The organism is Pseudomonas sp. PDM09, assembly GCF_014852305.1.
Lineage (GTDB): Bacteria > Pseudomonadota > Gammaproteobacteria > Pseudomonadales > Pseudomonadaceae > Aquipseudomonas.
This window is the reverse complement of record NZ_JACVBI010000012.1, coordinates 227,806-268,351: the sequence shown is the minus strand read 5'-3', so window position 1 is coordinate 268,351 and position 40,546 is coordinate 227,806. Positions and strand designations below refer to the sequence as shown.

Genomic DNA, 40,546 nt, shown 5'->3' with positions numbered 1-40,546 from the left:
CAATGAAGAGGAAACGGGTTCGACGGGTTCAACCGATCAGGTTGAGTTAAAGAGTAATCCCTGCAGTTAAAAACCGCAGGGTGCGGAGGCTTTTAACCTTGACTTGAGACCGGCTAATGGGTGTCCCTTAACCTAGCACCACACACCGTGAATCGGCCCATTCGTGGATGCTGACTGGCTGCTTTTGGCTGTGGATTCAACCGGTCGATGCAACAGATTGCCTAAATCGTTCAGCGGGCGTTTCGTAGTTTAGTGTTTTCCGAGGGCGGCTATTTAGCTGCCTTGCCACCTCATTGAGCGTGGCTTGCGAGTGATCAGCAAGGTCAGTCCCTTTCGGGAAGTACTGTCTTAACAGCCCATTGGTGTTCTCATTCGAAAAGGGATTGGCATGGCCAAGCTCATCAAACTATCGGATACATCCTGGCAACAGCCATTCCGCGACCGTAAAAAAGAACACATTCTTTGGGGCTCCCACACCGAGGTTCGTGAAAACTGCAATTTCGTAGACGGCACACGCCGCCTCCTACAAATCTCATTCGAGCCACGATTCGAACTGGATATCGTCGATTACTTTCAGATCACTAGCGGACGCGAGATCAAGTTCCCGAAAGCGCTCGTTGATATGATCAGCCCCATCGTGCTGGAAAATTCCGAATCCAGCTTCATCGTTACCGTGCTCGATGCCGTTGAACATGAAGATGGCCAGGTCGGGAGTACAAAAGATTTGGCTAACCTGATTACCGCTCGGGCAACGACAATCATGGCCCGTGTCGGCCAGCAGAAGTTCAGGAAGCAATTGATGGGGTTTTGGGGTGATGCTTGCGCACTCTCCGGAGTAAAGGAGCCCAAGCTGCTGGTCGCATCGCACATTGTTCCCTGGAGCCAGTCAGAAGCAGATTCCAAGCTCGATCCATTTAACGGCTTGCTACTGGCGCCACACTACGATCGCCTGTTTGACCAAGGTCTGATCTCATTCAAAGATGATGGCTCTATTCTGCTGTCCAGCATTGCCGAAAAGCTGCCTCCAGAGTTTGGTCTGTCGAAATCCATGAAGCTACGCAAGCTCAATCCAAAGCATTTGCCCTACCTTGCTGCCCATAGGGATACGTTCGGCTTCGCGTAGTTCACACCCACTAATATCAAAGCTGCCGGGAAGTAGGTCGCACACAACGGCATGGGCTGAACCGTACCAGATTTAATCGACGCTCATGAAAGGCCGAAACTGACCGATTACGCCCTCTCTTGAAAGGCGGCTTACTATCCAAAGCTCGCCGTAAGGGCTAACGAATTGCTACCACGATTAAGTGAACCCTATACGCTCACGGCGTGGTTCATTACGCGAAAACAGAACACAAACGAGGAGTACAACAGTGAGCAATGGCAACCGCCCGCCGGTATGGCAGATGGTTCGGGAAGCGGCGCAGCAGATGAACGGGGAATGCACATACCCTGCGATTAAAGCAAAGGTAAGGTCGATGTATGGTCATGACGTCAACGACAGTTCGATGACATGCAGCATCATCTCGGGGGCGGTGAATCACCCATCACGTATTCACTACAACGAGAACAAGAAACCACGGCTCACCGACACGGCCTACGATTACCTGTATAGCACTGGGCGCGGCCGGGTCGTTTGGTACCAACCAGAGAAGCACGGCGTGTGGGAGATCGCACAATCTGGCGATGGCGCACTGATCGTCCGCCTCGCTGACGGGGTGGGTGAGAATCCGCTGCCGATCGTCGAAGCTGTTGAGGCATCCGATGAGGCGTACAGCATGTTCGCTCTGGAGGCACACCTGCGCGATTACCTCGCTAAAAAACTTCCAAGGTTACCTGGACACGATGCGCCGCTCACGCTATACCGCACGGACGATCGCGACGGCGTGGAGTTCCAAACTGACGTCGGCCCGATCGACATCCTGGCGACGGGAAACGGCGACTTCTACGTCCTCGAACTGAAAGTAGGCCGTGGGCCGGACGCGGCAATGGGACAAATCCTTCGTTACATGGGCTGGGTGAAAGAGCACCTCGCGGGCGAGAGGAGCGTGTATGGCGTCATCGTCGCTTCTGACATCGGCCAAAAACTACGGTACGCGGCATCACAGGTGCCAAACGTACGCCTGATGGAATATGACCTTGCTGTGTCGCTTCGATCGGTGGCCCTGCATAGTTGACCGGACGCCACCCCTCCTAGCAAGGCCGTGACCAGCCGACATCTTCCCGTGAATAGAGCGTTGACCCGGCAGAGTCACGGTCTCTTTTGGCCGATTGTGTTGAAAAAGTCGGCTTCGGTTTCCACGGCAGAAAAGTGCGCGTCTGAGATTGAAATCTGTGTTTAGCGCAGAAGGTTCAGGATTCAGATTTGACGTAGCGGCGTGCAAAAAAGGCGCTTTCACCGCTCAATGCATGGGTCACCAGGCCGGGTCGACTTTTTCAACACAATCGGCCGGTTGCAGTCCTTCAGTGCTTGGCTGACGCTCTCGCGGCTGAGTGGCATCCGCTGACATCCATCAACTGCAAACGGCTGGTCAGCGCGAATGCGAATGACTGTTCAGTGGCAATGCAATTAGGTGGTCAAGTGAGATGCCATAACGCAGAGCCCATGCGAGTGGGAATGCGGAGCCTTCCCGCTCGCATGGACTTAGTCAAAAGGCCCCAAGAACAAGGCTTGCAGTGGCGACAGTCGCCACTTTTGTCGCCATGCTGCAGGCCAGGTATTACGCGGGTTGTCGCCGCTGTCGCCGCTGTCGCCAAATCAACCAACACTCCATCTGGGGAGTCATTCTCGGTTCCTGGCGGCGTCCGGTGAGCGCTCACCGTATTGGCACGACGTTGTGGTCCCTGGTTTGATTGATCGCAGATGCCGACAGGTTGCCGGTGGCCGCTTTCTGAATGTGCTCACTCCACCAAGCCATCATCGGTCTCCGGCGTTCGATGTAGTCCGCTCGGTTGTAAGCGCTTCGGACTTCGTCCTTGTCGACATGCGCCAGCGCGATTTCGATCAGCTCCGGATCCCACCCATGCTCGTTCAGGATGGTGCTGGCCATGGAGCGCATGCCGTGGCTGACCAAGCGGTCCTGGAAGCCCATGCGTTTCAACGCCATGTTGGCGGTCTGGCTGTTGGCGTGGGTGCGCGGATTTCTATCTGCCGGGAACACGTATTCCCTGTGGCCGCTGTGGGGCTTGAGCGTCTCCAGTAACGCGAGTACTTGTTCGGTCAGCGGGATGGTGTGCGGACGACGCTTCTTCATGCGCTCTGGTGGGATGGTCCAGATGCGTTTGTCAAAGTCGATGTCTACCCATCGGGCGGTAGCCGCTTCGGCAGGACGGGTCATGGTGTGCAGTTGCCATTCGATCAGGCAGCGGGTGATCCGCTTGATGCTGGCGTTCGCGATTTCGATCATGAGCTCAGAAAGCTCATCGGGTCGTAGCGCGGCCATGTTCTGTTTCTTGGGTTTCTTGAATACCGCCCGAATGCCACTGAGGGGATTAGCGAAAATCAACCCGGAGTTCACCCCGTAGGTCATGATCTCGTTGAGCCGTTGGCTCAGTCGCTTCACTGTCTCGAGGCTGCCTTTGGCTTCGATTGGGCGAAGCAGTTCGATGACCATCGGTGCGGTAATTTTCGAGAGCGGCGTTGTTTTCAGGTCTGGAAACACATGCAGCGTGAGCGATCGCCAAATGTCTTCGGCGTACGCCGGCGTGACGGAGTCCTTCTTCAGCTCGAACCAGGCGGTGGCCACGTTCTCGAACGTGTGTTCCGTCTCCGCTCGTTTGGCTTCGTCCTGTGCATTGCGGTGCACCTTGGGATCAATGCCTTGTGCAAGCAGCTCGCGCGCTTCCACCACTTTTTTCCTGGCGCTCGCTAGTGAGAGCTCTGGGTACGTGCCCAGCCCCATATTGATACGGTTTTTAGTTACCGGCTCGCGGTAGTTGAAGTTCCACAGCATCGAGCCGTTGCTCCTGACTCGGAGCTGAAGGCCGTCACCATCGCTGAGGACGTAATCCTTGTCTTTTGCCTTGACTGCCTTGAGCTGGCGGTCGGAAAGGCGGAGGGCTAGAGCAGGCATGAGAGCTTCCTCTGACACCGTTTTGGTATTCCAAAAAATAGCACTGGATGGCCTGGAATACCATTTGGAATACCCAAACGGCTGGAACTCTGAAAACCTCAGCGGAGCCCAGTAGCGCCTAAATCCTTGATCTTGCTGGATTTCAGGCACAAAAAAAGACGTCCGTGGACGTCTTTGATTGATCATTTGGTGGAGCCGGGGGGATTTGAACCCCCGTCCGCCAGTACTCCGCTGTCGGTACTACATGCGTAGCCGTGTCTATTAAGTTAACCCTCAGCGACCCGACGGGCAGGGTGCTTTGGGCGAGTTGTGTAAGTTTTAGCCGCTTCGTCCACAACGTACTGCACGGCGATTCTGTTCTATATGACAATCACTTTGGGTTTACAGACATCCCCTGATGATTGCTGGACCCGAAGGTACCAGGAGGGAAGGGCTAAGGCTGCTTACGCAGCGAGAGCGTATTCCCCGTAGGTTTCGTCATTGGCAACTATAGAAAGTTGCAACAGTGGATTTACGAGTTCTGTTACCAACTCGGCATGCACCTAAAGTTTCGCAACCGGCGTCGAATCCTAAACGGCCCCGAACCTGCTGCGTGTAACCAGCAGGCAAGCGCAGTGTACGCCAATGCGCGCGGCGAGTCGACCTTCTGTCCGTGCTTGCGTGTCAGAGCCAACGCTGGATTGGCTCTGGTCTGACCCTACTGACCGTGCGCGTGGCTTTGAATGTCCTGAAGCGCTTGCTGCGTCAGGGAAACACACTCTCTGTCATTGTTGGCGGCGTGGGCTGCCTTGGCTTGTTCGGCTTTGGTGATGACGACACCTTTGGTGGCGGCGTCCAGCGTGGCTGCGCTGGACAGCTTGCTGTTGACTTCCTGGAGCTTCATTACGCATTGATCGCTATCGTTTGAGGCGTATGCGGAGGAGGCCAGCATTGTTGCAGCGATGAGCAGTCCAGCCAGGGCGGAACGCTTCATGGGTATCTCCTGGAACGGGGGGGGGGGGATGGGCCACGCTGATTGGGGCTTAACAAATGGACTGTGATGGCGTGCAAGGGTTCTGTTTTGCTGGCGATGGGGTGAAAGATTTTTCCGGGAGGCGGGTGCGAAAAAGGGACAAGAAACGCCTGATGCTCCGCAAGCTTAGGGTTTACATGGCTCAGAAGGCCAACCCGAAGGTTGGCCTTCAGTAGTTCTTAGCCTTTATCACCTTTGCCCGCGTTCTGGATCTCCTGCAGGGTTTGAGTGGTTTCGGAGATGCATTTTTTGGTGCCTTCCTCGGTGTTTTGCGCCTGGTAGGCCTTGGCCTGCTGGACACTTGCCTCGACGCGAGCACTCATTTCCGGCGCCAGGGTCTGGGTCTTGGCATTGGCGATGGCTTTCAGGTTGGTTGCACAGAGATCATCGCCGGCGGCAAACGAGGAGGAGGCCAGCATTGAGGCAGTAACGAACAGACCTAACAGCACTGAGCGTTTCATGGGTATCTCCTTGAACTGAGGGGCCAGGCATCGCTGGCCATCAGGACGGGCTGCCAATTTTGGGAAAGGTCCCGCGTTTGCGGGACTTGATCGGTGGACTGCGACGGTGCGTCAGGGTTCTATTTTTCTTCAGGTCGCCCTGGCCTGGGTCACTCGATCCACCAGATAGACCAGCCCGTGGTAGTCAATTCCGCCATGTTGTGTCAGACCGATCTCACAGGTGCGGCTGGTGGAAATCCCCTCGCTGCATTGCTGTACCGCGTCCTTGAGCGTGCGTAACGAATGGGCATTCAGTTCCGGGGTGGTGAAGCCCTTGTCGCCGGCAAAACCGCAGCAGTGAATGCCTTCCGGGATGACCACGTTTTTACTGCACTTGCGCGCAAGATCAATCAACGCCTGGCTCTCGCCGAGATGCTGAGTGCTGCACGTGACATGCACCGCGATCGGCGCTTCCTGGGGGGTGAAATCGAGACGATCCATCAAGTGAGTGCGGATGAAGCGTACGGGGTCGTACAAGTCCAGTCGCACGTCGCCCAGGTCCTGAACCAGCCGCAAGGTGCAGGGGCTGGTGTCGCAATAGATCGGGTCGAGCCCGCCGCGGCTGGCGTGCAGCAGTGCGCCGATCAGTTCCTGGCGCTTGCGTTCGGCCTGTTCAGCGTAACCCTTGGAAGCAAACGGCTGACCGCAGCAGAGGTTGTCCTGATTGTCCGGGAAGACCACCTGATAACCGGCCTTCTCCAACAGACCACGGGTTTTTTCGTACAACGACATTTGCTCTTTATCACCCGCCGCCGGGCCCATGACCCGCGACACGCAGGCCGCCAGGTACACCACCCTAGGGCGTTCGTCCGACACGCTCGGGCTGAAGCGAATGGCCCTTTCCGGCTGCGGCATGGCGTTGGTCCATTGCGGGATTTGACCCTTGGACAGCCGCGTTAGCGATGCCGAAAGTTTTGCCAGGCGCGGTGCTCCCAACAGCATCCGCGCACCGTTGGCGACGTGCAGAGTGAAGCGCGCGCCTTGCAACGCGGTGGCGAAATTTCCTTCAATCCAGTTAGCGGTTTTCGTATGCGTTGCCTGACGGCCACGGAGCTTTTTCACCAGCTCACCGGTGTTGATTCCTACAGGGCAACGTTGCGCACACAGGCCAGTGGCGGCGCAGGTGTCGATGCCTTGGTATTCGTAAGCGGCTTCGAGTTCGGTGGTGTCGACGCCTGCGCGCTTCTTGGCCTGGATATCTCGCCAGATCACGATGCGCTGGCGTGGGCTCAATGTCAGGCCTTTCGACGGGCACACCGGTTCGCAAAAGCCACACTCGATGCACTTATCCACAATCTCATCGGCGGCCGGCAACGGTTTCAGGTGCTTGAGGTGGATCTGTGGATCGTCGCTGAGCACCACGTCCGGGTTGAGAATGCCGTTAGGATCGAGCAGGCGTTTGAGCTGCCACATCAATTGATACGCATCGCTGCCCCATTCCAGTTCGACGAAGGGCGCCATGTTGCGACCGGTGCCGTGCTCGGCCTTTAGCGAGCCGCCGAATTCAACGGCCACCAACTGCGCCACGTCGTCCATGAACGCCTGGTAGCGTGCGACTTCTTGCGCGCTGTTGAAGCCTTGGGTGAAGACAAAGTGCAGATTGCCTTCCAGGGCGTGTCCGAAAAGGATTGCTTCGTCGTAATGGTGTTTGTCGAACAGCTCGATCAAGCGGTTGACGCCACTGGCCAGCTGTTCCACCGGGAAGGTGACGTCTTCAATGATCACCGTGGTGCCGGTTTTGCGCACCGCGCCGACGGCAGGGAAAGTGTCCTTACGAATCGCCCAGAGCCGGGCGTTTTCCACCGGGTCTTCGGTGAAGTCGACTTGCTTCTCCACCGGGAAGCTGGTCAGCGACGCCATGATTTGCGTCAGCTGTTCTCTTAGCAAAGAGGACGAAGCGGCGCGGGATTCGATCAGCAGGGCGCAGGCATTGATCGACAGTTGTTGTACGAAAGCCGGCATGCCGGGCTTGTCCTGCACCGAGCGCAGGCTGCGGCGGTCCAGCAATTCCACCGCTGATACGGGTTGGCTTTTCAGCACGGTGACGGCGTTGCAGCAGGTTTCTACATCAGGGAACACGATCAGCGCCGACGCCTTGTTCGGATGGTCGATCACCGTGTCGTAAGTCACCGCGCTGATAAACCCGAGCGTGCCTTCGGAGCCCACCAGCAAGTGGCTCAAGATATCCACAGGCTCATCGAAATCCACCAGCGCATTGAGTGACAGACCGGTGGTATTTTTCAGACGGTATTTGTGGCGAATTTTCGCGGCCAGTTCAGAGTTTGCGCGGGTCTCGCGGCCCAACGTTGCCAGTTGTTCCAGCAACTCGGCGTGGCTCTCACGGAAGGCCGTCACACTGGTGGCGTCTTCGGTATCGAGACGGCTGCCGTCAGCCAGTACCAGGCGAATCCCGGCCAATGTGTGATAGGTGTTCTGCGCTGTGCCGCAGCACATGCCACTGGCGTTGTTGGCGACGATGCCGCCGATTTTGCAGGCGTTGATCGATGCCGGGTCTGGGCCGATCTTACGTCCGAATGGTGCCAGCCAGGCGTTGGCTTGGGCGCCAATCACGCCCGGTTGCAGACGGATTTGCGTGCCCTGACCTCGGATTTCGCGACCGTTCCAGTTATCCCCCAGCACGATCAGCACCGAATCGCTGATGGCCTGGCCAGACAGGCTGGTGCCGGCGGCGCGGAAGGTCACCGGGACTTGATCCCGTTGCGCCAGTTTGAGCAGCGCCACCACTTCATCTTCGGACTCGACGCGGATCACCAGTTTCGGAATCAGCCGGTAGAAACTGGCGTCGGTGCCGAAGGCCAAGGTCGACAGCGGATCGTCGAAACGTCGCGTTTCAGGAATCAGTCGCTGTGCATCTCGCAGGAAAGCTGCCGGTAGACTCATTGGTCCTCCAGGATCAGAACGACCAGGTCTTTCGGGCCGTGGGCGCCGTAAGCCAATACTTGCTCGATGTCGGCAGTCTTCGACGGGCCGGACACCAGCAAGGCGTTGGTCGGCATGCCTTGGGCCCATTCGAACTCCTGCTGCACCTGATAGAAGTTATCGCGGATTTCACTGGCCTTGAGCAGGGCGAAATGCACCGGCGGCACCAGGCTCATCAGGCGCGGTTCTTCCCGCGTCGGCCAGAGAATCAGGCTACCTGTCGCGGCGATTGCGCCGAGGGTGGTGGTCAGGCTGGCCGGGGTGTCGTTGAACAACTCGGCTTTCCATTCCTCGACCGGACGGTCGTAGGCTTTGAGCGCGGGCAGGCCAGGATTTTTCGCCCAATGCGCAGTGATGCGTTGACCGTGGGGTGTCGTCGGCGCGATCAACAGGCTTGGCAACTGGCGATCCTGCAGCAGTTGCGCCAGCAATTCGGGCCAGCCATCTCTGGACGTCAGATGAATTTCGGTGTGCACCGCTTCCATCAGTTTGCGCAGTTGCGGGCTGCGTTGTTCTGGCGTGTAGGTGTAGGGCTCGGTCACCAATTCGATATCGAAGTTGTCTGGCACCGGTGTGGTGCCTGTCAGACTGTTGCGTAATTTGGCGAGGATATTTTGCTTGGCGCTCATCAGCGGTCTCCCTGTTTGGCCAGATGCTCGCGGGCCATGTCATGCAGTGAGCGGGCGGCGGGTTTCGGTGCGCTGTGGTTCTGGGTCCACGGGCCGACGTTGCTCGGGGTCAGCGCGCGCAGACGGGTGGCGAAGAAGCCGAACAGGCGATAGAGCGTTGGCGAGCTGTTGAGCTTCGCCCAGGCGTTCCAGATAAACCGTTCCTTGCGCGAGTACTTGCTGCCCTGACCGCGCATCACTTGATGCGGGCTGTCCGGGGCTTTGACGTTCTCTTCCCGCAGGCGACGCAGCAATGCGGGGATCGGAATTTTTACTGGGCAGACTTCACCGCAAGCACCGCATAACGACGAGGCACTCGGGTGGTCGGGGACTTTCGCCAGGCCAACCATGTGCGGGGTGATGATTTTTCCGATAGGCCCAGGGTAAACCTCCCCATAGGCGTGACCGCCGATTCGGGTGTAGACCGGGCAATGATTCATACAGGCGCCGCAGCGGATGCAGTTCAGGGTCTGGCGCAGTTCGCTGTCGGCGAAGGCCTGGCTGCGACCGTTGTCCAGCAATACCAGGTGCACTTCCTGAGGGCCGTCGAGTTCATGTTCCTTGCGTGGGCCGGAGATCATGTTGACGTAGGTGGTGATCGGCTGGCCAAGGGCTGAGCGGGTCAGCAGTGACAGCAGCGGCACCACATCGCGCAGGTTTTCCACGACTTTTTCGATGCCGGTGACGGCGATGTGCACCGGCGGCACGGTGGTGGTCATGCGCCCGTTGCCTTCGTTTTCCACCAGCAGCAAGGTGCCGGTTTCGGCCACTGCGAAGTTGACGCCGGAGACGCCGATGTCCGCTTCGAAGAATTTCTGCCGCAAGACCTTGCGACCGATCTGAATGAGTTGGTCAACGTCCTTGGTGTATTCCACGCCAAGTTTGTCGTGGAACAAGGACGCGACCTGACCGGCGTTCTTGTGGATCGCCGGCATAATAATGTGTGAAGGCTTCTCGTGGTCGAGCTGGACGATGTACTCGCCCATGTCCGATTCCAGGCATTCAATGCCCTGTTCAGCGAGGAAGTGATTCATTTCCATCTCTTCGCTGACCATCGATTTGCCCTTGATCACTTGCCGCCCCTCGTGAGCGCGGATGATCGATAAGACGATGCCATTGGCTTCGTCCACCGTTTCCGCCCAGTGCACTGTCACACCGTTGCGGGTCAGGTTCTGTTCAAGCTGCTCGAGCAGGTCGGGCAACTTGGATAAAGCACGGGCGCGGACAGCATTGCCCAGCACTCGCAAATGTTCTCTTTCATGGGCATCGCTGAAGGACGCTGCCCGTTTGCTCATCAGTGAATCCATCGCGCTGCGAAAGTTGTTTCGCAGTTGCGTGTCAGCCAATGCCTTGTGCGCCCGGGCGCGAAAGTCTTCTTCTACGGCAACCGTAGGAATAATCGTGGAAGTGCTCATCGGGCACCTCCGGTACGCTGCCACAGGAAACTGGCCAGATGCTGACCTCGCAACGCTTCCTGCTGTTTCTCCAGCGAGCCATTGATGTTCATCAGGCAACCGCAGTCGGCACTCAGTACCTTGTGCGCACCGGATTCCTTCAACGACCGGGTCTTGTCAGCCACCATCGCGCCGGAAATATCTGGCATACGGACGCTGAAAGTCCCACCAAAGCCACAGCATTCACTTTCGTGGCTGTGGTCGACTCGCTCCACATTGCTTAGCTGCGCCAACAACTCACGGCCGTGCAGGTGGGTGTTCATTTCTCGGCGTGCCGAGCACGACGTGTGCAACGCCACCTTGACCGGCTGGCCGCTGTCCTTGAGTTGCACCTTGCAGACAAACAGCAGGAACTCCGCCAGTTCATAAGTCCGTGCCGCGAGGGCCTGGACCTGTTTCAGCGTGTGCGGCTCGTCCTTGAACAAGTCGGCGTAGTGTTCGCGCAGCATCCCCGCGCAAGACCCCGACGGCACCACCACTGGATAATCGCCGGCAAACAGCGCCAGTTGCGAGCGCGCCACGGTCCGGGCCTGTTCGGTGTAACCCGAGGTGTAGGCCGGTTGCCCGCAGCAGCTTTGCCCTTGCGGGTATTCGACACGAATGCCTTCGCGTTCCAGCAGGTGGATCGCGTCCATCCCGGCTTCCGGGTAGAACAGATCCACCACGCAAGTCCCGAACAGGTAGACCCGTGACGGTTTTTCGCTGGGGTATTGCCGAGGCTCGGGCAGTGGCGGGGCGACGCGGGTCGCATTCGGCACAGCGTTGTAAAAAAGCTCGCTCATCAGGCGTGTCTCCGGGTGGTCCCGGTTATCCGTCCGCTGAGGCTGCTGAATATAGAGAGGGAAGCTTTCAGCAGCCTTGCAGACCCGGTTGTGAATAGCTGACGCCGGGGGCGTAACCCGGCGTCGGTTTTTTCCGTGTCGCGTGTAGTTCTTAGTGCACCAGCATGCCGGTGAACCAGTAGGCCTGAGCCAACGTGATCAGGCCGACGATCGTTGCAAAGAATAGGCTGTGCTTGAGGGTGAAGCGGAACAGATCCGATTCCTTGCCCACCAACCCGGTCGCGGCGCAGGCCACGGCGATCGATTGTGGCGAAATCATCTTGCCGGTCACGCCGCCGCTGGTATTCGCCGCCACCAGCAAGGTGTCGTTGACGCCGATCTGGTGCGCGGTGGTTGCTTGCAGTGAACTGAACAGTGCGTTGGACGATGTATCGGAACCGGTCAGGAACACGCCGAGCCAGCCGAGGAATGGCGAGAAGAACGGGAATGCCGCACCCGTACCTGCCAGTACCAAAGCCATGGTCGACGACATGCCCGAGTAGTTGGTGACGAAGGCGAAGGCCAACACCATACCGATAGACAAAATCGGCCAGCGCAGTTCGTAGACGGTCTCTTTAAAAGTGGTAAGACCAGTTTTTAGATTGATCTTCAATACCAGCATTGAGATCAGCGCAGAGAAGAAAATCGCCGTGCCGGTCGCGGAAATCGGATCGAGTTTGAACACCGCCGGAATCGCTGTCGGGGCGGTTACGATCGGGGCGACCTTGATCACCATTTGATCCAGATGCGGAATCGCGAAGTTGAACACCCAGCTATACATCGAGCCACCTGCAGCGAACATCGCCTTGAACGGTTTCAGCGTCCAGATGGTGACCAGTACGGTGAGGATCAGGAACGGCGACCAGGCTTTGAAAATTTCCCCCAGGCTGTAAGGCGAAGCCACGGTGGTGCGCGGTTGGCCGAAACCACCGGCGCTGGCCACCACGGAAGCCGAGACGGCGCCGACGATGTGTTGGCCGGCGGCGCGTTTTGGCTGCCAGATTTTCAGGAACAGCGTCAGGGAAATCAGGCTGGCCAGCGCGGAAGTGATGTCCGGCAGTTCCGGGCCAATGAAGTTGGAGGTGAAGTATTGGGTGATGGCAAAGCTTAAACCAGCGACCAGCGCCGCCGGCCAGGTTTCCCGAACGCCGCGCAGGCCGTCCATCATGAACACTAGCCAGAAAGGCACGAACAGTGACAGCAATGGCAGTTGGCGACCGGTCATGGCGCCGATCTTGAATGCGTCGATGCCGGTGACTTGACCGGCGACGATGATCGGAATCCCCAAGGCGCCGAAAGCCACCGGCGCGGTGTTGGCGATCAGGCACAGGCCGGCGGCGTATAGCGGGTTGAAACCCAGCCCTACCAGCAGCGCGGCGGTAATCGCGACCGGTGCGCCGAAACCGGCGGCACCTTCCAGGAAGGCGCCGAAGCAGAAGCCGATCAGCAGCACTTGCAGGCGCTGGTCGTCAGTGATCGACAGCACCGAGCTGCGGATCACTTCGAACTGGCCACTCTTGACCGTCAGTTTGTACAGGAACACCGCTGCCACGATGATCCACGCAATCGGCCACAAGCCGTAGGCGAAGCCATATCCGGCTGCCGCGAAGGCCATATCGACCGGCATCTGGAACGCGAAGATTGCCACCGCAATCGACAGCGCCAGGGTGATGCTGCCGGCCACGTGGCCTTTGAGGCGGAACACGGCCAAAGCCAGGAAGAAAAATACGATGGGGATGACGGCCGCGAGTGCGGACACGCCGAGACTGCCGAGCGGGCTGTAGAGCTGTTGCCAGGTTTGCATATGGGGTGGCCCCTAATTGTTGTTGGTCAGGCACTGGTCAGCGTTCTTGGTTAATTGGTAATACCAATTTACAATCGCTGTTGGCTAGGGTAAAAGCCTTGTAGGCGGTGTGTCAATTTGCCGCCCTAAAACTTTTGTCGAATGAGCGGTGCAGAATGCATCTGATCCGTTCGATCAAACGTCGTCTGGTGGTGCTGGTGCAGCGCCAATAGGCCAGAATAGAGAGCCCGGCGAGCCGCCGGGATCGTGGAGAATTGAGTGATGGGGTTTGATCAGATTCGGCAGCGCCGTTTGTCTGACGATATTGTCGAGCAACTCGAAGGGATGATTCTCGAGGGCACGTTGAAGGCCGGTGAGCGCCTGCCGGTGGAGCGTGCGTTGGCCGAACAGTTCGGCGTGTCACGCCCTTCGTTGCGCGAAGCGATTCAGAAACTGACGGCCAAAGGGCTGCTGGTCAGTCGTCAGGGCGGCGGTAATTATGTGGTGGAATCCCTGGGCTCGACGTTCAGTGACCCGCTGTTGCATCTGCTGGAAAGCAACCCCGAGGCCCAGCGCGATTTGCTGGAGTTTCGTCATACGCTGGAAGCCTCCTGTGCTTACTACGCGGCATTGCGCGCCACCGACCTGGATCGCGAGCGGCTGACGGCGGCATTCGACGAGTTGCAGGACTGCTATTCGCGTCATGACGAAGTGAGTCGGCTGGAAGAGGGCGCGGCGGATGCGAAATTCCATCTGGCGATCGCCGAGGCCAGTCATAACGCAGTGTTGTTACACACCATCCGTGGGCTGTTCGACCTGCTCAAGCGCAACGTGGTGACCAACATTGGCGGCATGTACAAGCAGCGCTCCGAAACCCGCGACATGCTGATTGCGCAGCATCGGGAGTTGTACCTGGCGATTATCGAAGGAAAGGCGGAGCAGGCGCGGGAGGTTTCCAGTCGACACATTCTGTATGTGCAGGAAGTGCTGGAAGAGGTGCGTCAGGAAGTGCAGCGCGTGGCTCGGGCGGAGCGGCGCAAGGGGATGTAATCAGTTAGTTGCATGTCGTGACGCTCCGCGTCACAAAGCGAACGCAGAGCGTCCATCGCAGTATTCCCACGCAGAGCGTGGGAACGATCAGAGCGAGGAATTAATCTTCCTTGCCCTTGTTGCGCACCGCACGCTGCAACTCACGACCGGCGTCGCGCTCGCGTTCGGTATCACGCTTGTCGTATTCCTTCTTGCCCTTGCCCAGAGCGATCTCGCACTTGACCATGTGCTTGCTCCAGTACCAGGACAGGCACACGCAGGCGTAACCTTTTTGCTGCACGGCAGCGGCCAGCTTTTCCAGCTCGCGCCGGTTGAGCAGCAATTTCCGGGTGCGGGTCGGATCTGCGATGACGTGGGTGCTGGCAGTCATCAGCGGCGTAATGTGGCTGCCGAGCAACCAGGCTTCGCCATCTTTGAGCAGCACGTAACTGTCAACCAGTTGTAGCTTGCTTGCTCGCAAACTTTTTACTTCCCAGCCGGCCAGGACCAGACCAGCCTCGAACTTATGCTCGATGAAGTAATCGTGTCGCGCCTTTTTGTTCTGCGCGATGGTCCCTGTTGGGTGTTTCTTCTGTTTAGCCATAGGGGCGGCATTATAGGGAGTTGCAAGCGAGTCGGCTACGGTATCGCTACGTGCTTGAGCAGGTTGATTGAATCCCGGACAATGCGGCCTCTTTTTTGAACGCTTGGGCGTGATAACGATGTCGACAGACAAGGTTTCTGTCCACGGCAGTTGGGCTAGCCGCTGGGTCTTCATACTCGCCGCGACCGGTTCGGCCGTGGGTTTGGGTAGTATCTGGAAATTCCCTTACATGGTCGGCGTCTACGGTGGCGGAGCCTTCGTGCTGATGTTCCTGGCCTGTATCGCGCTTATCGGTGTGCCCGTGATGCTGGCCGAAACCCTGATCGGCCGGCGCGCACGGCAGAGCCCGGCCAATGCCTTGAAGGTCCTGGCGCTGGAAGCGGGGCATTCGGCGAAGTGGTCCTGGGGGGCGTTTGCCGGGATGATCACGGCGTTGCTGATTCTGTCTTTCTACAGTGTGGTCGGCGGCTGGTCGCTGGACTACATCATCGACATGGGGCGTGGCGACTTCCAGGGGGCGACGCCTGATCAGGTCGGCGCCTACTTCGGCAATGTGATCGCCGACCCGTGGCGCCTGACACTTTGGCACACGATTTTCATGCTCCTCTCCGCCGTGGTGATCGCCAAAGGCGTGGTCGCCGGGCTGGAGCGCAGCCTGCGAATCATGATGCCGCTGCTGTTCGTGATGGTGATTGTCCTGCTGGGCTACAGCATGACCACCGGCCACTTCATGGAGGGCGTGCATTTCATGTTCGACTTCCATCCGGAAAAAGTGCTCGACGGCTTGCTGCCGGCCATGGGGCACGCGTTCTTCTCCCTGAGCGTGGGCGTCGGTTCGATCATGATCTACGGTGCTTATATGCCGAAGAGCTCGTCGATTTCCGGCACCATTGTCGGTGTGGCGCTGCTCGATACTTTCGTTTCTCTGGTCGCCGGTCTGGCATTGTTTCCGATTGTGTTTGCTGCCGGCCTGAACCCGAGCGAAGGCCCTGGCCTGATGTTCGTCAGCCTGCCATTTGCCTTTGGCAACGTAGCGTTCGGCCAATTGATGGGCGTAGTGTTCTTCGTGCTGGTAGCGATTGCGGCCTGGAGTTCGGCGATTTCCCTGCTCGAGCCAATGGTGGCTTACCTGGTTGAGCGCACGAAGATCAGTCGTGCCTGGGTTACCTTCTGGTTGGCATTCATCTGCTGGTTCGTCGGTCTGGGCACGGTGTTTTCCTTCAATATCTGGAAGCAAGCCAAGTTTTTCGTGAACGAAGGCGGGATGTTCCACCTCTATCAATGGGGAGCCTCCGGTGGTCTGGACTTCTTCGGTGTGATCGATTTCTTCACCTCGCGGATCATGTTGCCACTCGGTGGTTTGTGTTTCGTGGTGTTTGCGGGCTGGGTGATGGGGCGTGAAGCGGTGCGCGACGAATTGTCGATCCGCCGTCCGGTGCTGTTCGCCTTGTCCCTGTTCTTGATGCGCTATGTGGCGCCCATCGGCATTCTTGTAGTGTTTGCCGCCCAGCTGTGGAAGTAACGCTGACATGACGACACACATTCAACGTTCGGCCCTGCTGCCATATCCGGCACAAGCGCTGTATGACCTGGTCAACGACGTGGCCCGCTATCCGGAATTCCTGCCGTGGTGCTCGTCGGCCGAAGTTCTGGAAAGTACTCCTGAGCTCATGCGCGCCAGCGTCGGCGTGGCCAAGGGCGGCCTTAGTCAGCATTTCGTGACGCGTAACACCCTGGTGCCCGGGCATTCGATCGAGATGAACCTCGAAGAAGGTCCGTTCAGCCAGTTGCATGGCATCTGGGTGTTCAAGCCGTTGGGCGAGAAGGCCTGCAAGATCAGTCTGGACTTGTCATTCGACTATTCGGGGCCGCTGGTGCGTGCGACGTTGGGGCCTTTGTTCAATCAGGCGGCGAATACGCTGATGGACGCGTTTTGCCAGCGTGCGAAACAGATGCATGGTTGAGGCCGTGATCAAGGTTGAAGTGGTGTATGCCGCTGTTGATCGTCAGCTATTGCTGACCGTAACGGTGCCGGTGGGTGCAACAGTGCGAGATGCGTTGCTCAAATCCGGCCTGAACAGCGAATTCCCTGAGCTGGATCTGGCCAGTTGTCCGGTTGGGATCTTTGGCAAAGTGATCGCTGAGCCGGCCAATCGTCCGGTTCAGGCGGGGGATCGCCTCGAGATTTACCGACCGTTGCTCGCCGATCCAAAAGAGGTTCGCCGGTTGCGTGCAGCCAAAGCGGCCGAGGCCAAAGCCCGGAATCAGTGATCCGGTTAAACGCCAGGCGATAAAAAACCCGGACATGCCGGGTTTTTTATTGCGTCGCAAATTATTGCGGCGAGGTTTCCAGCGGTTCTGGCGTCGGGACTGGAACGGTTTCCACGTTGTCCACGTCCTTCTGGATCTGATCCAGCAACGACCCAGGCTTGACCGGTTTTTCTGGCTTCGGCTTCTCGGCGTTTTCGGCAGGCGCGGTCACGGTAGTGTCGCTGTCCTTGCCGAGAATGGCTTCGTCGCGGCTCACGCCTGGCATGAAATCGCCAGAGAGGCTGACAAGTTGGTCATTTGGGTTGAAGATAACGCTAATGCGTTCCTGTTGGCGTTCTCCGCCACCCGGTTGCAGGCTGTACAGATAATCCCAGCGATCGGCATGGAACGTGTCGGTCAGCAGAGGGTTACCCATGATAAACCGTACTTGCCGGCGGGTCATTCCCGGGCGTAACTGGTCTATCATGTCCTGCGTGACGACATTGCCCTGCTGGATGTCGATTTTGTAAACCCCGGGGAATGAACAACCGGCGAGTGCGAGCAGTCCCACAAAGGTGAAACTGGTTAGCAAGAGCTTGGTGTTTTGCATCGGTGGGCGACTTCCACTATCTTGGCTGGGACAACGTAAACGCCGATCATACCCGCATTAAGAGAAGCTGCGAAGCAGCATCGCGAGAAAGCTGACCATGGTTGAAAATAGCGAACTACGCAAAGCCGGCCTCAAAGTGACCCTTCCACGGGTCAAAATTCTGCAAATGCTCGACTCTGCCGAGCAACGCCACATGAGTGCCGAGGATGTCTACAAGGCGCTGATGGAGGCTGGTGAGGACGTCGGTCTGGCCACGGTTTACCGTGTCCTGACCCAGTTCGAGGCAGCTGGCCTTGTGGTGCGGCACAACTTCGACGGAGGCCATGCGGTCTTCGAGCTGGACGACGGCAAGCATCACGACCACATGGTCAACGTCGAGACCAGTGAAGTGATCGAATTCTTCGACGAAGAAATCGAGCGGCTGCAGAAAGCAATCGTCGACAAGTATGGCTTCGAGATGGTTGATCACAATCTTGTACTGTACGTGCGCAAGAAAAAGTAAGCATGTCGCGCGAACTTCAGGTTCGCGAAACGAACGAAGGCGACCCCAGGGTCGCCTTCGTGCTTTCTGCTGTTCTTAAATTTTCGCGGTAACGACCATCTTTTTCGCGTGAGCCAGTGATTCCTTGGTGAGATCGATGCCGCCCAGCATCCGTGCCACTTCTTCAACGCGATCGGTCTTGCTCAGTTTGGAGACGGCTGTATGCGTGGCGTCTTCACCGCGGACCTTGTGTACAAATAGATGTTGATGCCCCTGCGCCGCCACTTGCGGCAAGTGAGTCACGGTCAGAACCTGCCCACGCTCCCCGAGGCGTCGCAGCAACTGGCCGACAATCTCGGCGGTCGGGCCGCCGATACCCACGTCCACTTCGTCGAACACCAGTGTCGGTACGCGGGAAGTCTGTGCAGTAATCACCTGAATCGCCAGGCTGATACGCGACAGTTCGCCACCCGACGCCACTTTTGCCAGGGCTTTCAATGGTTGCCCCGGGTTGGCGCTTACCAGCAGTTCTACTTGTTCGAGTCCATTGGGCAGCAGTTCGTCGCTGCTGTTGGGGCGCAGTTCGATGGTGAAGCGGCCGCCGGGCATGCCCAAACGCTGGATTTCCTGTTCCACGGCGCTGGCCAGGCTGCTTGAGGCTTGATGTCGCAGATCGCTCAGCTCACGGGCCTTCTCCTGGTAATGGCGGGCGTAGGAGGCCAGCTCATCGCTCAGGCGTTCGATGGATTCGTCGTTGGCATTCAGGGTTTCGATTTCATCGAGTAGCTTCTGCTGCATCTCGGCGACCTCGGTCGGCTGGATGCGGTGTTTGCGCGCCAGGGTGTAGATGGCATCGAGGCGTTCTTCCAGGTATTGAAGGCGGGCCGGGTCGGCGTCGAAATTGTCGAGGAAACGGTTGAGCTCGCCCACGGCTTCTTCAACCTGAATCTGCGCGCTGGTCAGCAGGCTGCTGGCTTCGCCCAAGGCGCCGATCGAATTGTTCACGCTCGATAGGCGATTAAGGCTGGCGGTGAGCGCGTTCAGTACGTTGCCGGAATCACTTTCGCTGCATTGTTCGACCACTTGCCGACAAATGCCCAGCAGGGTTTCGGCGTTGGTCAGGTTCTTGTGTTCCTGTTCCAGCTGCTCCAGCTCGGTTTCGCCAAGGCCGAGGTTTTCCAGTTCTTCGAGTTGGTAGCTGAGCAATTGATGGCGGGCGCGTTGTTCGTCGCCGGAGTTGGAAAGGCGTTCCAGTTCCTGGCGGGTCTGGCGCCAGCGTTGGGCAGCCAGTTGCACCTGGCGGGCGAGGTCTGTGGCACCGGCGTATTCGTCGAGCAGGCGGCGATGGGTATCGGTTTTGAGCAGGGATTGGTGTTCGTGCTGGCTGTGGATATCGATCAGCAACTCGCCCAGGGCCTTCAAGTCACCGAGAGGGCAGGGGGTGCCGTTGATATAGCCGCGGGATCGCCCTTCAGCGGTGATCACTCGACGCAGAATGCACGGGCCGTCGTTCTCGAGGTCGCGCTCGGCCAGCCAGGCGCTGGCTTCCGGGATGTCGATCAGGTCGAAGGTGGCCAGGATATCGGCCTTGTCGGCGCCCGGGCGGACCACGCCGCTGTCGGCGCGATCGCCCAGGGTCAGGCCCAGGGCGTCGAGCATGATCGACTTGCCGGCGCCGGTTTCCCCTGTGATCACGCTCATCCCGCGATCGAGTTCGAGATCGAGATGTTCAACGATGGCGTAGTTATGTACGGACAGGTGCACCAGCATAAAGGCCGCTCCCAGGCTTTAGGTCTGGTTATTTATACAGTGTTTTGTTTCGGGCTGACAATGCCCTCTCTTAGGTCGATTTGCTTGATTTGCGAAAATCCTTAGCGCAATGAGGAATGACAATGCAGCTGTTTTTTGTAGGGGTAATCATCAAATAGCCCTTGAAGCTGAATTTTGCGGCCCCATATACCGGGCAGAAGCGCGAGTTGAGCTCGCGGACGATATTGGAAGGAGAAATCTATGGCTGACGAACAGACAGTGGATACGCAAAATCTAGACGCCAACCAGGGCCCCGAGGCTTCGGGTGAAGACCTGGCGGCTCGTGTACAAGTGCTCGAAGAGCAATTGGCTGGTGCGCAGGATCAGGCTTTGCGTGTAGCCGCCGATCTGCAGAACGTCCGCCGCCGTGCCGAGCAGGACGTTGAAAAGGCTCACAAATTCGCCCTGGAAAAGTTCGCTGGCGACCTGCTGCCGATCATCGACAGCCTGGAGCGCGGCCTGGAGCTGTCCAACCCTGACGACGAAAACATTCGTCCAATGCGCGAAGGGATCGAACTGACCCTGAAAATGTTCCAGGACACCCTGAAACGTTATCACCTGGAAGCGATCGATCCTGAAGGCGAACCCTTCAACGCCTCGCATCACCAGGCAATGGCCATGCAGGAAAGCGCCGACGTCGAGCCAAACAGCGTGCTCAAGGTGTTTCAGAAGGGCTACCAGCTTCACGGTCGCCTGCTGCGCCCGGCCATGGTCGTGGTCAGCAAGGCACCTGCACCGGTTTCGCCTTCGATTGACGAGCAGGCTTGAAATTAGCCGCAAGGCCCCCATTTAGAAGTCAAGCGTTTAAGTGCTACCGCAGTCAGCCACCACTACTGCGGCATCCAAATCCAAAGTTTCGGGAGAGTGAACATGGGCAAAATTATCGGTATCGACCTGGGGACTACCAACTCCTGCGTCTCCGTGCTGGAAAACGGCAAAGCCAAAGTTATTGAAAACGCTGAAGGCGCGCGTACCACGCCGTCGATCATCGCTTATGCCAACGACGGTGAAATCCTGGTTGGCCAGTCGGCCAAGCGTCAGGCGGTGACCAATCCGCATAACACCCTGTACGCGGTGAAGCGTCTGATCGGTCGTCGTTTTGACGAAGAAGTCGTACAGAAAGACATCCAGATGGTCCCTTACAAGATCGTCAAGGCTGACAACAACGACGCCTGGGTTGAAGTGAACGGCCAGAAAATGGCGCCGCCACAAATTTCGGCTGAAATTCTGAAGAAAATGAAGAAAACCGCCGAAGACTACCTCGGCGAGCCAGTGACCGAAGCGGTGATCACCGTTCCGGCCTACTTCAACGACAGCCAGCGTCAAGCCACCAAAGACGCCGGCCGCATCGCGGGTCTGGACGTTAAACGTATCATCAACGAACCAACCGCAGCCGCACTGGCCTACGGTATGGACAAGGCCAAAGGCGATCACACCGTGATCGTTTACGACTTGGGCGGCGGTACTTTCGACGTTTCCGTGATCGAAATCGCTGAAGTTGATGGCGAGCACCAGTTCGAAGTGTTGGCCACCAACGGTGACACTTTCCTGGGTGGTGAAGACTTTGACATTCGTCTGATCGACTACCTCGTTGACGAGTTCAAGAAAGAAAGCGGCATGAACCTCAAGGGTGACCCGCTGGCCATGCAGCGCCTGAAAGAAGCCGCTGAGAAAGCCAAAATCGAACTGTCCTCGAGCCAGTCGACCGACGTGAACCTGCCGTACATCACTGCAGACGCTACCGGTCCTAAGCACTTGAACGTGAAAATCTCCCGCGCCAAGCTCGAAGCGCTGGTTGAAGACCTGGTTCAGCGCACCATCGAACCTTGCCGCATCGCGATGAAAGACGCCGGTATCGACGTTGGTTCGATCAACGACGTGATCCTGGTCGGCGGTCAGACCCGTATGCCACTGGTTCAGAAGCTGGTAACCGATTTCTTCGGTAAAGAAGCACGTAAAGACGTCAACCCTGACGAAGCTGTTGCTATGGGTGCTGCTATCCAGGGCGCGGTATTGGCTGGTGACGTGAAAGACGTTCTGCTGCTCGACGTCAGCCCGCTGACTCTGGGTATCGAAACCATGGGCGGCGTAATGACCGCGCTGATCGAGAAAAACACCACGATTCCTACCAAGAAATCGCAAGTGTTCTCGACTGCCGACGACAATCAGGGCGCAGTGACCATTCACGTCCTGCAAGGTGAGCGTAAGCAAGCCGCACAGAACAAGTCCCTGGGCAAGTTCGACCTGGCCGAGATTCCACCAGCACCACGTGGCGTGCCACAAATCGAAGTGACCTTCGACATCGACGCCAACGGCATTCTGCACGTCGGCGCGAAAGACAAGGCTACCGGCAAGACTCAGTCGATCGTGATCAAGGCCAACTCCGGTCTGTCCGAGGAAGAAATTCAGCAGATGGTTCGCGATGCTGAAGTGAACGCTGAAGAAGACCGCAAGTTCGAAGAGCTGGCCAGCGCTCGTAACCAAGGCGATGCCCTGGTTCACTCGACGCGCAAAATGGTCGCTGATGCTGGCGATAAAGTGAGCGCTGAAGAGAAGACTGCAATCGAAGCCGCTGTAGTTGCCCTGGAAACCGCCATCAAAGGCGACGACAAGGCCGCTATCGAAGCCAAGGTTGAAGAGCTTTCCAAAGTCTCCGCGCCAGTGGCTCAGAAGATGTACGCCGACCAGGCTCAGCCAGCTGAAGGCGCGGCACCGCACGACGAAAAAGCTGAAAAAGCTGACGACGTCGTCGATGCCGAGTTCGAAGAAGTCAAAGACCACAAGTAAGTTGTTGGTCGCCCGGTTGACTGCCTTCAGGCGGTGACTGGTAGGATGTCGCCGCGCGGGAGCTTGCTCCCGCGTTGGCGTGTCTGGAGTTAGCGAATTTTTACAGCATGCGACAACGCTCGGATGTTGGCGGTATGACCGGAAATGCTCCTGCTTTTCGAGTCGAAAGTACCGCATCGAATCAAAGACCAGGATCGTTGAATTGACGTGAGTTGGGTCCGGGCCTGTATTGGGGCTCAACGAGTTTGGCGAGGCTCAGGAGAGGCTTGCCAAACGTCCTTAAGAGTGCAAAGACTTATGGCAAAGCGTGACTATTACGAAGTATTGGGTGTTGAGCGTGGTTCAAGCGAAGCGGACCTGAAAAAGGCCTACCGTCGCCTGGCGATGAAGCATCACCCGGACCGTAATCCCGATGACAAAGCGTCGGAAGATATGTTCAAGGAGGCCAACGAGGCCTACGAAGTGCTGTCCGATTCCAGCAAGCGCGCGGCCTATGATCAATACGGTCATGCCGGTGTCGACCCGAGCATGGGTGGCGGCGGTGCCGGGTTTGGCGGTCAGAATTTCTCCGACATCTTTGGCGATGTCTTCAGTGACTTCTTCGGTGGCGGTCGCGGCGGTGCTCGTGGCGGCGCTCAGCGCGGCAGCGATCTGCGTTACACCCTGGAGCTGAATCTGGAAGAAGCGGTGCGCGGCACGACCGTGAATATCCGTGTTCCGACATTGGTCAACTGCAAGCCGTGCGATGGCTCGGGCGCCAAGAAAGGCTCCTCGCCGATCACGTGCCCGACGTGCGGCGGTATCGGTCAGGTACGCATGCAGCAGGGCTTCTTCTCGGTGCAGCAGACCTGCCCACGCTGCCATGGCCAAGGCAAGATCATTTCCGATCCGTGCGATTCCTGCCGCGGCGAAGGTCGTGTCGAAGAGTACAAGACCCTGTCGGTGAAAGTGCCGGCCGGTGTCGATACTGGCGACCGTATTCGCTTGTCTGGTGAAGGCGAGGCGGGTGCGCAGGGTGGTCCGACCGGCGACCTGTACGTGGTAATCAACGTGCGCGAGCACGCGATCTTCCAGCGTGACGGCAAGCATCTGTTCTGCGAAGTGCCAATCAGCTTCGTCGATGCAGCGCTGGGCGGCGAACTGGAGATTCCGACCCTTGATGGTCGGGTCAAGCTGAAGATTCCGGAAGGGACTCAGACCGGTAAGCAGTTCCGTGTTCGCGGCAAAGGCGTCGCGCCGGTTCGTGGTGGCGGTGCGGGTGACCTGATGTGCCGCGTGGCGGTCGAAACCCCGGTCAACCTGGGTCGTCGTCAGCGCGAATTGCTGGAGGAGTTGCGCAGCTCCCTGGCGGGTGACAACAGTCATTCGCCGAAAACCACCGGTTGGTTCGAAGGCGTGAAGCGCTTCTTCGGCGATTTGTAAGGAGTCGGCATGCGACGTATAGCTGTGATGGGCGCTGCCGGGCGCATGGGTAAGATTCTGGTCGAAGCGGTGCAGCAACGCGCGCCGCTGACCGGCCTGACAGCAGCCATAGTGCGCCCCGGCAGTACACTGATTGGCGTGGATGCCGGTGAGCTGGCATCGCTGGGGCGAATCGGTGTGCCGCTGTCCGGCAAGCTGGATGCGGTGGCCGATGAGTTCGATGTGTTGATCGACTTCACGCTCCCGGAAGTGATGCTGAAAAACCTGGAGTTCTGCCGTAAAGCGGGCAAGTCCATGGTGATCGGCACCACGGGGCTGGACGCGGCGCAGAAGCAGTTGCTGGCCGAGGCGAGCAAGGATATTGCGATTGTGTTCGCGGCCAATTTCAGTGTTGGTGTAAACCTGTCGCTGAAGCTGCTCGACATGGCAGCTCGTGTGCTGGGCGATGAGGCTGACATCGAAATCATCGAGGCCCATCATAGGCACAAGATCGACGCCCCTTCAGGCACGGCTCTGCGCATGGGCGAAGTGATCGCCAGTGCGCTGGATCGTGATCTGCAGAAGGTCGCGGTCTATGGTCGTGAAGGTCACACCGGTGTGCGTGAGCGTGAAACGATCGGCTTCGCGACTGTTCGCGGTGGTGATGTGGTCGGTGATCATACGGTGCTGTTCGCCTGTGAAGGCGAGCGACTGGAAATCACTCACAAAGCATCCAGTCGCATGACCTTCGCCAAGGGCGCGGTACGTGCTGCGTTGTGGCTGGACGGTCGTGAACCAGGCCTTTACGACATGCAAGATGTGCTCGACCTGCGGTAAGATGTGCCCGAAATCGGGTTCAAACTCAGCGTTTGGACCCGGTTTTATTCCGCCTGGCGACGTCCTGTCGCATTCTCCGGCCTTTAGGGCTCATTGGCGGTAGACCAAAAATGCCTTTTTCTGTAAGCTACAGCTTTAGTGTGTCCACTAAAAGCGCGCAGAATAATTCGGTGAAGAAGCGGGGTGACGTGTCCATACGTCACTCCGCTTTTTTACAACCTGCGATCGCCCTTTCAGGCTTTATTTACGGGAGGTCTTCTTGACTAAGCCAGCCATACTCGCCCTTGCTGATGGCAGCATTTTTCGCGGCGAAGCCATTGGAGCCGACGGTCAAACCGTTGGTGAGGTGGTGTTCAACACCGCAATGACCGGCTATCAGGAAATCCTTACCGATCCTTCCTACGCCCAACAGATCGTTACCCTGACTTACCCGCACATCGGCAATACCGGCACCACGCCGGAAGACGCCGAGTCCGATCGCGTCTGGTCCGCTGGCCTGGTCATCCGTGACCTGCCACTGGTTGCGAGCAACTGGCGCAACACGATGTCTCTGTCCGACTACCTGAAAGCCAACAATGTGGTGGCAATCGCCGGTATCGACACTCGCCGCCTGACACGCATCCTGCGTGAGAAAGGCGCGCAGAACGGCTGCATCATGGCCGGTGACAACATTTCCGAAGAAGCCGCCATCGCCGCCGCTCAGGGTTTCCCTGGCCTCAAAGGCATGGACCTGGCGAAAGTCGTCAGCACCAAAGAGAAGTACGAGTGGCGCTCGACTGTCTGGGACTTGAAAACCGACAGCCACGCGACCATCGACGCTTCCGATCTGCCGTACCACGTGGTTGCCTACGACTATGGCGTCAAGGTCAATATCCTGCGCATGCTGGTCGAGCGCGGCTGCCGCGTAACCGTGGTGCCTGCGCAGACTCCAGCCGCCGAAGCATTGGCACTGAAACCGGACGGCGTGTTCCTGTCCAACGGCCCGGGCGACCCTGAGCCATGCGACTACGCGATCCAGGCAATCAAGGACGTGCTGGAAACCGAGATTCCGGTGTTCGGCATCTGCCTTGGCCACCAGCTGTTGGCTCTGGCCTCCGGCGCCAAGACCCTGAAAATGGGCCATGGCCACCACGGTGCCAACCACCCGGTCCAGGATCTGGACAGCGGTGTGGTGATGATCACCAGCCAGAACCACGGTTTTGCGGTAGACGAAGCGACCCTGCCAGGCAACGTTCGGGCGATCCACAAATCGCTGTTCGACGGCACCCTGCAAGGCATCGAGCGTACCGACAAGAGCGCCTTCAGCTTCCAGGGTCACCCTGAAGCCAGCCCTGGCCCGAACGACGTAGCGCCACTGTTTGATCGCTTCATCAACGAAATGGCCAAGCGACGCTAATCGCTCGCCCTGATGTAGCGAAGCCTGAGGGCGGTCCCGAAACCGGTGGCCCCCTCAAGGCTTCAGAGATTGAACAAGACGGCTTGCCGACTGACCTGCGGATTTGAGTGACAACCCATGCCAAAACGTACAGACATTAAAAGCATCCTGATTCTCGGCGCTGGCCCGATCGTGATCGGCCAGGCCTGCGAATTCGACTACTCCGGCGCCCAGGCCTGTAAAGCCCTGCGCGAGGAGGGTTACCGCGTCATCCTGGTGAACTCCAACCCGGCGACCATCATGACCGACCCGGCCATGGCCGACGCCACCTACATCGAACCGATCAAGTGGCAGACCGTTGCCAAGATCATCGAGAAAGAGCGTCCGGACGCACTGCTGCCGACCATGGGCGGCCAAACCGCTCTGAACTGCGCCCTGGACCTGGAGCGTGAAGGCGTTCTGGAGAAGTTCGGCGTAGAAATGATCGGCGCCAACGCTGACACCATCGACAAGGCCGAAGACCGTTCGCGCTTCGACAAGGCGATGAAATCCATCGGTCTGGACTGTCCGCGTTCGGGTATCGCCCACAGCATGGAAGAGGCCAACGCGGTTCTCGAACGTCTCGGCTTCCCGTGCATCATTCGTCCGTCCTTCACCATGGGCGGCACCGGTGGCGGTATCGCTTACAACCGTGAAGAGTTCGAAGAAATCTGCGCCCGCGGTCTGGACCTGTCGCCGACCAAAGAGCTGCTGATCGACGAATCGCTGATCGGCTGGAAAGAATACGAGATGGAGGTTGTCCGCGATAAGAAGGACAACTGCATCATCGTCTGCTCCATCGAAAACTTCGACCCGATGGGCGTGCACACCGGTGACTCGATCACTGTTGCGCCAGCACAGACTCTGACCGACAAGGAATATCAGATCCTGCGTAACGCCTCCCTGGCGGTTCTGCGCGAGATCGGCGTCGAGACTGGCGGTTCCAACGTCCAGTTCGGCATCTGCCCGAACACCGGCCGCATGGTTGTCATCGAGATGAACCCGCGGGTATCCCGTTCCTCGGCCCTGGCCTCGAAAGCCACTGGTTTCCCGATCGCCAAGGTCGCGGCAAAACTGGCTGTCGGTTACACCCTCGACGAGCTGTCGAACGACATCACCGGTGGCAAGACCCCGGCGTCCTTCGAGCCGTCCATCGACTACGTCGTCACCAAGCTGCCACGTTTCGCCTTTGAGAAGTTCCCGAAAGCCGACGCACGCCTGACCACTCAAATGAAGTCGGTCGGTGAAGTCATGGCCATCGGCCGGACCTTCCAGGAATCCCTGCAGAAAGCCCTGCGCGGTCTGGAAGTGGGCGTTTGCGGCCTGGACGAGAAGCTCGACCTGAGCACCCCGGAAAGCATGAGCATCCTCAAGCGCGAACTGACCGTGCCGGGCGCCGAGCGTATCTGGTACGTCGCTGACGCGTTCCGCGCCGGCCTGTCGGTCGAAGATATTTTCGGCATGAACATGATCGACCCGTGGTTCCTGGTGCAGATCGAAGATCTGATCAAGGAAGAAGAGAAAGTCAAGACCCTGGGTCTGGCCAGCATCGACCACGACGTGATGTTCCGCCTCAAGCGCAAAGGTTTCTCCGACATGCGTTTGGCCAAGCTGCTGGGCGTGACCGAGAAGGCTCTGCGTCGTCACCGTCACAAGCTGGAAATCTTCCCGGTCTACAAGCGCGTTGACACCTGCGCGGCCGAGTTCGCCACCGACACCGCTTACCTCTACTCGACGTACGAGGAAGAGTGCGAAGCCGCGCCGTCGGGTCGCGACAAGATCATGATCCTCGGCGGCGGTCCAAACCGTATCGGCCAGGGCATCGAGTTCGACTATTGCTGTGTACACGCGGCACTGGCCCTGCGCGAAGACGGTTACGAGACCATCATGGTCAACTGCAACCCGGAAACCGTTTCCACCGACTACGACACCTCCGATCGCCTGTACTTCGAACCAGTGACCCTGGAAGACGTACTGGAAATCGTCCGCGTCGAGAAGCCGAAAGGCGTGATCGTCCAGTACGGCGGCCAGACTCCGTTGAAACTGGCGCGTGCCCTGGAAGAAGCCGGCGTGCCAATCATCGGCACCAGCCCTGACGCCATCGACCGTGCCGAAGACCGTGAGCGCTTCCAGCAAATGGTTGAGCGTCTGAACCTGCGTCAGCCGCCAAACGCCACCGTGCGCAGCGAAGACGAAGCAATTCGTGCCGCGGCCAAGATCGGTTACCCGCTGGTGGTTCGTCCGTCCTACGTACTGGGCGGCCGTGCGATGGAAATCGTCTACGAAGAAGAAGAACTCAAGCGCTACCTGCGTGATGCGGTGAAAGTGTCCAACGACAGCCCGGTGCTGCTCGATCACTTCCTCAACTGCGCGATCGAAATGGACGTGGATGCAGTCTGCGACGGCACCGACGTGGTGATCGGCGCGATCATGCAGCACATCGAGCAGGCCGGCGTTCACTCCGGTGACTCCGCGTGCTCCCTGCCGCCGTACTCGCTGCCCGCTCACATCCAGGACGAGATGCGCGAACAGGTCAAGAAAATGGCCCTGGAACTGGGCGTTGTCGGCCTGATGAACGTTCAGTTGGCACTGCAAGGCGAAGACATCTACGTCATCGAAGTCAACCCGCGCGCTTCCCGTACCGTGCCGTTCGTGTCCAAGTGCATCGGTGTTTCTCTGGCAATGATCGCGGCTCGCGTGATGGCTGGTAAAACCCTGAAGGAAATCGGCTTCACCAAAGAAATCATCCCGAACTTCTACAGCGTGAAAGAGGCGGTGTTCCCATTCGCCAAATTCCCAGGCGTGGACCCGATCCTGGGCCCAGAGATGAAGTCCACCGGTGAAGTGATGGGCGTGGGCGACACCTTCGGCGAAGCCTTTGCCAAAGCCCAGATGGGCGCCAGCGAAGTGCTGCCGACTGGCGGTACCGCGTTCATCAGCGTGCGTGACGATGACAAGCCACTGGTTGCAGGCGTGGCCCGTGATCTGATCAACTTGGGCTTCGAAGTGGTCGCCACTGCCGGTACTGCCAGGCTGATCGAAGCCGCAGGCCTGAAAGTGCGTCGTGTGAACAAGGTGACCGAGGGTCGTCCGCACGTGGTCGACATGATCAAGAATGACGAAGTCACCCTGATCATCAACACCACCGAAGGTCGCCAGTCGATCGCCGATTCCTATTCCATTCGTCGTAATGCCTTGCAGCACAAGATCTACTGCACCACTACCATTGCTGCTGGCGAAGCTATCTGCGAAGCGTTGAAGTTCGGTCCCGAGAAGACCGTGCGCCGCTTGCAGGATTTACACGCAGGATTGAAGGCATGATCAAATACCCAATGACCGTCCAGGGCGCGAAAGCCCTGGAAGAAGAACACGCTCACCTGACCAAGGTCGTCCGTCCGAAGCTCAGCCAGGACATCGGTACGGCCCGCGAGTTGGGTGACTTGAAGGAAAACGCCGAATACCACGCTGCTCGCGAGCAGCAGGGGATGGTCGAGGCGCGGATTCGTGACATCGAAGGCCGGATTCAGAATCAGGTCATCATCGATGTCACGACCATTCCTCACACCGGCAAAGTGATTTTCGGCACCACCGTTGAAATCGCCAACGTCGAGACTGATGAGCGCGTCACTTACCACATCGTGGGTGAGGATGAGGCTGACTTCAAACTCGGCAAGATTTCGGTGGGTTCGCCACTGGCCCGTGCCTTGATTGCCAAGGAAGAGGGTGATGTGGTCGCCGTGAAAACGCCGGGCGGCGTTATCGAGTACGAGATTGTCGAAGTTCGCCACCTCTGAAAGAAGGCGTCCGCTACGTGCGGGCGCCATGCTTTGGCAGCTGACCCAAATGTTGTGGGTTGGCGGCCTGTGGCTGTTGCACATCGGTCTGCTGCCGGTGCTGGGGCGAATAGGCCTGGCACCGCTGCTGATCGACGAAATTGCAGGCATGCTGAATACGCTGATGGTGGGATTTGCCACGGCGTGTGTGAGTTTTCAGGCTTTGGTGCTGGTTCAGGCCAAGGGCCTTGCCAGTCTATGGCGCGATATTCGTGGGCAACTGCTGATGATGGCGCTGTATGGGGGCGCGATGTATTTCGCGGTCCACGTCGGCTGGCCGCAGGCGGCGCATTGGCAGCTGTTCAGCTATCTTGTTCTGGGATTTTCCGGGCTGGTGCTGGTGATGCAACCGGTGCCGGGATGGAGTGTGAGGGTGCGCGAAGCACACCCTTGACCCTTGTCATTACTTGAAGCGATGGACGTTCGACAGCTGCTTGTTGACGCTGAAGTTCTTGCGGTAAACCAGTGCCATCTTGCCGATGACCTGAACCAGATCGGCTTTGCCGGCCTTGCAGAGTTCTGCAATGGCTGCCAGGCGCGATTCGCGATCGAGAATGTTGAGCTTGATTTTGATCAGCTCGTGATCCGCCAAAGCGCGTTCAAGTTCGGCTAACACACCTTCAGTCAAACCGTTGTCAGCCACAATCAAAACTGGTTTCAGATGGTGGCCAATGGATTTGTACTGTTTCTTCTGCTCTTGAGTGAGCGGCATAATCTGACCCTTTAGTCTGGATTCTGTAAAATGGCGGCCATTTTACCCGAGGGTTCGTGGATCCGCCCAATTAATCACGACCCTTATCATCGAGGTGCCCAATGGCGCGTTCCAAGACAAGCCTTGGTTGGCTGAAAAGACATGTCAATGATCCCTATGTGAAGCAGGCGCAGAAGGATGGTTACCGCTCGCGTGCGAGTTACAAGCTTCTGGAGGTCCAGGAGAAATACAAGCTGATCCGTCCGGGTATGAGCGTTGTCGACCTGGGTGCGGCGCCCGGCGGCTGGTCGCAGGTCGCTAGTCGGCTGATCGGTGGTCAGGGGCGTCTGATCGCCTCGGACATCCTGGAAATGGACAGCATTCCGGACGTGACTTTCATCCAGGGTGACTTCACCCAGGACGAAGTGCTCGCTCAGATCCTTGAAGCCGTGGGTAATTCGCAGGTGGACCTTGTGATTTCCGATATGGCCCCCAATATGAGTGGTACGCCTGAGGTGGACATGCCAAAAGCCATGTTTCTATGTGAGCTGGCTCTTGATCTGGCGGCTCGGATACTCAAGCCGGGTGGTAATTTCGTGATCAAGGTGTTTCAGGGCGAAGGGTTTGATGCTTACGTGAAGGACGCTCGTCAGAAATTCGACAAGGTCCAGATGATCAAGCCGGACTCTTCCCGTGGCAGTTCCCGCGAGCAATACATGCTGGCTTGGGGCTACCGCGGCCGTAGTGAGTAAATCGAGGTTTTTTTGCGGGGCGATAGGTTTTTCGTATTTCGTCCCGTGAGCATTAGCGAATATTGTGTAGAAAGTGTTTCACAAAGGGTTACAGACGGCGCCTGCCAGAGCCGTAGGTAATGTAGTAAGTTAGGCCGGTGAATATCATGCGAAGCACGCGCCATTAGCGGAGCTTGCTTCAGAGGGTAGTTAATTGAACGATATGGCAAAGAATCTGATCCTGTGGTTGATCATCGCGGCTGTCCTGGTGACGGTGATGAACAACTTCTCCAGCCCTAACGAGCCGCAGACCCTCAACTATTCCGACTTCATCCAGCAGGTCAAGGATGGCAAGGTCGAGCGCGTAGCGGTTGATGGCTACGTGATTACCGGCAAGCGCAACGATGGCGACAGCTTCAAGACCATTCGTCCGGCAATCCAGGACAATGGCCTGATCGGCGACCTCGTGGATAACCACGTGGTAGTCGAAGGCAAGCAGCCTGAGCAGCAAAGCATCTGGACTCAACTCCTGGTCGCAAGCTTCCCGATCCTCGTAATCATCGCTGTCTTCATGTTCTTCATGCGGCAGATGCAGGGCGGTGCCGGTGGCAAGGGCGGGCCGATGAGCTTCGGCAAGAGCAAGGCACGCCTGCTCTCCGAAGATCAGGTGAAAACCACTTTGGCTGACGTTGCCGGTTGCGACGAAGCCAAGGAAGAAGTTGGCGAGCTGGTCGAATTCCTGCGTGATCCGGGCAAGTTCCAGCGTTTGGGCGGTCGCATTCCTCGTGGCGTGCTGATGGTCGGTCCTCCTGGTACTGGTAAAACCTTGATCGCCAAGGCGATTGCCGGCGAAGCCAAAGTGCCGTTCTTCACCATTTCCGGTTCCGATTTCGTCGAGATGTTCGTCGGTGTCGGTGCCAGTCGTGTTCGTGACATGTTCGAGCAGGCGAAGAAGCACGCGCCATGCATCATCTTCATCGATGAAATCGACGCCGTCGGTCGCCACCGTGGTGCCGGCATGGGCGGCGGTCACGACGAGCGCGAACAGACACTCAACCAGTTGCTGGTAGAGATGGACGGCTTCGAAATGAATGACGGCATCATCGTCATTGCAGCGACCAACCGTCCCGACGTACTGGACCCTGCATTGCTGCGTCCGGGCCGTTTCGACCGTCAGGTCGTGGTCGGTCTGCCGGATATCCGTGGTCGCGAGCAGATTCTCAAGGTCCACATGCGCAAAGTGCCAATGGGTGACGACGTCGCTCCGGCCGTGATCGCGCGTGGTACTCCTGGTTTCTCCGGTGCCGACCTGGCCAACCTGGTAAACGAGGCGTCGTTGTTCGCAGCCCGTGCCGGCAAGCGCATCGTCGAGATGAAGGAGTTCGAACTGGCCAAAGACAAGATCATGATGGGTGCCGAGCGCAAATCCATGGTCATGTCTGAGAAAGAGAAGCAGAACACTGCTTATCACGAAGCTGGCCACGCTATCGTCGGTCGCGTTGTCCCTGAGCATGACCCGGTCTACAAAGTGTCGATCATCCCGCGCGGTCGTGCGCTCGGTGTGACCATGTTCCTGCCGGAAGAAGATCGCTACAGCCTGTCCAAGCGTGCGCTGATCAGCCAGATCTGCTCGCTGTACGGCGGTCGTATTGCTGAAGAAATGACCCTGGGCTTCGACGGTGTCACAACCGGAGCATCCAACGACATCATGCGTGCCAGCCAGATCGCACGGAACATGGTGACCAAGTGGGGCTTGTCGGAAAAACTCGGCCCGTTGATGTACGCCGAAGAAGAGGGCGAAGTGTTCCTCGGTCGTGGCGGCGGCGGTCAACATGCCAGCTTCTCCGGCGAGACAGCCAAGCTGATCGATTCCGAAGTACGCAGCATCATTGACCAGTGCTACGGCACGGCCAAGCAGATCCTTACGGATAACCGTGACAAGCTCGATGCCATGGCGGATGCCTTGATGAAGTACGAGACGATCGATGCCGATCAGATCGATGACATCATGGCGGGTCGTACGCCTCGCGAACCTCGCGACTGGTCTGGCAGCAGCGATACTTCCGGTACGCCTCCGGCTGTGCAGGATGGGCGTCCGGAAACACCCATCGGTGACCCGGCTGCTGACGTATAAGGTTTGAAATGACTTCTGTTCAGTCCTCGACCCGGTTGCCTTGCGGCAACCGGGTTCTTGATTTGGCCCAGACGCATGTCATGGGCATTCTCAATGTCACTCCCGACTCCTTTTCCGACGGCGGCCGATACAGTCAGCTGGATGCGGCCCTGCGCCATGCTGAGGCGATGGTGGCGGCTGGCGCGACGCTGATCGACGTTGGTGGTGAATCGACTCGCCCGGGTGCCAGGGCGGTTTCACCGCTTGAAGAGCTCGAGCGGGTAGCGCCTATCGTTGAGCGCATCAGTCGTGAACTCGATGTGATCATCTCGGTCGATACCTCCACGCCGGCAGTTATGCGTGAAACCGCAAGGCTGGGGGCGGGTTTGATCAATGATGTGCGTTCGTTGCGTCGAGATGGCGCTCTGGATGCGGCAGCGGCCACCGGCTTGCCGGTATGTCTGATGCATATGCTCGGTGAGCCGGGCGACATGCAGGACAATCCGCAGTACCAGGATGTGACGAAAGAGGTCGGCGAGTTTCTCGCTGAGCGCATGGTTCAGTGCGCGTCGGTGGGCATTCCCGCTGAGCGGATCATTCTCGATCCGGGCTTCGGCTTCGCGAAAACCTTGCAGCACAACCTGAGCTTGTTTAAGCATATGGAGGCCTTGCATGCCTTGGGGCGGCCCCTGTTGGTGGGGGTTTCGCGAAAGAGCATGATCGGGCACGCCTTGAATCGGCCGGTGGGAGAGCGCCTGCATGGCGGTTTGGCGCTCGCGGCGCTGGCTTCAATCAAGGGTGCGCGTATATTGCGCGTCCATGATGTGGCCGAAACCGTTGATGTGGTGCGGATGATCGCCGCCGTAGAATCAGCCGAATAAGAATGATGGAGTACTTATGAGCAAGAAATACTTTGGCACCGACGGCATTCGTGGTCGCGTCGGTGAATACCCGATTACTCCTGATTTCATGCTCAAGCTTGGCTGGGCGGCAGGCATGGCATTTCGCAGCATGGGTGCCTGCAAGGTGCTCGTGGGCAAGGACACCCGGATCTCCGGTTACATGTTCGAGTCGGCGCTTGAGGCCGGGCTGACCTCGGCAGGTGCTGATGTGATGCTCCTGGGGCCGATGCCTACGCCGGCCATCGCCTATCTGACACGTACCTTTCATGCTGAAGCCGGCATCGTGATCAGCGCTTCGCACAACCCTCATGACGACAACGGCATCAAATTTTTCTCCGGGAAGGGCACCAAGCTTCCGGATGAAGTCGAGTTGATGATTGAAGAGTTGCTCGACACCCCTATGACCGTGGTTGAGTCGAGCAAGATCGGCAAGGTATCGCGAATCAACGATGCCTCGGGCCGTTATATCGAATTCTGCAAGAGCAGCGTCCCGGCCGGTACCAGTTTTGCCGGGCTGAAAATCGTGATCGATTGTGCCCATGGTGCGACCTATAAAGTGGCGCCTAGTGTGTTCCGTGAGCTGGGGGCCGATGTCGTTGTGCTTTCTGCTCATCCTAATGGCCTGAACATCAATGAAAATTGCGGTTCGACCCATATGGAACCGCTGCAAGCTGCCGTATTGGCCGAGCACGCCGATTTGGGTATTGCCTTTGACGGTGATGGTGACCGGGTCCAGATGGTTGATCACACCGGCACTGTCGTCGACGGCGACGAGCTGTTGTTCATCATTGCTCGCGATCTGCAAGAGCGCGGCAAGTTGCAGGGCGGTGTGGTCGGTACGCTGATGAGTAACCTGGGGCTGGAATTGGCCCTGGCTGATCTGGCGATTCCTTTTGTGCGCGCCAACGTTGGCGACCGTTACGTGATCTCCGAGTTGCTGGAGCGTGATTGGCAGGTGGGTGGGGAAAATTCGGGGCACATTGTGTGCTTCAGTCACACCACTACTGGTGATGCGATCATTGCTGCGTTGCAGGTGTTGATGGCGCTGAAGAGACGCACAGAAGGCCTGGCTCAGTCCCGTCAGGCGCTGCGCAAGTGTCCTCAAGTGCTGATCAATGTCCGGTTTGGTGGTGGTGCGAGTCCGCTCGAGCATCCGAAAGTCAAGGAGGCCAGTGACCGTGTCACCCAGGCGATGGCCGGTCGTGGGCGCGTGCTGTTGCGCAAGTCCGGGACAGAGCCGCTGGTGCGGGTCATGGTCGAGGGCGAGGACGAAACGCAGGTTCGCGGTTACGCCGAAGAGCTGGCAAAACTGGTAACTGAAGTTTCTGTCTGATTTCGGCTTGCCAGCCATGATTGTGTTGGGTAACATCTGCGCCCACTTTGACCGACGAGGTACAGCATGCGTCGCCCTATGGTAGCTGGTAACTGGAAGATGCACGGTACCCGCGCCAGCGTCGCTGAGCTGATCAATGGCCTTAGTCATCTGGCCTTGCCAAGCGGTGTTGATGTCGCGGTATTCCCGCCTTGCTTGCATATCAATCAAGTGATTGATGGCTTGAAAGGTAAGTCGATTTCAGTCGGCGCGCAGAATTCTGCAGTGGAATCCATGCAAGGTGCATTGACCGGTGAAGTTGCGCCGAGTCAATTGGTGGATGCAGGTTGTTCCCTGGTGCTTGTCGGGCACTCTGAGCGCCGCCAGATAATGGGCGAGCAGGATGGAATGCTGATTCGCAAGTTCGCAGCGGCGCAGGCATGTGGCTTGATTCCGGTGTTGTGCGTAGGGGAGACCCTTGAAGAGCGCGAAGCTGGAAAAACTCTTGAGGTTGTCGGGCGTCAGCTTGGCAGTATCATTGAGGAGCTGGGTGTAGGCGTCTTTGCAAAGGCAGTAATCGCTTACGAGCCGGTCTGGGCCATTGGCACCGGGCTGACTGCTTCGCCGCAACAGGCGCAGGATGTGCATGCAGCCATTCGCGCTCAGTTGGCGGCAGAGAATTCTGAGGTCGCGCAAGGTGTGCGGCTTCTATACGGCGGCAGCGTGAAGGCGGCCAATGCGGTCGAACTGTTCGGCATGCCGGATATCGATGGGGGGCTCATTGGTGGAGCTTCCCTGAATGCAGATGAGTTCGGTGCGATTTGTCGCGCCGCGGGAAACTGAAAAAATGCTGGAAACAGTCGTAGTCGTTTTTCATCTGCTGGGTGCATTGGGCGTAGTTGCTCTGGTTTTGCTGCAGCAGGGTAAAGGTGCGGATGCTGGCGCGTCTTTCGGAGCAGGTGCTTCAAATACTGTGTTCGGAAGCCAAGGTTCCTCTACCTTTCTTAGTAAGTTTACTGCTATACTTGCCGCCGGTTTCTTCATAACCAGCTTGGGGTTAGGTTACTTTGCTAAAGAGAAGGCTCATGAGCTGACTCAAGTAGGTTTGCCAAATCCAGCAGTGTTGGAAGTTCCAAAGCAACAACCGGCTTCTGATGATGTCCCGGTGCTTCAAGAGCAAAAGTCGGCTACTCCAGCGACTGACGTGCCTCCAGCTCAAGAGCAGAAGTAAGAAGGGTTTCAAACGTAGTATTGCCGAGGTGGTGGAATTGGTAGACACGCAACCTTGAGGTGGTTGTGCCCATAGGGTGTAGGGGTTCGAGTCCCCTTCTCGGTACCAATTATCAGGAGAGCCCGCTGTTGCGGGCTTTCTTGTAGGTGGAAGGTTACATTGACCCTGTCAGGGATCGGTCGTATACTTCCGCCCCAGCTTTGTCGCGGGGTGGAGCAGTCTGGTAGCTCGTCGGGCTCATAACCCGAAGGTCGTCGGTTCAAATCCGGCCCCCGCAACCAGTTTAAGGAGCCCCTTTTCAGGGGCTTTTTGTTAGCTGGACACTTTCAACGCCGCTGTTCAACGGCGTTTCAAGGATGGGCGTTTCGCCCATTTTTTTATTTTGCACAGCATGCACATACATGCACGAGGGGGTTCAGGTGTCGAGCAAGCTAGAAGAGTTGCAGGCCTTGCTGGCCCCGGTGGTCGTGGCCCTAGGCTATGAATGCTGGGGTATTGAGTTTTCGGCTCAAGGTCGCCACTCAATGTTGCGCGTTTATATTGATAAAGAGGGCGGCGTGCTGGTGGACGATTGTGCCATCGTCAGCCGTCAGATCAGCGGTGTACTGGATGTTGAAGATCCGATCGCCGTTGAATACACCCTTGAAGTTTCCTCGCCTGGCATGGAACGCCCACTGTTCACTATTGAGCAGTTTGCAAAATTTGCCGGTGAACAAGTGAAGATCAAGCTGCGCTCGCCTTTTGAAGGTCGGCGCAACTTTCAGGGCCTTCTGCGCGGTGTAGAAGAGCAGGATGTCGTGGTGCAGGTTGAAGACCATGAGTTCCTGTTGCCGATCGATATGATCGACAAGGCCAACATTATTCCCAGTTTTGACTGAGACGCGGATCCCGCGGATCCAATGGCTTGCGAAAGGCGAGGCGTACGATGAGCAAAGAAGTACTGCTGGTTGTTGAGTCGGTATCCAATGAAAAAGGCGTACCGGCAAACGTAATTTTTGAAGCGCTGGAGCTGGCTCTGGCCACTGCTACCAAAAAGCGTTTTGAGGACGAAGTCGATCTGCGTGTGGAAATCAATCGCCACACCGGTGCTTACGAGACATTCCGTCGCTGGACGGTCGTCGAAGAAGCAGACCTGGACGATCCGGCCATCGAAACCTGGCCAAGCAAGGTTGCCGAAACGCATCCTGGCGCCAAGGTCGGCGATGTTGTCGAAGAAAAGATCGAATCCATCGAGTTCGGCCGCATTGCTGCACAGACTGCCAAGCAAGTCATCGTGCAGAAAGTTCGCGAAGCCGAGCGTGCTCAAGTCGTCGACGCCTACCGCGAGCGCCTGGGGGAAATCATCTCCGGCACCGTGAAGAAAGTCACCCGCGACAACGTGATCGTCGACCTGGGCAATAACGCTGAAGCGTTGCTGGCCCGTGAAGACATCATTTCTCGCGAAACCTTCCGGGTTGGCGTGCGTCTGCGTGCGCTGCTCAAGGAAATCCGCACCGAGAACCGCGGCCCTCAGTTGATCCTGTCGCGTACCGCGCCGGAAATGCTGATCGAGTTGTTCCGCATCGAAGTGCCGGAAATCGCTGAAGGCCTGATCGAAGTAATGGCTGCGTCCCGCGACCCGGGTTCGCGCGCCAAGATCGCGGTCCGCTCCAAGGACAAACGCATTGACCCGCAAGGCGCTTGCATCGGTATGCGCGGTTCGCGCGTCCAGGCAGTGTCCGGCGAGTTGGGCGGTGAGCGTGTGGATATCGTTCTGTGGGACGATAACCCGGCGCAGTTCGTGATCAATGCAATGTCGCCAGCTGAAGTGGCGGCAATTATCGTTGACGAAGATGCCCATGCAATGGATATCGCCGTTGGCGCAGACAATCTGGCTCAGGCCATCGGTCGCGGTGGTCAGAACGTGCGTCTGGCTAGCCAGTTGACTGGCTGGACCCTGAACGTGATGACCGAATCGGACATCCAGGCTAAGCAGCAAGCAGAAACCGGCGACATCCTGCGCAACTTCATCGACGAGCTGGAAGTCGACGAAGACCTGGCACAGGTGCTGGTAGATGAAGGCTTCACCAGCCTGGAAGAGATTGCCTACGTACCGTTGGAAGAAATGCTCAACATCGACGGCTTTGACGAAGAAACCGTCAACGAGCTTCGCGCTCGCGCCAAGGATCGTTTGTTGACTAAAGCCATCGCTACTGAGGAAAAGCTGGCAGACGCCCATCCGGCCGAAGACCTGCTCTCGCTTGAGGGTATGGACAAGGATTTGGCGATGGAACTGGCGGTGCGCGGCGTAATTACCCGCGAAGACCTGGCCGAGCAGTCTATTGACGACCTGCTCGACATCGACGGCATTGACGATGATCGTGCCGGCAAGTTGATCATGGCCGCCCGAGCCCATTGGTTCGAGTAATTAGGCGCGGCCTGAGGAGAGAAGTGCATGACGCAAGTCACGGTGAAACAACTGGCCGATGAGGTCAAAACACCGGTAGAGCGCCTGTTGCAGCAGATGCGTGAGGCAGGTCTGCCGCACACCGCCGCCGATGAAGGTGTGAGCGATAGTGAGAAGCAGTCTTTGCTGACTCACTTGAAGAGCAGCCACAAGGCGAAAGTGGAAGAACCGCGCAAGATTACATTGCAGCGCAAAACCACCAGCACCCTGCGTGTTGCTGGTAGCAAGAGCATCAGCGTTGAAGTACGCAAGAAGAAAGTCTTCGTACAACGCAGCCCGGAAGAAATCGAAGCCGAGCGTAAACGCGAACTGGAAGAACGCCGCGCAGTAGAAAATGCTGCTCGTCAGAAGGCTGAAGAAGAAGCCAAGCGTCGCGCCGAAGAAGAAGCGCGTCGCCAGCCTGCTGCTGCGCAAACCGCTACTAACGACGCCGTTGCAGCGCCTGCTGCAGTTGCCGAACCAGTGCGTGAAAGCGCGCCGGTTGTTGCAGCTGCACCAGCACCAGCGGCCGACACTCGTAAACGCGACGAACAGCGTCGTCCGGACAAACCACGTGCCGACGATGCCAATCGTCGTGGCAGTGGCGATGGCGAGCGCAAAAACGCTCCGCATCGTGCTTCGGTCAAGGAAAAAGCGCCTGCTCCACGTGTTGCGCCACGTACTACCGACGAAGAAAGCGATGGCTTCCGTCGTGGTGGTCGCGGCAAGGCCAAGCTGAAGAAACGCAACGCCCACGGTTTCCAGAGCCCAACCGGCCCTGTTGTGCGCGAAGTGAAGATCGGCGAGACCATCACTGTTGGCGATCTCGCCCAGCAGA

36 protein-coding genes, 2 tRNA genes, 1 other RNA gene and 1 pseudogene (1 of these 40 cut by a window edge) are annotated in these 40,546 nt (G+C 57.9%); 26 read left to right on the top strand and 14 right to left on the bottom strand.

The window, feature by feature from the left end; translation table 11 throughout:
- Positions 1-196: 196 nt before the first annotated feature.
- Positions 197-376 (bottom strand): annotated as a pseudogene (locus tag IB250_RS26140) (transposase); the annotation flags it as partial.
- 12 nt (positions 377-388) lie between these two features.
- Here IB250_RS26140 and IB250_RS26135 point away from each other — a divergent pair.
- Together IB250_RS26135 and IB250_RS28950 are read left to right on the top strand one after the other, a co-directional pair.
- Entirely contained in the window at positions 389-1,123 is a 735-nt protein-coding gene (locus tag IB250_RS26135; RefSeq protein ID WP_192346364.1) for an HNH endonuclease, read from the top strand.
- A 247-nt stretch (positions 1,124-1,370) separates the two neighbouring features.
- Positions 1,371-2,174: an endonuclease NucS domain-containing protein gene (locus IB250_RS28950; protein ID WP_122559349.1), complete on the top strand. Its 804-nt coding sequence runs from the start codon at positions 1,371-1,373 to the stop codon at positions 2,172-2,174.
- A 639-nt stretch (positions 2,175-2,813) separates the two neighbouring features.
- Here the strand turns inward: IB250_RS28950 and IB250_RS26125 are convergent.
- From IB250_RS26125 to IB250_RS26085, 9 genes are all read right to left on the bottom strand, one after another.
- On the bottom strand, positions 2,814-4,070 hold the full coding sequence (locus tag IB250_RS26125) for an integrase domain-containing protein (RefSeq protein WP_192346362.1): 1,257 nt from the start codon (positions 4,068-4,070) through the stop codon (positions 2,814-2,816).
- A gap of 187 nt (positions 4,071-4,257) precedes the next feature.
- Positions 4,258-4,651: a transfer-messenger RNA gene (gene ssrA, locus IB250_RS26120) on the bottom strand.
- Between the two features lie 116 nt (positions 4,652-4,767).
- Entirely contained in the window at positions 4,768-5,043 is a 276-nt protein-coding gene (locus IB250_RS26115) for a hypothetical protein (protein WP_192346360.1), read from the bottom strand.
- A gap of 218 nt (positions 5,044-5,261) precedes the next feature.
- Positions 5,262-5,543 carry a hypothetical protein gene (locus IB250_RS26110; protein WP_123498856.1) on the bottom strand — a complete coding sequence of 94 codons (282 nt, stop codon included), beginning with the start codon at positions 5,541-5,543 and terminating at the stop codon, positions 5,262-5,264.
- A 129-nt stretch (positions 5,544-5,672) separates the two neighbouring features.
- A complete protein-coding gene (locus tag IB250_RS26105; RefSeq protein WP_192346358.1) occupies positions 5,673-8,483 on the bottom strand; it encodes an FAD-binding and (Fe-S)-binding domain-containing protein in 2,811 nt (936 codons plus the stop codon).
- Positions 8,480-9,151, bottom strand: a complete 672-nt coding sequence (locus tag IB250_RS26100) for a LutC/YkgG family protein (protein ID WP_192346356.1) — start codon at positions 9,149-9,151, stop codon at positions 8,480-8,482. The genes IB250_RS26105 and IB250_RS26100 overlap by 4 nt, the downstream gene beginning before the upstream one ends.
- Positions 9,151-10,605, bottom strand: a complete 1,455-nt coding sequence (locus IB250_RS26095) for a LutB/LldF family L-lactate oxidation iron-sulfur protein (protein WP_192346354.1) — start codon at positions 10,603-10,605, stop codon at positions 9,151-9,153. Before IB250_RS26095 ends, IB250_RS26100 begins: the two co-directional genes overlap by 1 nt.
- The gene (locus IB250_RS26090; protein ID WP_192346352.1) at positions 10,602-11,426 is read right to left on the bottom strand and encodes a (Fe-S)-binding protein; all 825 of its coding nucleotides are present in this window, start codon (positions 11,424-11,426) and stop codon (positions 10,602-10,604) included. Before IB250_RS26090 ends, IB250_RS26095 begins: the two co-directional genes overlap by 4 nt.
- 151 nt (positions 11,427-11,577) lie before the next feature.
- Positions 11,578-13,269: a lactate permease LctP family transporter gene (locus tag IB250_RS26085; RefSeq protein WP_192346350.1), complete on the bottom strand. Its 1,692-nt coding sequence runs from the start codon at positions 13,267-13,269 to the stop codon at positions 11,578-11,580.
- 261 nt (positions 13,270-13,530) lie between these two features.
- Here IB250_RS26085 and IB250_RS26080 point away from each other — a divergent pair, with 261 nt between their 5' ends.
- Positions 13,531-14,298 carry an FCD domain-containing protein gene (locus IB250_RS26080; RefSeq protein ID WP_192346348.1) on the top strand — a complete coding sequence of 256 codons (768 nt, stop codon included), beginning with the start codon at positions 13,531-13,533 and terminating at the stop codon, positions 14,296-14,298.
- Positions 14,299-14,398: 100 nt separating this feature from the next.
- Here IB250_RS26080 and smpB read toward each other — a convergent pair whose 3' ends face one another.
- Positions 14,399-14,881 (bottom strand): SsrA-binding protein SmpB, encoded by a 483-nt coding sequence (smpB, locus tag IB250_RS26075; RefSeq protein ID WP_007900551.1) that lies wholly within the window; start codon positions 14,879-14,881, stop codon positions 14,399-14,401.
- A 118-nt stretch (positions 14,882-14,999) separates the two neighbouring features.
- Here smpB and IB250_RS26070 point away from each other — a divergent pair, with 118 nt between their 5' ends.
- From IB250_RS26070 to IB250_RS26060, 3 genes are read left to right on the top strand one after another with little or no spacing between them, the layout of a single operon-like run.
- Positions 15,000-16,403, top strand: coding sequence for a sodium-dependent transporter (locus IB250_RS26070; RefSeq protein WP_192346346.1), 1,404 nt, complete (start codon positions 15,000-15,002; stop codon positions 16,401-16,403).
- Between the two features lie 7 nt (positions 16,404-16,410).
- Entirely contained in the window at positions 16,411-16,845 is a 435-nt protein-coding gene (locus IB250_RS26065; RefSeq protein ID WP_008067191.1) for a type II toxin-antitoxin system RatA family toxin, read from the top strand.
- A complete protein-coding gene (locus IB250_RS26060; protein WP_192346343.1) occupies positions 16,838-17,152 on the top strand; it encodes an RnfH family protein in 315 nt (104 codons plus the stop codon). The genes IB250_RS26065 and IB250_RS26060 overlap by 8 nt, the downstream gene beginning before the upstream one ends.
- 61 nt (positions 17,153-17,213) lie before the next feature.
- Here IB250_RS26060 and IB250_RS26055 read toward each other — a convergent pair whose 3' ends face one another.
- Entirely contained in the window at positions 17,214-17,741 is a 528-nt protein-coding gene (locus IB250_RS26055) for an outer membrane protein assembly factor BamE (RefSeq protein ID WP_007900538.1), read from the bottom strand.
- 97 nt (positions 17,742-17,838) lie between these two features.
- Between IB250_RS26055 and fur the strand changes: the two genes are divergently transcribed.
- Entirely contained in the window at positions 17,839-18,243 is a 405-nt protein-coding gene (gene fur / locus IB250_RS26050; protein ID WP_003197684.1) for a ferric iron uptake transcriptional regulator, read from the top strand.
- Positions 18,244-18,318: 75 nt separating this feature from the next.
- On the opposite strand, the gene recN is transcribed toward fur, so the two are convergent.
- Entirely contained in the window at positions 18,319-19,992 is a 1,674-nt protein-coding gene (recN, locus tag IB250_RS26045) for a DNA repair protein RecN (RefSeq protein ID WP_008067195.1), read from the bottom strand.
- Positions 19,993-20,232: 240 nt separating this feature from the next.
- Between recN and grpE the strand changes: the two genes are divergently transcribed.
- The 8 genes from grpE (at position 20,233) to IB250_RS26005 (ending at position 30,697) form a co-directional block, all read left to right on the top strand.
- On the top strand, positions 20,233-20,799 hold the full coding sequence (grpE, locus tag IB250_RS26040) for a nucleotide exchange factor GrpE (RefSeq protein WP_007900531.1): 567 nt from the start codon (positions 20,233-20,235) through the stop codon (positions 20,797-20,799).
- A 102-nt stretch (positions 20,800-20,901) separates the two neighbouring features.
- Complete coding sequence (dnaK, locus tag IB250_RS26035) at positions 20,902-22,818, top strand: molecular chaperone DnaK (RefSeq protein ID WP_007900530.1); 1,917 nt, start codon at positions 20,902-20,904, stop codon at positions 22,816-22,818.
- Between the two features lie 297 nt (positions 22,819-23,115).
- Entirely contained in the window at positions 23,116-24,240 is a 1,125-nt protein-coding gene (dnaJ, locus tag IB250_RS26030) for a molecular chaperone DnaJ (protein ID WP_008067198.1), read from the top strand.
- Positions 24,241-24,249: 9 nt separating this feature from the next.
- Entirely contained in the window at positions 24,250-25,056 is an 807-nt protein-coding gene (gene dapB / locus IB250_RS26025; RefSeq protein WP_008067200.1) for a 4-hydroxy-tetrahydrodipicolinate reductase, read from the top strand.
- A 259-nt stretch (positions 25,057-25,315) separates the two neighbouring features.
- A complete protein-coding gene (carA, locus tag IB250_RS26020; protein WP_192346341.1) occupies positions 25,316-26,452 on the top strand; it encodes a glutamine-hydrolyzing carbamoyl-phosphate synthase small subunit in 1,137 nt (378 codons plus the stop codon).
- A 117-nt stretch (positions 26,453-26,569) separates the two neighbouring features.
- Entirely contained in the window at positions 26,570-29,791 is a 3,222-nt protein-coding gene (gene carB / locus IB250_RS26015) for a carbamoyl-phosphate synthase large subunit (RefSeq protein WP_192346339.1), read from the top strand.
- The gene (gene greA, locus IB250_RS26010; protein WP_007942892.1) at positions 29,788-30,264 is read left to right on the top strand and encodes a transcription elongation factor GreA; all 477 of its coding nucleotides are present in this window, start codon (positions 29,788-29,790) and stop codon (positions 30,262-30,264) included. The genes carB and greA overlap by 4 nt, the downstream gene beginning before the upstream one ends.
- 28 nt (positions 30,265-30,292) lie before the next feature.
- On the top strand, positions 30,293-30,697 hold the full coding sequence (locus IB250_RS26005; RefSeq protein ID WP_192346337.1) for an MFS transporter: 405 nt from the start codon (positions 30,293-30,295) through the stop codon (positions 30,695-30,697).
- 9 nt (positions 30,698-30,706) lie between these two features.
- On the opposite strand, the gene IB250_RS26000 is transcribed toward IB250_RS26005, so the two are convergent.
- On the bottom strand, positions 30,707-31,015 hold the full coding sequence (locus IB250_RS26000; RefSeq protein WP_192346335.1) for a YhbY family RNA-binding protein: 309 nt from the start codon (positions 31,013-31,015) through the stop codon (positions 30,707-30,709).
- 101 nt (positions 31,016-31,116) lie between these two features.
- On the opposite strand from IB250_RS26000, the gene rlmE reads away from it, so the two are divergent.
- The 11 genes from rlmE to infB form a co-directional block, all read left to right on the top strand.
- Positions 31,117-31,746 carry a 23S rRNA (uridine(2552)-2'-O)-methyltransferase RlmE gene (rlmE, locus tag IB250_RS25995; RefSeq protein ID WP_192346333.1) on the top strand — a complete coding sequence of 210 codons (630 nt, stop codon included), beginning with the start codon at positions 31,117-31,119 and terminating at the stop codon, positions 31,744-31,746.
- 202 nt (positions 31,747-31,948) lie between these two features.
- Positions 31,949-33,859, top strand: a complete 1,911-nt coding sequence (gene ftsH / locus IB250_RS25990; protein ID WP_192346331.1) for an ATP-dependent zinc metalloprotease FtsH — start codon at positions 31,949-31,951, stop codon at positions 33,857-33,859.
- An 8-nt stretch (positions 33,860-33,867) separates the two neighbouring features.
- Positions 33,868-34,719, top strand: a complete 852-nt coding sequence (gene folP, locus IB250_RS25985) for a dihydropteroate synthase (RefSeq protein WP_192346329.1) — start codon at positions 33,868-33,870, stop codon at positions 34,717-34,719.
- 16 nt (positions 34,720-34,735) lie between these two features.
- The gene (glmM, locus tag IB250_RS25980) at positions 34,736-36,073 is read left to right on the top strand and encodes a phosphoglucosamine mutase (protein ID WP_192346327.1); all 1,338 of its coding nucleotides are present in this window, start codon (positions 34,736-34,738) and stop codon (positions 36,071-36,073) included.
- Positions 36,074-36,139: 66 nt separating this feature from the next.
- A complete protein-coding gene (gene tpiA / locus IB250_RS25975) occupies positions 36,140-36,895 on the top strand; it encodes a triose-phosphate isomerase (RefSeq protein WP_192346325.1) in 756 nt (251 codons plus the stop codon).
- 4 nt (positions 36,896-36,899) lie between these two features.
- On the top strand, positions 36,900-37,283 hold the full coding sequence (gene secG, locus IB250_RS25970) for a preprotein translocase subunit SecG (RefSeq protein ID WP_030128079.1): 384 nt from the start codon (positions 36,900-36,902) through the stop codon (positions 37,281-37,283).
- Between the two features lie 22 nt (positions 37,284-37,305).
- A tRNA-Leu gene (locus tag IB250_RS25965) sits at positions 37,306-37,391 on the top strand.
- A gap of 96 nt (positions 37,392-37,487) precedes the next feature.
- Positions 37,488-37,564 (top strand) — tRNA-Met (locus IB250_RS25960).
- 138 nt (positions 37,565-37,702) lie between these two features.
- Positions 37,703-38,161, top strand: a complete 459-nt coding sequence (gene rimP, locus IB250_RS25955) for a ribosome maturation factor RimP (RefSeq protein ID WP_010463487.1) — start codon at positions 37,703-37,705, stop codon at positions 38,159-38,161.
- 47 nt (positions 38,162-38,208) lie between these two features.
- Positions 38,209-39,690, top strand: a complete 1,482-nt coding sequence (gene nusA / locus IB250_RS25950) for a transcription termination factor NusA (protein ID WP_007900474.1) — start codon at positions 38,209-38,211, stop codon at positions 39,688-39,690.
- Between the two features lie 27 nt (positions 39,691-39,717).
- Positions 39,718-40,546, top strand: the 5' end (the start) of a protein-coding gene (gene infB, locus IB250_RS25945; RefSeq protein WP_192346323.1) for a translation initiation factor IF-2. It continues 1,697 nt past the right edge of the window; 829 of the gene's 2,526 nt are visible here — the first part of the coding sequence; its start codon is at positions 39,718-39,720; its stop codon lies beyond the right edge, outside the window.

Bases quoted from the DNA above. Each gene is read 5' to 3' on its own strand.
- IB250_RS26135 (WP_192346364.1), top strand. From the start codon at position 389: ATGGCCAAGCTCATCAAACTATCGGATACATCCTGGCAACAGCCATTC.
- IB250_RS26125 (WP_192346362.1), bottom strand. From the start codon at position 4,070: ATGCCTGCTCTAGCCCTCCGCCTTTCCGACCGCCAGCTCAAGGCAGTC.
- IB250_RS26115 (WP_192346360.1), bottom strand. From the start codon at position 5,043: ATGAAGCGTTCCGCCCTGGCTGGACTGCTCATCGCTGCAACAATGCTG.
- IB250_RS26110 (WP_123498856.1), bottom strand. From the start codon at position 5,543: ATGAAACGCTCAGTGCTGTTAGGTCTGTTCGTTACTGCCTCAATGCTG.
- IB250_RS26105 (WP_192346358.1), bottom strand. From the start codon at position 8,483: ATGAGTCTACCGGCAGCTTTCCTGCGAGATGCACAGCGACTGATTCCT.
- IB250_RS26100 (WP_192346356.1), bottom strand. From the start codon at position 9,151: ATGAGCGCCAAGCAAAATATCCTCGCCAAATTACGCAACAGTCTGACA.
- IB250_RS26095 (WP_192346354.1), bottom strand. From the start codon at position 10,605: ATGAGCACTTCCACGATTATTCCTACGGTTGCCGTAGAAGAAGACTTT.
- IB250_RS26090 (WP_192346352.1), bottom strand. From the start codon at position 11,426: ATGAGCGAGCTTTTTTACAACGCTGTGCCGAATGCGACCCGCGTCGCC.
- IB250_RS26085 (WP_192346350.1), bottom strand. From the start codon at position 13,269: ATGCAAACCTGGCAACAGCTCTACAGCCCGCTCGGCAGTCTCGGCGTG.
- IB250_RS26080 (WP_192346348.1), top strand. From the start codon at position 13,531: ATGGGGTTTGATCAGATTCGGCAGCGCCGTTTGTCTGACGATATTGTC.
- smpB (WP_007900551.1), bottom strand. From the start codon at position 14,881: ATGGCTAAACAGAAGAAACACCCAACAGGGACCATCGCGCAGAACAAA.
- IB250_RS26070 (WP_192346346.1), top strand. From the start codon at position 15,000: ATGTCGACAGACAAGGTTTCTGTCCACGGCAGTTGGGCTAGCCGCTGG.
- IB250_RS26065 (WP_008067191.1), top strand. From the start codon at position 16,411: ATGACGACACACATTCAACGTTCGGCCCTGCTGCCATATCCGGCACAA.
- IB250_RS26060 (WP_192346343.1), top strand. From the start codon at position 16,838: ATGGTTGAGGCCGTGATCAAGGTTGAAGTGGTGTATGCCGCTGTTGAT.
- IB250_RS26055 (WP_007900538.1), bottom strand. From the start codon at position 17,741: ATGCAAAACACCAAGCTCTTGCTAACCAGTTTCACCTTTGTGGGACTG.
- fur (WP_003197684.1), top strand. From the start codon at position 17,839: ATGGTTGAAAATAGCGAACTACGCAAAGCCGGCCTCAAAGTGACCCTT.
- recN (WP_008067195.1), bottom strand. From the start codon at position 19,992: ATGCTGGTGCACCTGTCCGTACATAACTACGCCATCGTTGAACATCTC.
- grpE (WP_007900531.1), top strand. From the start codon at position 20,233: ATGGCTGACGAACAGACAGTGGATACGCAAAATCTAGACGCCAACCAG.
- dnaK (WP_007900530.1), top strand. From the start codon at position 20,902: ATGGGCAAAATTATCGGTATCGACCTGGGGACTACCAACTCCTGCGTC.
- dnaJ (WP_008067198.1), top strand. From the start codon at position 23,116: ATGGCAAAGCGTGACTATTACGAAGTATTGGGTGTTGAGCGTGGTTCA.
- dapB (WP_008067200.1), top strand. From the start codon at position 24,250: ATGCGACGTATAGCTGTGATGGGCGCTGCCGGGCGCATGGGTAAGATT.
- carB (WP_192346339.1), top strand. From the start codon at position 26,570: ATGCCAAAACGTACAGACATTAAAAGCATCCTGATTCTCGGCGCTGGC.
- greA (WP_007942892.1), top strand. From the start codon at position 29,788: ATGATCAAATACCCAATGACCGTCCAGGGCGCGAAAGCCCTGGAAGAA.
- IB250_RS26005 (WP_192346337.1), top strand. From the start codon at position 30,293: ATGCTTTGGCAGCTGACCCAAATGTTGTGGGTTGGCGGCCTGTGGCTG.
- IB250_RS26000 (WP_192346335.1), bottom strand. From the start codon at position 31,015: ATGCCGCTCACTCAAGAGCAGAAGAAACAGTACAAATCCATTGGCCAC.
- rlmE (WP_192346333.1), top strand. From the start codon at position 31,117: ATGGCGCGTTCCAAGACAAGCCTTGGTTGGCTGAAAAGACATGTCAAT.
- ftsH (WP_192346331.1), top strand. From the start codon at position 31,949: ATGGCAAAGAATCTGATCCTGTGGTTGATCATCGCGGCTGTCCTGGTG.
- folP (WP_192346329.1), top strand. From the start codon at position 33,868: ATGACTTCTGTTCAGTCCTCGACCCGGTTGCCTTGCGGCAACCGGGTT.
- glmM (WP_192346327.1), top strand. From the start codon at position 34,736: ATGAGCAAGAAATACTTTGGCACCGACGGCATTCGTGGTCGCGTCGGT.
- tpiA (WP_192346325.1), top strand. From the start codon at position 36,140: ATGCGTCGCCCTATGGTAGCTGGTAACTGGAAGATGCACGGTACCCGC.
- secG (WP_030128079.1), top strand. From the start codon at position 36,900: ATGCTGGAAACAGTCGTAGTCGTTTTTCATCTGCTGGGTGCATTGGGC.
- nusA (WP_007900474.1), top strand. From the start codon at position 38,209: ATGAGCAAAGAAGTACTGCTGGTTGTTGAGTCGGTATCCAATGAAAAA.